General features: G+C 64.6%; 50 protein-coding genes (1 of these 50 cut by a window edge). 39 read left to right on the forward strand and 11 right to left on the reverse strand.

Translation table 11 applies throughout. The features are described from left to right. The 5 genes from dnaA (at position 1) to ELS24_RS00025 (ending at position 8,374) form a co-directional block, all read left to right on the forward strand. Positions 1-1,458 (forward strand): chromosomal replication initiator protein DnaA, encoded by a 1,458-nt coding sequence (gene dnaA, locus ELS24_RS00005; protein ID WP_127183034.1) that lies wholly within the window; start codon positions 1-3, stop codon positions 1,456-1,458. Positions 1,459-1,460: 2 nt separating this feature from the next. Then, positions 1,461-2,570, forward strand: a complete 1,110-nt coding sequence (gene dnaN / locus ELS24_RS00010) for a DNA polymerase III subunit beta (protein WP_006227714.1) — start codon at positions 1,461-1,463, stop codon at positions 2,568-2,570. Positions 2,571-2,671: 101 nt separating this feature from the next. Continuing rightward, positions 2,672-5,119: a DNA topoisomerase (ATP-hydrolyzing) subunit B gene (gene gyrB / locus ELS24_RS00015; RefSeq protein ID WP_050447368.1), complete on the forward strand. Its 2,448-nt coding sequence runs from the start codon at positions 2,672-2,674 to the stop codon at positions 5,117-5,119. Positions 5,120-5,132: 13 nt separating this feature from the next. Further along, entirely contained in the window at positions 5,133-7,073 is a 1,941-nt protein-coding gene (locus ELS24_RS00020; RefSeq protein ID WP_127183035.1) for a WG repeat-containing protein, read from the forward strand. Positions 7,074-7,372: 299 nt separating this feature from the next. Then, complete coding sequence (locus tag ELS24_RS00025; protein ID WP_050447370.1) at positions 7,373-8,374, forward strand: virulence RhuM family protein; 1,002 nt, start codon at positions 7,373-7,375, stop codon at positions 8,372-8,374. Between the two features lie 144 nt (positions 8,375-8,518). Here ELS24_RS00025 and ELS24_RS00030 read toward each other — a convergent pair whose 3' ends face one another. Beyond that, positions 8,519-9,451: a LysR substrate-binding domain-containing protein gene (locus ELS24_RS00030; protein ID WP_050447371.1), complete on the reverse strand. Its 933-nt coding sequence runs from the start codon at positions 9,449-9,451 to the stop codon at positions 8,519-8,521. Between the two features lie 171 nt (positions 9,452-9,622). On the opposite strand from ELS24_RS00030, the gene ELS24_RS00035 reads away from it, so the two are divergent. The 6 genes from ELS24_RS00035 to ELS24_RS00060 all read left to right on the forward strand — a co-directional run bounded on the left by ELS24_RS00035 (position 9,623) and on the right by ELS24_RS00060 (position 14,957). Then, positions 9,623-10,534 carry an amino acid ABC transporter substrate-binding protein gene (locus tag ELS24_RS00035; RefSeq protein ID WP_127183036.1) on the forward strand — a complete coding sequence of 304 codons (912 nt, stop codon included), beginning with the start codon at positions 9,623-9,625 and terminating at the stop codon, positions 10,532-10,534. An 88-nt stretch (positions 10,535-10,622) separates the two neighbouring features. Beyond that, positions 10,623-11,420, forward strand: coding sequence for an amino acid ABC transporter permease (locus ELS24_RS00040; RefSeq protein WP_050447372.1), 798 nt, complete (start codon positions 10,623-10,625; stop codon positions 11,418-11,420). A 9-nt stretch (positions 11,421-11,429) separates the two neighbouring features. Beyond that, positions 11,430-12,119, forward strand: a complete 690-nt coding sequence (locus tag ELS24_RS00045; protein ID WP_050447373.1) for an amino acid ABC transporter permease — start codon at positions 11,430-11,432, stop codon at positions 12,117-12,119. 33 nt (positions 12,120-12,152) lie between these two features. Continuing rightward, positions 12,153-12,887 (forward strand): amino acid ABC transporter ATP-binding protein, encoded by a 735-nt coding sequence (locus ELS24_RS00050; RefSeq protein ID WP_050447375.1) that lies wholly within the window; start codon positions 12,153-12,155, stop codon positions 12,885-12,887. 5 nt (positions 12,888-12,892) lie between these two features. Further along, positions 12,893-13,951 carry a threonine aldolase family protein gene (locus ELS24_RS00055; RefSeq protein WP_127183037.1) on the forward strand — a complete coding sequence of 353 codons (1,059 nt, stop codon included), beginning with the start codon at positions 12,893-12,895 and terminating at the stop codon, positions 13,949-13,951. A gap of 100 nt (positions 13,952-14,051) precedes the next feature. Further along, positions 14,052-14,957, forward strand: a complete 906-nt coding sequence (locus ELS24_RS00060; RefSeq protein ID WP_127183038.1) for an EamA family transporter — start codon at positions 14,052-14,054, stop codon at positions 14,955-14,957. Positions 14,958-15,099: 142 nt separating this feature from the next. Here the strand turns inward: ELS24_RS00060 and ELS24_RS00065 are convergent, their stop codons facing one another. After that, on the reverse strand, positions 15,100-15,396 hold the full coding sequence (locus tag ELS24_RS00065; RefSeq protein WP_050447379.1) for an acylphosphatase: 297 nt from the start codon (positions 15,394-15,396) through the stop codon (positions 15,100-15,102). A gap of 159 nt (positions 15,397-15,555) precedes the next feature. On the opposite strand from ELS24_RS00065, the gene ELS24_RS00070 reads away from it, so the two are divergent. Both ELS24_RS00070 and ELS24_RS00075 read left to right on the forward strand, forming a co-directional pair. Further along, the gene (locus ELS24_RS00070) at positions 15,556-16,452 is read left to right on the forward strand and encodes a phytanoyl-CoA dioxygenase family protein (protein WP_050447380.1); all 897 of its coding nucleotides are present in this window, start codon (positions 15,556-15,558) and stop codon (positions 16,450-16,452) included. Positions 16,453-16,657: 205 nt separating this feature from the next. Further along, positions 16,658-17,821, forward strand: coding sequence for an alpha-hydroxy acid oxidase (locus ELS24_RS00075; RefSeq protein ID WP_050447381.1), 1,164 nt, complete (start codon positions 16,658-16,660; stop codon positions 17,819-17,821). A 369-nt stretch (positions 17,822-18,190) separates the two neighbouring features. On the opposite strand, the gene ELS24_RS00080 is transcribed toward ELS24_RS00075, so the two are convergent. After that, a complete protein-coding gene (locus ELS24_RS00080) occupies positions 18,191-19,033 on the reverse strand; it encodes an IclR family transcriptional regulator (protein WP_050447382.1) in 843 nt (280 codons plus the stop codon). Between the two features lie 212 nt (positions 19,034-19,245). Between ELS24_RS00080 and ELS24_RS00085 the strand changes: the two genes are divergently transcribed. From ELS24_RS00085 to ELS24_RS00120, 8 genes are all read left to right on the forward strand, one after another. Continuing rightward, a complete protein-coding gene (locus ELS24_RS00085; protein ID WP_127183039.1) occupies positions 19,246-20,325 on the forward strand; it encodes an ABC transporter ATP-binding protein in 1,080 nt (359 codons plus the stop codon). Between the two features lies 1 nt (position 20,326). Beyond that, positions 20,327-21,208, forward strand: a complete 882-nt coding sequence (locus ELS24_RS00090; RefSeq protein WP_127183040.1) for an ABC transporter permease — start codon at positions 20,327-20,329, stop codon at positions 21,206-21,208. A 17-nt stretch (positions 21,209-21,225) separates the two neighbouring features. Beyond that, complete coding sequence (locus ELS24_RS00095; RefSeq protein WP_050447385.1) at positions 21,226-22,020, forward strand: ABC transporter permease; 795 nt, start codon at positions 21,226-21,228, stop codon at positions 22,018-22,020. 37 nt (positions 22,021-22,057) lie between these two features. Next, positions 22,058-22,399 carry a (2Fe-2S)-binding protein gene (locus ELS24_RS00100; protein WP_050447386.1) on the forward strand — a complete coding sequence of 114 codons (342 nt, stop codon included), beginning with the start codon at positions 22,058-22,060 and terminating at the stop codon, positions 22,397-22,399. Then, a complete protein-coding gene (locus tag ELS24_RS00105) occupies positions 22,396-23,781 on the forward strand; it encodes an NAD(P)/FAD-dependent oxidoreductase (RefSeq protein WP_127183041.1) in 1,386 nt (461 codons plus the stop codon). Before ELS24_RS00100 ends, ELS24_RS00105 begins: the two co-directional genes overlap by 4 nt. Beyond that, on the forward strand, positions 23,778-24,947 hold the full coding sequence (locus ELS24_RS00110; protein WP_127183042.1) for an NAD(P)/FAD-dependent oxidoreductase: 1,170 nt from the start codon (positions 23,778-23,780) through the stop codon (positions 24,945-24,947). The genes ELS24_RS00105 and ELS24_RS00110 overlap by 4 nt, the downstream gene beginning before the upstream one ends. Continuing rightward, positions 24,944-26,014, forward strand: a complete 1,071-nt coding sequence (locus tag ELS24_RS00115) for an ABC transporter substrate-binding protein (protein ID WP_164741193.1) — start codon at positions 24,944-24,946, stop codon at positions 26,012-26,014. Before ELS24_RS00110 ends, ELS24_RS00115 begins: the two co-directional genes overlap by 4 nt. A gap of 135 nt (positions 26,015-26,149) precedes the next feature. Next, entirely contained in the window at positions 26,150-27,085 is a 936-nt protein-coding gene (locus ELS24_RS00120; protein WP_127183043.1) for a 2-hydroxyacid dehydrogenase, read from the forward strand. A 366-nt stretch (positions 27,086-27,451) separates the two neighbouring features. Here the strand turns inward: ELS24_RS00120 and ELS24_RS00125 are convergent, their stop codons facing one another. Then, on the reverse strand, positions 27,452-28,408 hold the full coding sequence (locus ELS24_RS00125; RefSeq protein WP_127183044.1) for an IS110 family transposase: 957 nt from the start codon (positions 28,406-28,408) through the stop codon (positions 27,452-27,454). Between the two features lie 433 nt (positions 28,409-28,841). Here ELS24_RS00125 and ELS24_RS00130 point away from each other — a divergent pair, with 433 nt between their 5' ends. Beyond that, positions 28,842-29,675, forward strand: a complete 834-nt coding sequence (locus tag ELS24_RS00130; protein WP_127183045.1) for an AraC family transcriptional regulator — start codon at positions 28,842-28,844, stop codon at positions 29,673-29,675. A 9-nt stretch (positions 29,676-29,684) separates the two neighbouring features. Here the strand turns inward: ELS24_RS00130 and ELS24_RS00135 are convergent, their stop codons facing one another. Beyond that, complete coding sequence (locus ELS24_RS00135; RefSeq protein ID WP_230695745.1) at positions 29,685-30,581, reverse strand: LysR family transcriptional regulator; 897 nt, start codon at positions 30,579-30,581, stop codon at positions 29,685-29,687. Between the two features lie 159 nt (positions 30,582-30,740). On the opposite strand from ELS24_RS00135, the gene ELS24_RS00140 reads away from it, so the two are divergent. From ELS24_RS00140 to ELS24_RS00150, 3 genes are read left to right on the forward strand one after another with little or no spacing between them, the layout of a single operon-like run. Next, positions 30,741-31,721, forward strand: a complete 981-nt coding sequence (locus ELS24_RS00140) for a Bug family tripartite tricarboxylate transporter substrate binding protein (protein ID WP_127183046.1) — start codon at positions 30,741-30,743, stop codon at positions 31,719-31,721. Between the two features lie 37 nt (positions 31,722-31,758). After that, positions 31,759-33,822 carry a hydantoinase/oxoprolinase family protein gene (locus ELS24_RS00145; protein ID WP_127183047.1) on the forward strand — a complete coding sequence of 688 codons (2,064 nt, stop codon included), beginning with the start codon at positions 31,759-31,761 and terminating at the stop codon, positions 33,820-33,822. Beyond that, positions 33,815-35,578, forward strand: a complete 1,764-nt coding sequence (locus tag ELS24_RS00150; RefSeq protein ID WP_127183048.1) for a hydantoinase B/oxoprolinase family protein — start codon at positions 33,815-33,817, stop codon at positions 35,576-35,578. Before ELS24_RS00145 ends, ELS24_RS00150 begins: the two co-directional genes overlap by 8 nt. Here ELS24_RS00150 and ELS24_RS00155 read toward each other — a convergent pair. Then, positions 35,565-36,368: a GntR family transcriptional regulator gene (locus ELS24_RS00155; protein ID WP_127183049.1), complete on the reverse strand. Its 804-nt coding sequence runs from the start codon at positions 36,366-36,368 to the stop codon at positions 35,565-35,567. The two genes, ELS24_RS00150 and ELS24_RS00155, sit on opposite strands and share 14 nt — an antisense overlap. 133 nt (positions 36,369-36,501) lie before the next feature. Here ELS24_RS00155 and ELS24_RS00160 point away from each other — a divergent pair, with 133 nt between their 5' ends. The 9 genes from ELS24_RS00160 to ELS24_RS00200 are packed head-to-tail and all read left to right on the forward strand — an operon-like array spanning position 36,502 to position 44,758. Then, positions 36,502-37,533 (forward strand): ABC transporter substrate-binding protein, encoded by a 1,032-nt coding sequence (locus tag ELS24_RS00160; protein ID WP_050447397.1) that lies wholly within the window; start codon positions 36,502-36,504, stop codon positions 37,531-37,533. A gap of 56 nt (positions 37,534-37,589) precedes the next feature. Then, entirely contained in the window at positions 37,590-38,651 is a 1,062-nt protein-coding gene (locus ELS24_RS00165; protein ID WP_127183050.1) for an ABC transporter ATP-binding protein, read from the forward strand. Then, entirely contained in the window at positions 38,648-39,514 is an 867-nt protein-coding gene (locus tag ELS24_RS00170; RefSeq protein ID WP_050447399.1) for an ABC transporter permease, read from the forward strand. The genes ELS24_RS00165 and ELS24_RS00170 overlap by 4 nt, the downstream gene beginning before the upstream one ends. A gap of 1 nt (position 39,515) precedes the next feature. Next, a complete protein-coding gene (locus tag ELS24_RS00175; protein ID WP_050447400.1) occupies positions 39,516-40,316 on the forward strand; it encodes an ABC transporter permease in 801 nt (266 codons plus the stop codon). Beyond that, positions 40,316-41,473 (forward strand): NAD(P)/FAD-dependent oxidoreductase, encoded by a 1,158-nt coding sequence (locus ELS24_RS00180; RefSeq protein WP_127183051.1) that lies wholly within the window; start codon positions 40,316-40,318, stop codon positions 41,471-41,473. Before ELS24_RS00175 ends, ELS24_RS00180 begins: the two co-directional genes overlap by 1 nt. Next, entirely contained in the window at positions 41,457-41,765 is a 309-nt protein-coding gene (locus tag ELS24_RS00185) for a (2Fe-2S)-binding protein (protein ID WP_100853655.1), read from the forward strand. Before ELS24_RS00180 ends, ELS24_RS00185 begins: the two co-directional genes overlap by 17 nt. After that, entirely contained in the window at positions 41,762-43,204 is a 1,443-nt protein-coding gene (locus tag ELS24_RS00190) for an NAD(P)/FAD-dependent oxidoreductase (RefSeq protein WP_050447403.1), read from the forward strand. Before ELS24_RS00185 ends, ELS24_RS00190 begins: the two co-directional genes overlap by 4 nt. A 4-nt stretch (positions 43,205-43,208) precedes the next feature. Then, the gene (locus tag ELS24_RS00195; RefSeq protein ID WP_127183052.1) at positions 43,209-44,372 is read left to right on the forward strand and encodes an NAD(P)/FAD-dependent oxidoreductase; all 1,164 of its coding nucleotides are present in this window, start codon (positions 43,209-43,211) and stop codon (positions 44,370-44,372) included. Beyond that, entirely contained in the window at positions 44,369-44,758 is a 390-nt protein-coding gene (locus ELS24_RS00200; RefSeq protein ID WP_127183053.1) for a RidA family protein, read from the forward strand. The genes ELS24_RS00195 and ELS24_RS00200 overlap by 4 nt, the downstream gene beginning before the upstream one ends. Here ELS24_RS00200 and ELS24_RS00205 read toward each other — a convergent pair. The 5 genes from ELS24_RS00205 to ELS24_RS00225 form a co-directional block, all read right to left on the reverse strand. Next, positions 44,733-46,013 carry an amidohydrolase family protein gene (locus ELS24_RS00205; protein ID WP_127183054.1) on the reverse strand — a complete coding sequence of 427 codons (1,281 nt, stop codon included), beginning with the start codon at positions 46,011-46,013 and terminating at the stop codon, positions 44,733-44,735. The genes ELS24_RS00200 and ELS24_RS00205 overlap by 26 nt on opposite strands. Positions 46,014-46,160: 147 nt before the next feature. Beyond that, positions 46,161-47,111 carry an ABC transporter permease gene (locus tag ELS24_RS00210; RefSeq protein ID WP_127183055.1) on the reverse strand — a complete coding sequence of 317 codons (951 nt, stop codon included), beginning with the start codon at positions 47,109-47,111 and terminating at the stop codon, positions 46,161-46,163. 10 nt (positions 47,112-47,121) lie between these two features. Beyond that, positions 47,122-48,195, reverse strand: a complete 1,074-nt coding sequence (locus ELS24_RS00215) for an ABC transporter permease (RefSeq protein ID WP_100853649.1) — start codon at positions 48,193-48,195, stop codon at positions 47,122-47,124. Positions 48,196-48,244: 49 nt separating this feature from the next. Next, positions 48,245-49,774 carry an ABC transporter ATP-binding protein gene (locus tag ELS24_RS00220; protein WP_050447410.1) on the reverse strand — a complete coding sequence of 510 codons (1,530 nt, stop codon included), beginning with the start codon at positions 49,772-49,774 and terminating at the stop codon, positions 48,245-48,247. Next, positions 49,771-50,805 (reverse strand): BMP family protein, encoded by a 1,035-nt coding sequence (locus ELS24_RS00225; RefSeq protein ID WP_127183056.1) that lies wholly within the window; start codon positions 50,803-50,805, stop codon positions 49,771-49,773. The genes ELS24_RS00220 and ELS24_RS00225 overlap by 4 nt, the downstream gene beginning before the upstream one ends. A 331-nt stretch (positions 50,806-51,136) precedes the next feature. Here ELS24_RS00225 and ELS24_RS00230 point away from each other — a divergent pair, with 331 nt between their 5' ends. The 5 genes from ELS24_RS00230 to ELS24_RS00250 all read left to right on the forward strand — a co-directional run. Continuing rightward, positions 51,137-52,051, forward strand: coding sequence for a DedA family protein/thiosulfate sulfurtransferase GlpE (locus tag ELS24_RS00230; protein WP_127183057.1), 915 nt, complete (start codon positions 51,137-51,139; stop codon positions 52,049-52,051). Between the two features lie 196 nt (positions 52,052-52,247). Then, positions 52,248-53,075 (forward strand): VRR-NUC domain-containing protein, encoded by an 828-nt coding sequence (locus ELS24_RS00235; RefSeq protein WP_127183058.1) that lies wholly within the window; start codon positions 52,248-52,250, stop codon positions 53,073-53,075. After that, positions 53,072-54,649, forward strand: coding sequence for a type VI immunity family protein (locus tag ELS24_RS00240; RefSeq protein ID WP_127183059.1), 1,578 nt, complete (start codon positions 53,072-53,074; stop codon positions 54,647-54,649). Before ELS24_RS00235 ends, ELS24_RS00240 begins: the two co-directional genes overlap by 4 nt. 167 nt (positions 54,650-54,816) lie before the next feature. After that, on the forward strand, positions 54,817-55,743 hold the full coding sequence (gene panE / locus ELS24_RS00245; RefSeq protein ID WP_127183060.1) for a 2-dehydropantoate 2-reductase: 927 nt from the start codon (positions 54,817-54,819) through the stop codon (positions 55,741-55,743). 197 nt (positions 55,744-55,940) lie between these two features. Further along, a protein-coding gene (locus tag ELS24_RS00250; RefSeq protein WP_127183061.1) for an NAD(P)-dependent oxidoreductase crosses the window boundary here: on the forward strand, positions 55,941-56,521 show its 5' portion. It continues 31 nt past the right edge of the window; only the first 581 of its 612 coding nucleotides appear in the window; its start codon is at positions 55,941-55,943; its stop codon lies beyond the right edge, outside the window.

Raw genomic sequence — 56,521 nt, forward strand, 5'->3', positions numbered from 1 at the left:
ATGAAAGAATTCTGGCAGACCTGCGTCAGTCGTCTTGAGCAGGAACTCCCCCCCCAACAAATCAGCGCGTGGATACGACCGCTGGTCCCGCTTGCGTACGACGAAACGCAGGCGGTGCTGCGCGTTGCCGCGCCCAACCGCTTCAAGCTGGATTGGGTGCGCAAGAACTTTTCCCACCAGATCGAAGCGTTGGCCGCGGAGTGGTTCAAGCGACCGGTACAGGTCTTGTTCGAGTTGCCTTCTCATGGAGCCGCCCCGCGCATGCCGGTCGCGCCCGTGCGTGCACCGCAACCCGTTCAATCGCACCTGTCCGCTGCACAGCCCTCAGGCGGCGCGCCGCCCATGCAGGCCCCGGCTCCGGCCGCCCCGCCCCAACCTGCCACGACGGTTGCGGCGCAGTCGGTGAACGCGGATGCCGCCAACATCGTGTACGAGCGTTCGCGCCTGAACACGGACCTTACCTTCGAGAACTTCGTGACGGGTAAGGCCAACCAGTTGGCGCGCGCCGCGGCGTTGCAGGTGGCCGAGAACCCTGGCACGTCCTACAACCCGCTGTTCCTGTATGGCGGCGTGGGCCTGGGCAAGACCCACCTGATCCACGCCATCGGCAACGCCATGGTCGCGGCTGGCACGGGCGTGCGGGTGCGCTACGTGCACGCTGACCAATACGTGTCCGATGTGGTGAAGGCATACCAGCGCAAGGCGTTCGACGACTTCAAGCGCTACTACCATTCGCTGGACTTGCTGCTGATCGATGACATCCAGTTCTTCTCCGGCAAGAACCGCACGCAGGAAGAATTCTTCTATGCGTTCGAAGCGATGGTGGCCCAGCGCAAGCAGATCATCATCACCAGCGATACGTATCCGAAGGAACTGTCCGGCATCGACAGCCGCCTGATTTCGCGCTTTGACTCCGGCCTGACGGTGGCGATCGAGCCGCCGGAGCTGGAAATGCGCGTGGCAATTCTGCTGCGCAAGGCGGAATCCGAAGGCGTGCCCATGCCCGAGGAAGTGGCCTTCTTCATTGCCAAGCATCTGCGCAGCAACGTGCGCGAACTGGAAGGCGCGCTGCGCAAGGTTCTGGCCTACGCCCGCTTCCATGGTCGCGACGTGCTGACGGTGGATGTCTGCAAGGAAGCCCTGAAAGACCTGCTGTCCGTGTCCAACGGCCAGATCACGGTAGAAAACATCCAGAAGACGGTGGCGGATTTCTACAAGATCAAGGTCGCGGACATGTACTCGAAACGCCGGCCCGCCAATATCGCCTTGCCGCGTCAGGTCGCGATGTACCTGGCTAAAGAGCTGACGCAGAAAAGCCTGCCGGAAATCGGTGATCTGTTCGGGGGGCGCGATCACACCACCGTACTGCATGCCGTACGCAAGATTTCCGACGCCCGCGCAAAACAAGCGGAGCTCAACCATACCCTGCACGTGTTGGAACAAACTCTAAAAGGATGAACATGCAACTCGTACAAACCACACGCGATGCATTGCTGAAACCGCTGTCGACTGTGGCGGGCATCGTCGAAAGACGCCATACCCTGCCCATTCTTGCGAACATCCTGATGCGCAAGGAAGGCAACAAGGTTGCCTTTATTGCGACCGACCTGGAAGTACAGATCACCACCCATGCCGACTTCGGCGTGGGCCAGGACAACGAGTCCACCACGGTTGCCGCGCGCAAGCTGCTCGACATCCTGAAAGCGCTGCCGGATACCGGCGACGTGCGCCTGGCCCTGGCCAGCAACAAGCTGTCGGTGCAGTCGGCCAAGAGCCGCTTTGCGTTGCAGACGCTGGCCGCCAGCGAGTTCCCCACCGTGGCTCAGCCCGAGCAGTGGGATGTGTCGCTGACCATGCCGCAACGCACGCTGCGCCACCTGTTCAACATGGTGCACTTCGCCATGGCGCAACAAGACATCCGTTACTACCTGAACGGCATGCTGCTGGTGTTTGAACCGGGCCGTGTGCGCGCCGTCGCCACCGATGGTCACCGCCTGGCGCACTGCTCCACCGAAGCCGACGGCATCGCCGAACGCCACGAAGTGATCGTGCCGCGCAAGACCGTGCTGGAAATGCAGCGCCTGCTGGAAGACTCCGACGAGGTGGTCTCCATTGATGTGGCGCCAGGCCAGATCCGTTTCCGCTTCGGCGATGTCGAACTGGTGTCCAAGCTGGTCGAAGGCAAGTTCCCCGATTTCACGCGTGTGATTCCCACGAACTACACGCGCCACTTCATGGTGGGCCGCGAAGCGCTTCAAGGCAGCTTGCAGCGCGCCGCCATTTTGACGACCGACAAGTTCAAGGGCGTGCGCCTGCAATTGGCGCAAAACCAGATGAAGATCTCGTCTTCCAACGCCGAGCAGGAAGAAGCGCAGGAAGAAATCGACATCGACTACGGCCATGAGGCCCTGGACGTGGGCTTTAACGTGGGCTATTTGCTTGATGTGCTGGCCAACGTGAAAGTCGACAACATCCAGTGGTCGGTCATGCCCGATGCCAATGCATCGGCGCTCATCACCCTGCCCGAAGACGACCAGTTCAAATACGTCGTCATGCCCATGCGGATTTGATCCGCGTCCCACTCCTTTGTGGGTTTGTGCCGCTTGCGGGCCTGATGGCTCGCGGGCGGTCCGGCCGCCAGGCCGTTCTTTAAAGCGTTATCGAACCAGACATGTCAGATCAGCAGAACACCACTCCCGAGAACAGCGGCTACGGCGCAGACTCGATCAAGATGCTCAAGGGGCTGGAGGCCGTGCGCAAGCGCCCCGGCATGTACATCGGCGACACGTCCGACGGCACCGGCTTGCACCACATGGTGTTTGAAGTCGTGGATAACGCCATCGACGAAGCTCTGGCCGGCCATTGCGACGACATCGTCGTCACCATCCACACCGACAACTCCATCTCGGTCACCGACAACGGTCGCGGCATCCCCACGGATATCCACAAAGACGACGAATTCCACCGCAGCGCGGCGGAAATCGTGATGACCGAATTGCACGCTGGCGGCAAGTTCGACCAGAACTCGTACAAGGTGTCCGGCGGCCTGCACGGCGTGGGCGTGTCTTGCGTGAACGCCCTGTCCGAATGGCTGCGCCTGACCATCCGCCGCAACGGCCAGGTCCACCAGATGGAATTCCGCCAAGGCGCTCGCGTGGCGCCCCTGGCCGTGACGGGCACGACGGACATGCGCGGCACGGAAGTGCGCTTCCTGGCCGACCCGGTCATCTTCAACAACATCGAATACCACTACGAGATTCTCTCCAAGCGCTTGCGCGAGCTCTCGTTTTTGAACAACGGCGTGAAGATCCGCCTGGTGGATCAACGCCAGGGCAAGGAAGAGAACTTCGCGTTCTCGGGCGGCGTGAAGGGCTTTGTTGAATACATCAACCGCGCCAAGACCGTGCTGCACCCGAACGTGTTTTCGGTCAGCACCGAATCGGCCGCCGGCGGCGTGTCGGTAGGCGTGGAAGTGGCGATGCAGTGGAACGACAGCTACAGCGAAAGCGTGCTGTGCTTCACCAACAACATCCCGCAGCGCGACGGCGGCTCGCACCTGACCGGCCTGCGCGCGGCGATGACCCGCATCATCAACAAGTACATCGCCGACAACGAATTGGCCAAGAAGGCCAAGGTGGAAACGTCCGGCGACGACATGCGCGAAGGCCTGGCCTGCGTGCTGTCGGTGAAGGTGCCCGAGCCCAAGTTCAGCAGCCAGACCAAAGACAAGCTGGTGTCCAGCGAAGTGCGTCCGGCCGTTGAAGAAGCCGTGGCCCGCACGCTGGAAAGCTGGTTGCTTGAAAACCCGATCGACGCCAAGGCGCTGTGCAACAAGATCGTCGAAGCCGCCCGCGCGCGTGAAGCCGCGCGCAAGGCCCGCGAAATGACGCGGCGCAAGAGCGTGTTGGAAGGCGCCGGCCTGCCCGGCAAGCTGGCCGACTGCCAGGAAAAAGATCCGGCGCTGTGCGAGCTGTACATCGTCGAGGGTGACTCCGCAGGCGGCTCGGCCAAGCAAGGCCGCGACCGCAAGTTCCAGGCCATTCTGCCGCTGCGCGGCAAGGTGCTGAACGTGGAAAAGGCGCGCTTTGACCGCCTCATCGCCAGCGAACAGATCGCCACGCTGATCACGGCGCTGGGCACCAGCATCGGCCCCGATTTCAACGTGGAAAAGCTGCGCTACCACCGCCTCATCATCATGACTGACGCGGACGTGGACGGCGCGCACATCCGCACCCTGCTGCTGACGCTTCTGTATCGCCAGATGCCGGAACTGGTGCAGCGCGGCTATGTGTATATCGCCCAACCGCCGCTGTACAAGGTGAAGGTTGGCCGCGAAGAACGCTATCTGAAGGACGACCAGGAAGAAGCGCAGTTCATGCTGCAACAGGCGCTGAAGGATGCCGAGATCATCTCGGGCGGCAACATCATCCGCGGCGAAGAGCTGACCGACCTGGCCAGCCAGTACGTGGCGGCCGACGGCGTCATTGCGCGCCTGTCGAAGGTGTTCGACGTGGGCGCCTTGTCGGCCATGGCCGAAGGCGTGGAAATCAACCTGGAAACGGCTGAGTCCACGGCGGATTCCGCCAAGCGCCTGGCCGAGGCCATGCGTGACCCGGTCAGCGGCAACGGCGTGGACGTGGTGCCGCAGTTTGATGAAGCCACCGAACGCCATCGCCTGTCGGTGCAGCGCATGCACCACGGCAACGTGCGCGTCAGCATCATTGACGCCGACTTCGTCAACGGCGCTGACTACACCATCCTGTCCAAGGCCGCCAAGAGCTTCCTGGGCAAGGTCGGCCCGCGTTCGCTCGCCGCGCGTGGCGAAGGCGAAAAGCGCAAGGAACAGGCCGTGTCCGACTTCCGCGAAGCCATGCAATGGCTGCGCAGCGAAGCCGATCGCGGCATCTCGAAGCAGCGCTATAAGGGTCTGGGTGAAATGAACCCGGAACAGCTGTGGGAAACCACGATGGATCCGAAGGTGCGCCGCCTGTTGCGCGTGCAGATCGAAGACGCCATCGCGGCGGACGAAGTCTTCACGACCCTGATGGGCGACGACGTGGAACCGCGCCGCGCGTTCATCGAACGCAACGCGCTGTCGGCGGGCAATATCGACGCGTAAGCGTTTGCCTCGCATGACCCGGGCCAGCCTGAAAGGGCTGGCCTTTGTTTTTCCGGCTGGTCGCGCGCTGATCGAGCGGTGGCTGGCGTGCTTCAAGGATGCAGTGATGGGTAATCGCGCGTGGTTGTCGTTGCAGACGGAACGGGATGGACACACGGTGTCATCCGAAGAAATCGCCGCCGCCAACGGCAACCTGCCGACGCTATGGCAGGTGCTGCTGGCCGATGGCAGCTTGCGTGATGCCGATGCGTCGCAGCGCGTGTTTGGCGACGCGGGTACGGCGGCGCTGGCCGCCCCCGCGCAAGCCGCGCACGATCGCTTGCGCCAGATGGCGGCGTTCTTGCGGACGCATGCGGTAAACAGCGACGCATCGCATTGCGTGCAGTGGGATGCGGCGGTGGCCTACCTGGCCGAACGGATGGATGCGCGGGGGGCGGGGGACGCTTCGGGCGAGCGGGCCGATGCCGCCGACTTGTGGATAAGCGCAAATCTTGATGAGCTGGCGTGGCTGCATGCCGATGGCGCGGCCGCGTACCTTCCGCATGCGCGCGCGCTTTGTACGGCACGTTGGAATGCCTTGCAGCACAGCATGCGCAAGGACGACGCCGCGGCCGTGTGGCGCTTGCTGGATGTTCAAGACACCGACGATGAATCCGGCTGGGCTTGGCGTGTCGGCCTGGGCGGCCTGGCGCATCCGTACTTTTTCCCGCAAGAGCCTGCCCGGCGCGTTCGCTATGAAGACTTCGACGAGGGCGAAGACCAAGACGAGGATAAGGACGAAGATGAGGGCAACGGCAACGATACCCACCTCGGCGGCGGTTTACATCGCTTTGTTGTGGACAAGCTGTGCGGCGTGCGCGAAGGACGCGGCGAAGACGGCCGCGTGGTGCTGGCGCCCCAGTTCGATTCCATCTGGCGGTTTGAAGACGGTGTGGCGGCGGTTCTCAAGAACGACAGGCTTGGGCTGATCGATACCGATGGCCGCCAGTTGATGCCGTGCGAGCTGGACGAAGTGTGGAGTTATTCACAGGGTCTGGCGATGGCGCGCGTGGGTGACCAGATCGGGTTTGTGGATAGGTCGGGGGCGTGGGCGATTCCTCCGGCGTTCGAGTCGGCGGGCGATTTTTCCCCCGGTGGCTTGGCGCCTGCGTACGAGGCCGGGTGCTGGGGCTTGATCGACCGTAGCGGCGCCTGGGCAAGCGCGCCCGTATGGGACGACATCAATTGGGATGACGCGCTACATGCCTACGTGACGCAGCGCGGTGACGGTTGCGGCCTGATCGATGCGCAAGGTCGACTCGTGCGGGACGCCTTGTACGCGGCATTGGGGCCTGTGGACACGGAGTCCGATCCCGCCGGCCTGTGGATAAGCGGCCAGATGCAAATCCGGGTGCTGACAGAAGACGATCAGCGCGGCATTGTGAACGGCGAAGGCGAAGTCATCGTACCGGTGACCTATACCGATCTGGCCGACATCATCTGGCTACCCGCGCCCGATCCCGCCAACATCACGCCCCCGCCCGCGGGCCAAGCCGGCCGCTATGTGCGCGTGCTGCGCTGCGTGGATCATGGGGAATGGGACGAATGGTTCCAAGGCGCCTACGACATGGTCGAGCGCCGCGAGGCGCTGCCCTGCTTGCAGCACATGGTGTTCGGCCTGATGTGGAAAGACACCTACGGCTGGCTGTGCGCCGTGGTCCCGGAACAGGCCAGCGACCACAGTCCGGATGGCCTGCACATCGGTATCGCACAAGCAGACGGCGCGTGGCTGCACGAACCGGTCTATGCGTGGATCGGTATACCCGAGTCGCTGCGCACGGGGGATGGCGTGCACGGCTGCCCGACGGCGATTGCGCAATGCTGGCGCCAGGGGCAAGCCGTGCCGGCCATGCATGTTGACGGCGCGATGCGCTATTTGCATGCGGACGGGCGGGTGCAAACCGAGCCGAAATAGCGCAGGCTGGGCTCAGCCGTTGGTCTTTTACTCTTCGCGCACGGCCAAGGATTTCATGTCAGCGGATCTGCAAAGAAGCAGCCCTTTTCTTACTGCACTTGGCAGGCGTTACGTCGTTCAAGTTGCGAGCGGCCAAAGTGCGCGTCAGAATGCCTTTTCTCCAAGCAGCGCATGCTTGGCTTGCACAAAATAGAAGTGGTCTTGCTGCGTGTCATGGATGATGAATTCGATACGTTCGCCACAGTGCGGATCCGGTTTGCAGGGGATGATGAACCAGTGTCAAACAATTGGAGGCTCCGATGAATGCCGAACTTGTGCTCTATACAACGCAGGATGGAGACGCTCAGTTCTTCTTGCGTGCTGAAAACGGCACCATTTGGCTGACCCAACTTGAGCTGGCCGAGTTATTCCAGACGACAAAGCAGAACATTAGCCTGCACGTGCGCAATGTGCTGGCAGAGGGGGAGCTTCAGGAGGGTTCAGTTGTCAAGCAAGACTTGACAACTGCCGCCGACGGCAAGCGCTACCGCACGCAGCAATACAACCTGGACATGATTCTGGCGATCGGCTACCGCGTAAAGTCGCCGCGGGGGACGCAGTTCCGGCAATGGGCCACGACCCATCTAAAGGAGTTCCTGGTCAAGGGCTTCGTCATGGACGACGAACGCCTGAAGGACGTGAGCCGCTGGGATTACTTCGATGAGCAGCTTGCGCGCATCCGGGATATCAGAACGTCGGAGAAGCGCTTCTATCAGAAGATCCGGGATCTGTTCGCTCTGTCTGTGGACTACGCCGACGACCCCGCAGCGACGGGGCTGTTTTATGCGGAAGTGCAGAACAAGATGTTCTACGCGGTGACGCGCCACACGGCGGCCGAGCTAGTGGTGCGGCGTGCCGATCCGTCTCAGCCCAATATGGCGCTGCTGTCCTGGAAACAAGGGCGCGTGCGGAAGGCCGATGTGATCGTGGCGAAGAACTATTTGAATGCTGAAGAGTTGGACGACTTCAACCGCATCGCGACCATGTTCATGGACTTTGCAGAGCTGCGTGCGAAGAAGCGGCAGAACCTGCGCATGGCCGACTGGCGTGCGTATGTGGATAGCTTTATCGAGTTCAACGAGAGCCCGCTATTGAAGGGGGCGGGAAAGATGAGCCACAAGTCGATGACGACGATTGTGTATGACCGGTACGAGCAATTCGATGCCGCGCGGCGGAAGGAGGAGGCGTTGGCGGCGGATCGGGAGGACTTGAGGGAGTTGGAACGGGTGGAGAAGGTATTGAATCGCCGGGAGCGTGGTTGAAATGGGAAAACCGATGCTGCCTAGCGGTTGGGACTCCACTGCCGCAGTTGAACCTGGCGTACAGGCAGGCACTGAAGCCGTCTGGCGAAGCGGCCGACTACCTGGAACGGTCCTTCATCTAGCAGGCGGCAAAGGCCGGCTCCTTCACCGCGCCGCCCGCGCCTTCAAATCCGCCATCTCTTCATTCATCAACTGATGCGCATACCGTGAAAACACGCTGACCAGCCGCGTGCGCGTGTGATACGGCGGATACAGCAAGGCCACCGTGACCGGTACCGCCGGGCTGAAGGGTCGCACTTCCACGCCGTTGGCCTCGTACTCTTCGCGCGCGGCCAAGGGGTTGATCAGCGCCACGCCCAGGCCCGCGCCCACCAGCGCGCACACCGATGACCCTAGCCCCGCTTCGGCCACCGTCTGCCGTTCCACCTTGGCGGCCTTGAAGACGGCGTCGATCTTTTCGCGCAGCGGCGTGGCGCTGGGAAAGGCGATGAAGGGCTCGCCTGCGAAGTCAGCGGGTTTCAGCTTTTTCAACTTGGTCAGGCGGTGCCCCTTGGGCAGTACCGCCACGCAGTTCATCGTCATCACGGGTTCGACCTGAATGCCGGGGCTGTCGCCCGACAGCATGGCCAGGCCCGTGTCGCAAAAGCCCGAGCTGATCCAGTTGTGCACGGTGCTGGCGTTGCCCGAATGGATGGACACCATCACGTCGGGGTATTCGGTCTTGAAGGCCGCGACGATGCGCGCCAGCATGCCGCCCGCCAGCCGTGGCATGGCCGCCACGCTCAGGCGGCTGGCGCTGAACGAGCGGATGCTGGCCGCCGCCGACTCCAGGCCGGCCAGGCCAATAAAGGTTTTTTCCACCTCTTGAAAGAAGCGCGAGCCGTCCTGCGTGGGGCTCAGGCGGCTGCCATTGCGATCGAACAAGGGAAACTGGGTGATGGCTTCCAATTGCGCAATTAAGCGGCTAACGTGCGGCTGCGAGGTATGCACGCGCCGCGCGGCGGCCGTCATCGAGCCGGTCATCATGACGGCTCGGAAGGCCTCGATGTGTCTTAAGCCCATCCGTGGAATGGCCATATCAAATCCGTATAGAGGAATACCTGATTGGAACTGGATAAAACCATACTGCTAGTTGATACTTTTTGCCAGCCGCGGGGCTCATCGCGGGACGTGGCGGACGTCGGACAAACCGGCGCCGCCGATCGTGACTACAAACACGCGCCGGTTGCACGGCGCCAAGGGAATCAGATGAAAGCATTTGCCGCGATCTCCGTCGCTGCCGCCCTGCTGGGCAGCACGGCCACCGCCCACGCCGAAGGCACCAGCCGCCTGGACAAGATCCGTGAAACTGGCGTGATCACGCTCGGCCACCCCGAGACCTCGGTGCCCTTCGCCTATCTTGACGGCAACCAGAAGCCCATCGGCTACACGGTCGAGATCTGCCAGGAAGTGGTGCAGCACATCAAGACGGCGCTGAAGCTGCCCAAGCTGGAAGTGCGCTACAACCCGACGACCTCCGCCACGCGTATTCCGCTGCTGGCCAATGGCACCATCGACCTGGAATGCGGCAATACCACCAACAAGCTCGACCGCCACAAGTTGGTGTCGTTCGCGCCCACGACCTTCGTGGCGCAGGTGGTGCTGGTGGCGCGCAAGGACGGCGGCGTGGACCCCAACAACCTGGAATCGTTCCGGGGCAAGACCATCGCCGCCCAAGCCGGCGGCCAGACTTTCCGCCTGATCTCGCAATTGAATGCCAAGGGTAACCTGGGCATCACGATGGCGCCCACCAAGGACACCGCCGAAACCATTCTGATGGTGGAATCGGGCCGTGCCGCCGGGTCGGCCAACGATGACGGCATCGCCTATGGCGCCGTGGCCTCGTCGAAGAATCCGGATGCGTTCGTGATTGGCACCAAGGGCCTGGAAATGGCGCCCTACGGCATCATGGAACCCAAGGACGACCCCGCATTCAAGAAGGTGGTGGACGATGCCGTGGTGGATCTGATGAAGAGCGGCAAGGTCGCGGCGATCTACAACAAGTACTTCAATTCGCCGATTCCCCCGAAGCAGATCAACCTGAAGTATCCGATGAGCGATGCGCTCAAGCGTGCGCTGGCCAACCCGACCGACTCGGGTGACCCGAAGGTATACGAGTAAGCAGCAACTAGTCCGCGGGACGCCCAGGCGTCCCGCGGCGGTTTTGGGGCAAGGCGTCGCGCATGGCGCCGCCATCTAGGGCACGGGCATGAATTACGACTGGAGTTGGAGCGTCTTCCTGGAGATGTCGCCGGATGGCGTGCATAACTTTCTGGAAACGCTGCTGATCGGCGTGGGCTGGACGCTGGCGCTTGCGCTGACGGCGTGGGTGTTTTCGCTGTTGCTGGGATCTTGGCTGGGCGTGATGCGTACGGCGCAGTCCCGCGTGATGAACCTATTGGGCGCGACCTACGTCGAGCTGTTCCGCAACATACCGCTGCTGGTGCAGATGTTCCTGTGGTATTTCGTGCTGCCTGAATTGCTGCCGCATGCCTGGGGCCTGGCGATGAAGCAGATGCCGCAGCCCTGGGGGCAGTTCGTGCCTGCCGTGCTGTGCCTGGGGTTTTATGGTTCGGCGCGCGTGGCCGAGCAGTTGCGCGCCGGCATCCAGTCGTTGCCGCGCGGCCAGTTCCAGGCGGGGACCGCCCTGGGGCTGACCGAGGTGCAGGTGTACCGCTACATCATCCTGCCCGAAGCGTTTCGCATCGTGCTGCCGCCGCTGACGTCCGAATTCATGGGCACCATCAAGTATTCCTCGGTGGCGCTGACGATCGGCCTGCTGGAGCTGACCGGCCAGGCGCGTTCCATGCAGGAATTCAGCTTCCACATCTTCGAGGCGTTCTCCGCCGCGACGGTGATCTACCTGATCCTCAACGGCATCGTCGTGCTGGGCATGCGTCTGCTTGAACGGCATATCGCGGTGCCTGGCCTGATCGGCGCGGCCAGCAACGGCGCGGCCAGCAAAGCTGGTCCGGCCGCGGTCAAGACCGCCGCCCTGAGCCGATAGGGGATCGCGATGGGTAAATTTGATTTCGATGTGATCTGGACCGCGCTGCCCTATCTGTTCCAGACGGGCATGACGTTCACCCTGACGCTGACGGTGCTGGCCGCCGTGATGGGCCTGGCGCTGGGCACGCTGCTGGCCATGATGCGGCTGTCGCGCTTCAAGATTCTGTCGGTGCCGGCGGGCATCTACGTGAACGTGATGCGCTCGATTCCGCTGCTGCTGGTGATCTTCTGGTTCTACTTCCTGATGCCGTACATCGCCGCCTGGGTGGTGGGCTCGGCCACGCCCTTGCGCGTGGGGGCGTTCAATTCGGCGGTCATCACCTTCACCTTGTTCGAAGCCGCGTACTTCTGCGAAATCATGCGGGCGGGGATTCAGTCGATTGCGCGCGGCCAGGTGTCGGCCAGCATGGCGATCGGCCTGACGCCGTGGCAGGGCATGCGCTACGTGGTGCTGCCGCAGGCGTTTCGCAACATGGTTCCCGCGCTGTTGACCCGCGTGATCATCCTGTTTCAGGACACGTCGCTGGTCTATGTGCTGTCGTTGACCGACTTCCTGGGCGCGGCGTCCAAGATCGGCCAGCGCGATGGCCGGCTGGTGGAGCTTTATCTGTTCGTGGCGGTGGTGTATTTCGTGATCTGCTTCACGGCGTCCCGCCTGGTCAAACTACTGGAAAAGCGCACCCGTGTGCTGCGATAGGGTTTAGCGATGCAACTATCTACGACGCCTCCGATGATCGAGATCTCGCAGGTCAGCAAGTGGTACGGCGCCTTTCAGGTGCTGGATGAATGCACGACGACAGTCGGCAAGGGTGAAGTCGTGGTGGTGTGCGGGCCGTCGGGGTCCGGCAAGTCCACGCTGATCAAGACCGTGAACGCGCTGGAGCCCTTTCAAAAGGGCAACATCGTGGTCAACGGTATTTCGGTGGGTGACCCGCGCACCAACCTGCCCAAGCTGCGGTCGGTGGCTGGCATGGTGTTCCAGCACTTTGAGCTGTTCCCGCATCTGTCGGTGACCGAAAACCTGTGCCTGGGCCAGACCAAGGTGCTGGGCCGCGGCAAGGAAGAAGCCCGTGCGCGGGCGCTGACGCTGCTTGAGCGCGTGGGCCTGTCGGCGCACAAGGACAAGCACCCCGGTGAGCTCTCGGGCGGCCAGCAGCAGCGCGTGGCGATTGCGCGCGCGCTGTCGATGGACCCGGTGGTGATGCTGTTTGACGAGCCCACCTCGGCGCTGGACCCCGAGATGGTCAACGAGGTGCTGGACGTGATGACGGACCTGGCCAGCGAAGGCATGACGATGATGGTGGTGACCCACGAAATGGGGTTTGCCCGCCGCGTTGCCGACCGTGTGATCTTCATGGACGGCGGCAAGATTGTCGAAGACTGCGTCAAGGACGAGTTCTTCGGCAATGTAGAGGAACGTGCCCCGCGCACGCGCCAGTTTCTTTCCAAGATTTTGCAGCATTGATACCCATGACCCAGCGGACTCCCGCCGACCATCCCGCCCTTCCCGTCGACCTGCGCAGCGACACGGTGACCCATCCGACGGCGGCCATGTACGAACGCATGCGCACCGCGCCGATCGGCGATGACGGCCTGGATGGCGACCCTTCCGTGCGCGCGCTGGAAGCCCACGTGGCGGCCCTGCTGGGCAAGGACGCCGGGTTGTTCGTGCCCAGTTGCACGATGGCCAACCTGCTTGCCGTGTTGGCGCAAACGCAGCGTAACGAGCAGGTGGTGCTGGAGTCGTCAGCCCACATGTACACCTCGGAACGCGGTGCGGCCACGTTTACCGGGCTGTTCTATCAGGGCGTGTCCGGCACCGATGGCGCGATGGACCTGAACCGGCTGGACGAGGCCTTGCTGTCGGGCGGGCACCGGTTGAAGACGTCGCTGGTGGCGATGGAAACCTCGCACAACAACGCCGGGGGCGCCGTCCTGCCGTTGGATCACATGCGCGCCGTGTACGACATGGCCAACGCCGGTGGCATTCCCGTGCACCTGGACGGTGCGCGCCTGTTCAACGCGGCCGTGGCGCTGGGCGTGCCGGCACCCGAGATCACCCAGTACGCCGATACGGTGTCGCTATGTCTGTCCAAAGGCCTTAGCGCCCCTGTGGGCGCGGTGCTTACGGGCAGCAAGGCGGTGATGGCTCGTTCGCGCACGTTGCGCCGCATGTTGGGCGGCACGCAACGCCAGTCGGGCATCATGGCGGCGGCCGGCCTGGAAGGCGTGCAGACGATGACCGGCCGGCTGGTCGAAGACCACGTCCGCGCGCGCCGCTTGAGCGACGGCATCAACCGCCTGGCGCCCGCCTTGTCGGCCACGGTGCCGCAGACCAATATCGTGCAGGTCGAGACCGCCGATTCCGGCATGACCAACACGCAGTGGGTGGCGGCCTTGCAAGCCGAAGGCCTGCTGACACGCCCCTGGGGCCGCACGCGCCTGCGTTGCGTCACGCATCGCCACATCGAGGACGAGGACATCGACACCGCCGTGCAGGCCTTCGCGGCGGTGCTGGAGAAACGCTGAAAGTCACTGAAAAAGTGCTGAACGCCAGCACTGAAAACTGGCCCTGAAACCCAGTGTTCATCGGCACCGCCGGCCCATTGCGGCGGTGCGATAATGCCGCATGTCCACGACTCACCTCACCCGAAAAGACTATTTCTGCGCGCTGGCGGTCGTGGTCATATGGGGTCTTAATTTTGTTGTCATGAAGGTCGGCATGCAGGGCCTGTCGCCCATGATGCTGGGCGCGCTGCGATTCGCGCTGGCTGCCTTCCCCCTGATTATTTTCGTGCGCCGGCCGCAACTGCCGTGGCAGTGGATCGCGGCCTACGGGCTGGTGCAGGGGCTGGGCCAATTCGGCCTGCTGTTCACTGCCCTGAAATTCGGCATGCCGGCCGGCATGGCCTCGCTGGTCATCCAGACCCAGGCATTCTTCACCTTGCTGTTGGCGACCCCCGTGCTGGGCGAACGCGCGCGGCGGCATCACTGGATCGGCTTGGGCGTGGCCGCGCTGGGGCTGGCGGTGATTGCGGGCGGCCGGGGCGAAGGCCCGGGCCAGATGACCATGCTGGGCTTTGTGCTGACGCTGGGCGCCGCGTTCATGTGGGCAGCGTCCAACATGATCGTGCGGCGGGCCAGTCGCATGGCGCCTGGCTACGACCCCTTTGCCTTCATCGCCTGGAGCAGCGCCGCGCCGGTGCTGCCATTCTTGCTGCTGGCAGTGTTGATCGACGGCTGGGAGCCGGTGCTGGGCATGATTACCGGCATCGGCTGGGGCGAGGCGCTGTCGGTGCTGTACCTGGCGGTGCTGGCGACGCTGGTGGCCTACACGCTGTGGACACGCTTGCTGACGCGCCATCCGGCGGCCAAGATCGCACCGTTCTCGCTGCTGGTGCCGGTGGTGGGCCTGTGGGCGGCGTCCATGGCGTTCGGGGAACGGCTGCAACCGTTGCAGTGGCTGGGGGCGGGCTGCGTGTTGGCGGGCCTGATCATCAATCAGGTTGGCGGACGCTGGCTGCGCAGCCGCTGAAATACCCGTTCAAACCGGGTCATCAGGCAGGCGTCTGCGACCCTATCAGCCCGGCTTCAACCACTGTCTCAACCTTGCCTCAACCCCTCGACCAGCCGGACTACGGCTTAACGCCGAGGGCGCTGAATCGCACACTGCCCGGCTACACCTGTTCAAAGCGGATATAACGCTTGTCGGTGTATTCCCGGCGCGTCGTCATTTCCTGCACGGACGCGCCCGGCGGGCCGCGCCGCAGCCACTCAAGCATGTGGTCCACCTGGTCGGGCGTGCCCTGCACCAGGGCTTCAACCGTGCCGTCCAGCAGGTTCTGCACCCAGCCCGTCACACCCAGCATGTGGGCGCGCCGCACCGTGGCGTGGCGATACCCCACGCCTTGCACCGTGCCGCTGACTGACACGAGGACGGTTTCGATATGGGAGTCGGTCTTAGGGTCTTGCATGGATGTTTCCTTCGGATGATGCGCCGCCAATGGGATGAGTAGGCGGTTAAGGCTACAGCGGATGGTCTATAGGCCCGGTGGGTGTCGAAGCGATACGTTAGTGCTCATGTCAAAACGTGCCAACGGGAACACCCGCTACCAGAGCTTGGAGAAGCCATTATGGAAGAGACCAGTTTGTTGTCGGAAGCTGAGACAGCGCGCTACAGGGACCAGGGCTACCTGGCCCTGAAGGACATGTGCCCGCAGGATGAGGTGGGCTACATCCGTCGCACCCTGCTGGACTTGTTCGCGAACAAAACGGGATACAACGAGGGCGCGCAGTATGACTTCGTCAGCCGCGACGACCCGTCCAAGCCCGCGAAGTTTCCAAGCCTGCACGATCCGCGTCATTATGCCCCCGGTCTACTGAAGACGACTTACCACGAGCGCACGCTGGACCTGGCGCGGCAATTGCTGGGCGAAGAGGCGGCGCTGTATGGCGAGCACGCGCTGCTCAAGCCCGGCCCGTTCGGCCCGGAAACGCCGTGGCACCAGGACGAGGCGTTCCGTTCGCCCGACTTCGTCTACAACGAGCTGAGCATCTGGCTGGCGCTGCAACCCGCCACCGTGGAAAACGGCTGCATGCAGTTCATCCCCGGGTCCAACAAATGGGACGTGCTGGAGCACCGTTCGCCCGGCGGCGACAAGAGCCTGCATCCGCTGGAATGCTGCGGCGAATTCCAGCGTGACCAGGCGGTGGCCGAACCGCTGGACCCGGGCGGCATCACCGTGCACGACGCCCGCACGCTGCACTTCACCGGGCCGAACACGTCGCCGTCGCCGCGCCTGGCGTACATCCTGATCTACAACACGCCGCCGGTCTACAAGCCGGGGCGCCGCGAATTTCCGTGGCTGGAAGGCCGCTGGACGGATAGCCAGACGCGCAAGAAGCAGTGGCACAAGCGTGGTGGGCTGGCCGTGGATGTGATGCGCCGGCTGCCGGGTGCGCGGCTGACCAGCCCGCGTTGGGTAGCGTGGGCCACCATACGCGCGGTCAGCAAGGTCTGGCCGCGATAGCTCGGGCGACGGGGCCATAGAGCCCCAGTCAGAGGGGGGGCGAACGAGGCCGGCAAGCAACGCTTGCCGGCCTCGGCGCGTATACTGAGCGGCGCCGCAGGGCCTGTCGCCCAAGCGTTGCGGTGCAGCCGCCCGCAGCCGGCGGCTCCAGATTCCAAGAATACGAAACGTAGCTGGCGCCCTTCCATCACTCCTCAGACCTCTCATGACCGCTAACCTTTCTACGATCACCTGCATCGAAGATCTGCGTGTCGTCGCGCAAAAGCGCGTGCCCCGCATGTTCTACGACTACGCCGATTCCGGCGCCTGGACCGAAGGCACCTACCGCGCCAATGAAAGCGATTTCCACAAGATCAAGCTGCGCCAGCGCGTGGCGGTGAACATGGAAGGCCGGTCGCTGCGCACCACGATGGTGGGCCACGACGTGGTGATGCCGCTGGCGATTTCGCCCACTGGCCTGACTGGCATGCAGCATGCCGACGGCGAGATCCTGGCGGCGAAGGCCGCGGCGGATTTCGGCGTGCCGTTCACCTTGTCCACGATGAGCATCTGCTCGTTGGAAGACGTGGCCGAGGCCACCAAAAAGCCGTTCTGGTTCCAGCTTTACGTGATGCGCGACCGCGAGTTCGTGGCCAACCTGATCGACCGCGCCAAGGCCGCTGGTTGCACCGCGCTGGTGCTGACGCTGGACTTGCAGATCCTGGGCCAGCGCCACAAGGACATCAAGAACGGCTTGTCGACGCCGCCCAAACCCACCATCCGCAACCTGATCAACCTGGCGACCAAGCCGCGCTGGTGCATGGGCATGCTGGGCACCAAGCGCCGCACCTTCGGCAACATCGTCGGACACGCCAAGGGCGTCAGCGACCTGTCGTCATTGTCGGCCTGGACGGCTGAACAATTCGATCCGCGCCTGAGCTGGGACGACGTGGAATGGATCAAGCAGCGCTGGGGCGGCAAGCTCATCATCAAGGGCATCCTGGATGTGGAAGACGCGCAACTGGCGGCCAACAGCGGCGCCGACGCGCTGATCGTCAGCAACCACGGCGGCCGCCAACTGGACGGCGCCATGTCGTCGATTGCCGCGTTGCCGGCGATTGCGGATGCGGTGGGTTCGAAGATTGAAGTCTGGATGGACGGCGGCATCCGTTCCGGCCAGGACATCCTGAAAGCGGTGTCGCTGGGCGCGCGCGGCACGATGATCGGCCGCGCATTTTTGTATGGCCTGGGCGCGTATGGCCAGGCGGGCGTCACCCGCGTGCTGGAGCTGCTATACAAGGAAATGGATACGACGATGGCGCTGTGCGGCCGCCGCAATATTGAGCCGGGCGACCGCAGCATTTTGCTGCCGGGCACGTATCCGACGTGATGTTGTTGGGGTGTTTTGGGGCGGGGGCTGCTTGATGGGTTCGCGCGATCGGCGGCGTGGTTCTTTGCGACCGCGTCGCGCGCCACACCCATCCTACGGCAACTCGTAGGATGGGTGAAGCGCGCAAGATTCGCGGCAAGAACGCATTTGCCGAACGCGCGCAACCCATCGAACCACCGCCAAGATATGGCTGGGTTATTTCGGGTTCCGGCGCTGCTTGATGGGTTTCGCGCGGTCGGCGGCGTCGTTCTTGGGTATGGCATCGCGCGCTGCACCCATCCTACCGCCAGCGCCCCACCCCGACGTCAACCGCCGTTCCGACATCCACCCCCGACGTCAACCGCCGTTACCGACATCCATCCCCCGCCATCAACCGCCGTTACCCGCGCCCAAATAATGGCTGGGGCGTCTCAGCGCGGGGTCGAAGGGGTTGATCTGCGCGCCTACCGCGTCCGCCTCTCGGCGCAGCATTTCAACGATCAGTGGCAGGCGGTCGTCGTCGATGCGTTCGATGGGGGCGGCCACGCTTAGCGCCGCCACCGTTACGCCGTTGGGGTCGTAGACCGGCACCGCCAGCCCCGCGATATTTGGGAACACGCCCTGCCCCTGGCTGCGCGCGTACCGCCGTTCCAGGCATTCCTTGATGCGCACCCGCATCGAAATTTCGTCCACAAAACCCAGATGGTGCAAACGCGGAATGTTGAAGCGGATGACTTCTTCGCGTTCGGCTTCCGGCAGGCTGGCCAGCAGCACCAGGCCGCCCTGGCCCATGCCCAGCGGCACGCGCCCGCCGATATCGCCGGTGTGCGAACGCACCGGGAACGCACCGTCAACCCGGTCCACGCAGACCGCGTCAAAGCCGCTGCGCACCAGCAGGAAAATCGTGTCGTTCAACATGCCCGACAGGCGCAGCATGGCGGGGCGGTAGAGCGAACGCAGGCTGGACTGGTGCGTGCCCGCCGCCGCCGCCAGCGCAAAGAACGCCACGCTGAGTTGATACCCCTTGCTTTGCGCCGGCTGCTCCACCACGCCTTCCTGCATCAAGCCCTGAAGCACGCGGTGCACCGTGGCCTGCGCCTGCCCGGTACGGGCCGCGATATCGGTCAGGCGCAGCTTCTCCCCTTTTGCATCGGCCAGCACGCGCAGCACGGCAAACGCCCGCTGCAACACGCCCTGGCCGGCAGAATCGTCCGCTGTCTCTGATTTCTTCATTGTTTGATTCCATTGATCAAAATATATGAACGTATTTTTATCGGTAAATTCAGCTTAACGGAAATTCATTCTAAAAAATTCGATTCTTCGGAAAACCCTAATTGACCCTGCCTTTTCGCGAAACCTAGACTGCCCCATCAATAAGCCACCACGCCGGGAAACCGGCCTTACGGGGTGGCACAACGCCCGCATCGGGCGACGGGGTTTGGAAAATGTCATTTCTGCGGCTGGACAACGTCTCGAAGAACTACGGCGACCTGCGCGTCGTTTCCGATCTGAACCTGACTGTGGAAAAAGGGGAATTCGTCTCGCTGCTGGGCCCATCGGGCTGCGGCAAGACCACCACCTTGCAGATGATTGCCGGCTTTGCGGAAGTGACGCAGGGCGTCATCACGCTGGACGGGCGCGACATCACGCGCGCCAAGCCCAATACGCGCGGGCTGGGCATCGTGTTCCAAAGCTATGCGCTGTTCCCGCACCTGACCGTGACCGACAACGTGGCCTTCGGCCTGAAGATGCGCAAGGTCGAGCGCGCCGAACGCCAGGAGCGCGTGCGCGAAGCGCTGGCGCTGGTGAAGCTGGACAAGCATGCCGACCGCTATCCGCGCGAGCTTTCGGGCGGCCAGCGGCAACGCGTGGCGCTGGCCCGCGCGCTGGTCATCCGCCCGCCCGTGCTGCTGCTGGACGAGCCCCTGTCCAACCTGGACGCCAAGCTGCGCGAAGACATGCAGTTTGAACTGCGCGGCATCCAGAAGAAGATCGGCACGACCACCGTCATGGTCACGCACGACCAGGCCGAAGCCTTGTCCATCAGCGATCGCGTGGTGGTCATGCAGGATGGCCGCGCCACCCAGGTCGACGCCCCATTCCGCATGTACGAACATCCGCAAAGCGAATTCATTTCGCGTTTTGTGGGCAAGACCAACCTGCTGCCCGGCCGCGTCACCCGCTGCGGCGAGCAAGCTGAAATCGAGACCGGCGCCTTGCGCGTGCTGGTCGACGGTGAAGGCTTGCGCCACGGCGACAACGTGCAGTTGTCGCTGCGCCCGGAAAAACTGGTGCCCGTGCCTCCGGGCCAGGGCAAGCTGGCCTGTGTGGTCAGCACGCGCTACTTCCTGGGCAGCCAGTGGATGTACGACCTGGATTCGCCGGTGGGCACGCTGACCGTCCTGACTCCGAACGACGGCCGCCGCCCGCATGATGATGGCGAGGCCATCGGGCTGGATTGGGCCGAGGGCGTGTTGCGCGTGCTGCGCGCCCCGGCCGCCTCGACTGCGCAAGAGGCCGCCTGACATGGCAACGCTGACTCACGCCACGGCCGGCCCCAAGCCCCGCAACGATGGCCTGCTTGCCATCCTGGGTTCCATCCCGCTGACCCTCGTTTTCCTGACCCTGGTGCTGACGCCGCTGGCGCTGACCCTGGTGCTGTCCTTCCGTCCGTTCGACTACAGCGCGGGCATCTTGCCGGGCCATACCTTCGAACATTATCTGGCGGTGGTCACCGACAGCTACTTCATCGAAATCTTCTGGCGCACCTTCTGGATCGCCGGCGTGACCACGCTGATCTGCGTGCTGATCGGCGCGCCCGAAGCCTACATCCTGTCGCGCATGGGCAAGCCCTGGCGCTCCATCTTCCTCTTGGTGGTGCTGTCGCCGCTATTGATCTCGCTGGTGGTGCGCGCCTTTGGCTGGAGCATGCTGCTGGGCCCGCACGGTGTCGTCGGGCGCGCGGCCGACGCGCTGGGGATCGGGCCGCTGCTGTACACACCCACCGCCGTCATCATTGGCTTGGTGCACGTGATGCTGCCCTTCATGGTGATCCCCGTTTGGACCTCGCTGCAAAAACTGGATCCCACTGTTGAGCACGCCGCGCTGTCCTTGAACGCCTCGCGCTTTCAGACGCTGACGCGCATCGTGCTGCCGCAGGCCATGCCGGGCATTCTGTCCGGCAGCCTGATCGTGTTCGGCCTGTCGGCAAGCTCATTCGCCATTCCCGCCTTGCTGGGCGGACGCCGCCTGAAGATGGTGGCCACCGTGGTGTACGACGAGTTCCTGACCGAGCTGAACTGGCCGCTGGGCGCGGCCATCGCCATCATCCTGCTGGTGGTCAACGTTGTGATCATGATGGCCTACAACCGCGTCGTTGAACGCTCTTACCGCCGCAGCCTGGGCTAAGGCGCCAAGGAACCAACATGCAGAAAAATGGCCCCTTCGCGCTCGCGTTCAACTTCCTGGTGGTGGTGTTCGTGCTGGCGCCGCTAGCCATCGTGTGCCTGGTGGCGTTCACGCCGGAATCGACGCTGACGGTGCCCACCACCAGCTTCTCACTGCGCTGGTTCCGCGCGGTGTTCGAGCACCCCAACTTCATGCAGGCATTCCAGAACAGCCTGTGGCTGGCCTTTCTGTCGGCCACCATTGCCGTCTGCCTGGCCGTGCCCGCCGCCATCGCCATCACGCGCTACCGCTTTCCGGGGCGCGACGTGTTGAACGGCTTGTTCCTGTCGCCCCTGATGATTCCGCATCTGGTGCTGGGCGTGGCGCTGCTGCGCTTTTTCGCGCTGATGGGCATGGCGGGCAGCTTTCCGTGGCTGGTGGCCGCGCACGTCGTCGTCATCACGCCGTATGTGATGCGGCTGGTGATCGGCGCGCTGGTCGGTTTTGACCGCTCGATTGAACACGCCGCCCTGTCGCTGGGCGCCAGCCGCGCCACCGTGTTCTTTCAGATGACCTTGCCGCTCATCATTCCCGGCGTGTCGGGCGGCTGGCTGCTGGCCTTTATCAACAGCTTCGATGAACTGACGATGTCGGTGTTCATCACCGCGCCATCCACCATCACTCTGCCCGTGCGCATGTACATGTACGCCACCGAATCCATCGACCCGATGATGGCGGCCGTGTCCGCGCTGGTCATCGTGCTGACCGCCGTCACCATGCTGCTGCTGGACCGCGTGTATGGCCTGGACCGCGTGCTGGTGGGGCAGAAATGAAACCCTTGCCGATGGCGAATAGAGAGGCGCCGGCATCATGGCAATACTGAAACGCCTGGCCGAAACCGCCCGGCCCGCCGTGCCCTTCACGCTGGACGGGCAAGCCTGCCAGGCCTTGGCGGGGGACACCGTGTTGACCGCTGTGCTGACGCAGGCCGAGCGCCTGCGACATTCCGAATTCAGCGGTGCGCCGCGCGCCGGCTTCTGCATGATGGGCGCCTGCCAGGACTGCTGGATGCAGTTGGAAGACGGCTCGCGCCTGCGCGCATGTTCCACCTTCATCGAACCCGGCATGCGCCTGCAAAGCGCGCCCCTGCCGCCCACCGCCGTGCCCGGCACCTTGGCGGTGGCCGCCTGGCCCGAGGACGACATCGCATGAGTATCGTGATGCCCGTTATCGTCGGCGCCGGTCCTGCCGGCGTGCGCGCCGCCCAGGCGCTGGTGGCCCAGGGCCTGCGGCCCGTCATCCTGGATGAAGCCCCACGCGCCGGCGGCCAGATCTATCGCCAGCCGCCACCGGGGTTCCAACGCGACAAGCCCGCGCTGTATGGCTTCGAACATCGCAAGGCCGATGCCGTGCACCGCGCCATGAACGCCTTGCTGCCGCAGGTGGACTACCGCCCCGGCAGCCTGGTGTGGAACGTGGAAGGCAAGACGCTGGACGTGCTGCAAGACGGCGTCAGCACCGCCGTTCCGTATACGCATCTGATCCTGGCCACGGGTGCCACCGACCGCGTGCTGCCCTTCCCCGGTTGGCTGACACCCGGCGTCTACACCTTGGGCGGATCGCAAGTGGCCTTGAAGTTCCAGGGCTGCGCCATTGGGTCGCGCGTGGTGTTCATGGGCACCGGGCCGCTGCTGTACCTGGTGGCCTACCAATACGCTCGCGCCGGTGCGCAGGTGGCGGCGGTGCTGGACACCTCGCGCTTTGCCGATCGCCTGGCGGCCTTGCCCGGCATGCTGCGCGCGCCGGGCCTCTTGGCCAAGGGGCTGTACTACATGGCGTGGCTGCGCGCGCATGGCGTGCCGCTGCGTAGCGGCGTGCGGCCGGTGGCCGTGCAAGGTCAGGCGCGCGTCACGGGCCTGAGCTACCGCCAAGGCGGCCGCGAACATAGCGTGGAATGCGATGCGCTGGCCTATGGCCTGGCCCTGCGTTCCGAAACCCAGTTGGCCAGCCTGGTCGGCTGTGAATTCGAATTCAACGCGCGCGACCGTAACTGGACGCCTCGGCGTGACACAGCCGGACGCGGCAGCGTGCCGGGCGTCTACGTGGCCGGCGACGGCGCGGCAATCGGCGGTGCGGACGCCGCTGAACTGGCGGGTGAGCGCGCGGCGCTGGCGTTGCTGGAAGACATCGGGCAGCCGGCCGATGCCCCGCGCGCGCAGTTGCTCGAAAGCCGCCTTGCCGCCAACAGCCGCATCCGAACGGCGCTGGAACGCGCCTTTCCATTTCCAGAGGATTGGGCGGCAAGCATTGCCGATGACACCGTCATCTGCCGTTGCGAAGAGGTCACTGCCGGCACGGTACGGCGTGCGGTCCACGACACGGCGGCACAAGAGATGAACCGCTTGAAGGCGCTGACGCGCGTGGGCATGGGCCGCTGCCAAGGTCGCATGTGCGGCGCGGCGGCGGCCGAAGTGCTGGCGCAAGCCTGTGGCCGTACACCCGCCGAAGTCGGGCGCTTGCGCAACCAGCCGCCGGTCAAGCCCGTGCCGGTGCGCGTGGTGTGCCTGGAGCGCCAGGAAAAGGTGTCGGCATGACGCAGCGTATCGACACCGAAGTCGCCATCATCGGCGGCGGCATCGTGGGCGGCAGCGCTGCGCTGTTCCTGCGCCGCGCGGGCCTGCCCGTCGTGCTGTTGGAATCCGCGCTGTGCGGCGCGCGCGCAAGCGGCGTGAACTACGGCGGCGTGCGCCGCCAGGGGCGCGGCCTGGAACAGATGCCCCTGACGCGGCGCGCGCATGAACTGTGGGGTCAGTTGCCCGCGCTGATTGGCATCGACGGCGAATACGTGCGCTCCGGCCATTTGAAACTGGCGGCGTCCGATGCCGACATGGCGCTGCTTGAAACGTATCGCGACCGCACGCGCGGCTTCGGGATGAACCTGCGGCTGCTTGGCCGCCACGAGCTTGCCGACCGCTTCGGCTGGCTAGGGCAGGACGTGGTGGGCGGATCGCTCTGCCCGGAAGACGGCCACGCCAACCCCAGGCTGGTGTCACCCGCCTTCGCGCGCGCCGCCGCTGCGCTGGGGGCCGACGTACGCGAAGGCGTGCGCGTCACCACCGCTGAACATCACGGCTCGCGCTTCATCGTGCGCGCCGAAGGGCTGGAAGTGCGCTCGCGCTACCTGCTGAATTGCGCGGGCGCCTGGGCCGGACAGTTCGCCGAAAGCTTTGGCGAAGCCGTGCCCGAAACTGCTATCCATCCCTTGATGATGGTGACCGAACCGCTGCCCGTCTTCATGGACGTCAGCCTGGGCGTGCAAGGCGGCGGCATCTATGCACGCCAGGTGGCGCGCGGCAATTGCGTGATCGGCGGCGGGCGCGGCGTGTCATCCGGCGCCGACTACGCGCGGCCCGGTCGCGCCGGCCTGGGCTCGCTGATGGCCAAGGCCATCAAGCTACTGCCGGTGCTGCGCGGCGCGCAGGTCATCCGTTTCTGGACCGGCGTGGAAGGCAATATGCCCGACCACAATCCGGTGCTGGGACCCAGCGCCACCACGCCCGGCCTGTTTCACGCATTCGGCTTGTCTGGCGCCGGTTTTCAGATTGGCCCCGCCGTGGGCGAAGTGCTGTCCGAGCTGGTCGTGCGCGGACAGTCCTCCATTCCTATCGATGCCTTTCGCATCGAACGATACGCGGTGGCCGCTCACGGCGCCGTGGCTCGGCCTGAACCTGTTCGTGAGCAAACGCTGGAGTCACCATGATGGATAAGAAACAGGGCGCATCGCGCCTGAACAAGGGGAAGCGGCTGTTGGGCGCGGCGATGTTGATGATGCTGTCGGCAGGCGCGATGGCGGATCAGAAGACGCTGTACGTCGGCATGAACGGCGGCGACATGGAACGCGCCTTCACGCAGTACGTGTTCCCCCCTTTTGAAAAAGCCAACAACGTGAAGATCGTCGTGGTGCCCGGCACCTCGACCGATGTGCTGGCCAAGGCGCAAGCCTACAAGGACAACCCGCAGATGCACGTCATGTTCCTGGACGACGGCATCATGGCGCGCGCCATTTCAATGGGCCTGTGCCAACAGCTTAACGACGACCCCGTCCTGAAAGAGCTCTACCCCACCGCCGTGATGAAGGACCGCATGGCGGCCGGCATCGACATCGGCATGACCGGCCTGGGCTACAACACCAAGATGTTCGCCGACAAGGGCTGGGCGCCGCCCACGTCCTGGATGGATCTGGCAGACCCCAAGTACAAGGGCAAGGTGGTGTTCCAGTCCGCCTCCAGCAGTACCTTTGGCCTGCATGGCTTCCTGATGTTCAACCGCATCCAGGGCGGCGACGACAAGAACTACGAACCCGGCTTCAAGAAATGGCCCGACACCATCGGCCCCAACGTGCTGGAATACATCCCCAACTCGGCCAAGCTTGCCGAGATGATCCAGTCCAACGAAGCCGCCATCTTCCCGCTGACACCCACCGCCATCGCGCGCCTGAAGAAGCGCGAGATTCCCGTGGAATACGCGCAGCCCAAGGAAGGCTCGGTGATCCTGATGGTGGGGGAATGCGTCATCGCCAAGAACAGCGAGCCCGAACTGTCGCAAAAGCTGGCGCTGTACCTGTTGTCCGCCAGCGCGCAAGCCAAGGCGCTGGAAATGGGCGGCCACTTCCCGTCGAACAAAAACGTGAAAGCACCGGCTGACACCGTCGACACGCTCAAGCGCTTTCAGGGCTACATGGAAAACGCCAAGATCCTGGATTGGGACGAAGTGAACAAGGCGCGCCCCGCCTTCAACGCCCGCTGGAACCGCACCGTCGAACGTTGATAAGATCGTGCGGCGCGGCGCCTGTGGATAAACCGCCGGCGCCGCGCGCAACCCGACGGGGCGACACGCATGATGCGCCAGAGGCGTCTGATGTGTTCGATGCATTCGATGTCTTCGGCAAAAGGAAAACGACCCATGCGGCTCATCATCAACTCCGGCGGTCCCCAGGCAATCGACGCCTGGCGTGCGCAGTTCCACACTTTCGCGCCCGACCTGGACGTGGTGGGCTGGCATGAAGACGTCGACCCCGCCAGCGTGGACTACGCGCTGGTCTGGGCGCCCGACCCCGGCCGCCTGGCTACCTTTCCCAACCTGAAACTGATCATCAGCGCCGGCGCCGGCGTCGACCACATCCTGGCCGACCCGCAACTGCCGCGCCACCTGCGCATCGCGCGCATGGTCACCCCTCGCACCCAGACCGAAATGGCCGAGTTCGTGCTGACGTCTGCGTTGATGCTGACGCGCGATATCAAGCGCGTTGTGGATAACCAGGCGCGCCGACATTGGGAGCTTTTCGATTCCCTGCGCGTGGCCGCCGATGTGCGCGTGGGCATCATGGGCCTGGGGCATCTGGGCGTGGCGGCGGCGCAATTGTTGTCGCGCGTGGGCTTTCAAGTCAGCGGCTGGTCACGCGGGGCCAGCAAGCTGGAAGGTTTGCCGTCCTATGCGGGGCAGGAGCAGTTTGGCGAGTTCCTGGGCAATACCGATTTGTTGGTCTGTTTGTTGCCGGCGACCGAGGCGACGAAGGGCATATTGAACACCACCACCTTGTCGCAATTGCCGCGCGGCGCCAGCCTGATCAATGCGGGGCGGGGGGCGCACATGGTGGAGAAAGATGTGATTGCCGCATTGGATAGCGGTCAGTTGCACCAGGCGGTGTTGGATGTGTTTGAAGCCGAGCCGTTGCCGGTGGAGTCGGCGTTGTGGTCGCATCCGGGGGTGATTATTACGCCGCATTGCGCGGCGATTCCCGACCGCAAGGAACGCGCCCGTCATACGTCGTGGTTGATTGCGGCCAATGAACGTGGGGAAGCGTTGCCGAATATTTATGATCCGGGGCGTGGGTATTGAGGGGGTGAGATGATGGGTTACGCGCGTTTGACGTTGTCGCCCTTGCGCAGACCCGGACGCGCTTCACCCATCCTACGATGTACGAGTCAGTCCAAGCATTGGCACATCGCATCAGTCCAAAGAATGGCACATTGCGTAAGCCCCAAAAGGCCGCCTGCGCGGCCGGCCTGGGGCGGGCCCTGCAAGATCTTTCAAGCCACCGACATCGTGCGCAAAAATGCCAAGCACGCGGGTCTCCCCTGCTGACGCCAGATTGCCGCAATTCGAGCATGGTGGGGTGGTGGCTGGTGGGGGGCGGGGAGTCGATGCGCCCGAGGGAATCCGAAGGCAGCCGCCGCAGGCGGCAACGAGATTCTATGGTTTGGGTCAACCCATAACCGGCCGCAATTTCCCAGGATCGAAGGACTGACCAGTGCGCCAGACCCCGTAGGCGATGCGCAAGAGTTTGCGCGCAATCACCACCAAGGCTGCCGTCGAAGCCAGGCCGCGTGCCCGGAGCATGGCGTAGTAATCCTTGAAGTAAATCGAACGCGCTGCCGAACTGGCCGCGTTGTAGAGCAAGGTCCTGGCTGCCTTGTCTCCCTGTTTGCTCAAGCGCCGCCGGCCCGTTTTTCTACCGGACTCGTTCGGCCTGGGGTCCAGCCCACAGAAGGCCACCGCTGCATCGCTGCTGGCGAAGTGGACCCGGTTGAACAAGGTCGTCAGGGCCGCGCCATTGATCGGGCCGATGCCGCAGATGCTAGTCAGCAGGCCGTAGGTCTTGGCCCACTCACTGTCGGCCTTGATCGTGGCGATCAACTCCCGCTCAAGCTGTTCGGCCCACAAGTTCAGGCTTGCCAGGGCCTTCTTCTGATGGCTGCTGGCGCAACCATGGCGCTGCGCGGACAGCCTCAACGACGTGCCTACGCGCACCACCGTTGACCGAAGCGCCTGGAGCGACTTGGCCTGTTGCAGCTCTGGCGATATTGGCTCATAACGGTGTAGTTTTGTACGCCGCTGTGCGATGTACTGCGCAATAACCTCGGCATCCAGACGATCGGTCTTGCCCCGGTTGCCCAACGAGATGGCGTAATGATGCACATGGGTAGGGTTCAGGACGTAAACCTCAAATCCCTGGTCGTGCGCCGTGCGGGCCAACAACTCCTGGTAGCCCCCAGTCGCCTCCATCGCGATCACGCTGCCGGCGGGCAAACGCTTGAGCCAACCGACGATACTGGAACGATTGTTGGGCAGCACGCCCGCCACAATCCTTCCTTCATGACCGGCAACTTGCAGCTCAAACTTACCGACATCGACCCCAATAAAACAGCCTGATGTTTGCATGATTGCTCTCCCTGCGATACGTTAAGTCCGCTGGGGTAGCCTCGCCTCGGGCGTTACCTTGCGATCAATCGGCGGTCCTGGCCGCTAGATTCCTTATCGACGCTGTGAGGCGGGGTGGGATGCTCTCGTTGTGGCAGTCCGGCGCCTACCGGCTGATGGATGACGACGTCCCATACCCCAGCGCCCTCCCCACTGCAGAGGGCGCACCTACACCATACAAGGATGACAAGGGGGCAGTCCGGAGCGAAGGCTCCGGACCGCAATCGTTGACCCGCTCCCCACCAGCCGCCGCCCCGCCGTGCGCCACCAGAACGCGCCCCGCCGAGCGTCCCAAGACGCCACCATCCCCCCGTCAAAAATCCCCGCACCCCTCCCAAAAAAACCGCAAAATCCGCAAATCCACCAAAGCTACATTGCCCTCCAAGGAGCAAGCATGAAGCCCGAAACCCGAACCCTGTACACCGAACGCCTGGACCCTGTCCTGCGTTGGCTTGCCGCCCACCCTGACGCCGACCCCGATCTGCACCAGCTGGCCGACCTGGCTTGCCTGTCGCCGTATCACTTTCACCGGGTCTACCGCGCCATGATCGGCGAAACGGTCAACGCCACCGTCCAGCGCCTCCGCATGCATCGTGCCGCGGCGGCATTGGCGGATTCGCAGGCCTCGCTCAGGGATGTTGCACAACGCGCCGGCTACGACTCCGACGCTGCGTTCAACCGGGCCTTCGGTGCTTTATTCGGCATCCCGCCGGGCCGGTATCGCGCCGCGCGCTCCCTACCCCTAGCCTCCCAGGAGATTGCCATGTACCCCATCGTCATCGAAAACTTTCCCGGCGCCACCTTGGCCGTCCTGCCCCACCAAGGCAGCTACCAAGACATCGGACCCGTCTTCACCCGCGCCTTCCTGCTTGCCTTGGGCCGTGGCATTGCCAACCCCGAGTCCACCGGCTTCGGCATCTACTTTGACGATCCCGAACAAGTGCCAGCCAGCCAACTGCGTTCCCTGGCCGGCATGGTCGTCCAACCCGACGCCGACCTCGGCGACGAACTCGAACGCTTCGACATCCCCGCCACCCGCTGCGCCATCCTCACCTACACCGGCCCCTACAACGAAATGGCCAAGCCCTACCAATGGATGTTCTCGGAATGGCTGCCCGCCAGCGGCTTGGTTCCCGCCGACATCCCCATGTTCGAGCAATACCTCAACGACCCTCGCACCACCCCGCCCGCCCAGCTGCAAACCCGCATCTGCCTGCCGCTGAAATAGCACCCCACGCTACCCCAGCACGCCCGCCAGGTACTGCCTGAGCCAGGCGTGCGCGGGGTCGTCCTGATAGCGCTCGTGCCAGTACAGCGACACCGCAATCGGCGGCAAGGTCAGCGGCACCTTCTGCGTCACGATGCGCGCCGCGCCCGCCATCGCCCGTGCAATGCTTGCCGGCATCGTCGCAATCAGATCCGACCCTTCCACAATGAACGGGCAAACCAGATAACTGGACAGCGTCGCCACGATCTTGCGGCTGCGATTCTGCCCCAACAGGATGCGGTCAATCGCCGTACTGAAATAGCGCGTATGCGCCGCCAGATCCAGATGGCCATAGCGCAGGTACGCATCCAGATTCCAACGCTTGCGCAAACACGGATGGCCTTCCCGCACGATGCACACCGCAGGCTCTTGATACAAGAACCGCGTGCGCAGATCCGGCGCCGGGTCCGGGAAATAGCCCGCAATCAACTCCACATGATTCGTGTCCAGCATGCTCAAGCCATGCTGCGGCCGCGCCGGCACGATCTGCAACTGGAAATGCGGCGCATCCACCGCCAGGCGCGGAATCAGCTTCGGCAGCAAGGTGTATTGAACATAGTCCGTCGCATACAGCGACAGCGTGCGTGACGAATGCGCCGGGTCGAATGCATCGCGCGTGCGCGTTGCGCGATGCCAGCTTTCCAGCAAAGGCTTGAAGTTCTGATGCAGCTCCATCGCGCGCGGCGTCGGCTGCCACGTGCCGCCCTCGCGCACCAACAAGGGGTCGCCAAACAAATGACGCAGCCGGTTCATCGCCGCGCTCATCGCAGGCTGGCTGATGTTCAGCGTCTCGGCCGCGCGCGACACGTTGCGGCACGCCATCAAGGCGTCGAAATGCATCAGCAGATTCAAGTCCGGATTTTTCACGGCCGCGCACCTATAAATGGCATCTATACAAATATAAACCTGTAGGACTGCTGTCATCGAAGTCAGAAGCCTAGGATGGCCCTGTTGTTGCAGCGAACCAGGACCGGACACGCATGATCCGGCCACCACGAAGTTCTATCAACAAGGGGAAACCAAGCCATGAACCAAGGGCTGATACGCAGTTGCTTCCGCATTGCCGCCGGGGTCGCGTTGTTTGCCGCCGCCGGCACCGCCACCGCCGCGTGGCCGGACAAGGTGATCCGCATCGTCGTGCCGTTTGCCGCGGGTGGGTCCACCGACCTCATCGCTCGAAAGATCGCCGAGGGACTGGGCCAGCGCCTGTCCGCCAACGTCATCGTCGAAAACCGGCCCGGCGCCGGCGGCACCGTGGGCACCGAATACGTGGCCCGCCAACCGGCCGACGGCTACACCATGCTGATGGGTTCGGTCAGCACGCACGGTAGTGCCCCGTGCATCTATTCCAAGCTGCCCTACGACGCCGTCAAGGACTTCACGCCACTGACCGTGGTGGCCACCATTCCCAACGTGATGTCGGTGAACCAATCGGTGCCCGCCAACAGCTTGAAGGAGTTCGTGGCGCTGCTGAAAAAAGAACCCGAAAAATACTCCTTCGCCTCCAACGGCCAGGGCACGTCCAACCACCTGGCGGCCGAACTGTTCAAGTCCACCGCGGGCGTCTCCATGGTGCACGTGCCGTATCGCGGCTCAGGCCCCGCGCTCATCGATCTGGTGGGCGGCCAGGTCAACATGATGATGGACGTGGTGATGACGTCATACCCCTACATCAAGGACGGCAAGATCAAGGCGCTGGCCGTGACCTCGCCCGAACGCTCGTCGCTGTTGCCCGATGTGCCCACCGTCGCGGAATCCGGCTACCCCGGCTACGAGGCCATGGTGTGGTTCGGCATGCTGGCCCCCGCCAACATGCCCGAGCCGCTGCGCCAGCAGCTCACCGACGGCCTGGTGCAGACCCTGCACGCACCCGCCATGAAGACGTATCTGGAACAACAGGGCGCGCAGGTGTCCGACGTGGCGGGGCCCGCCTTCGGCGCAATGATCAAAAGCGAGATCAGCAAATGGTGCGGGGTGGTCAAGCAAGCCGGCATCCGCCTGGACTGATCTGACCTGGCTGCACACCTTCTTTGGAACACACGATATGTATCGCATAGGGATAGACGTCGGCGGCACGTTCACCGACTTCACGATGATCGACGAGGACGCGGGTGTGGTGCACTTTCACAAAGTGCCCTCTACCCCGCACGACCCGTCCGAGGCCATTGCCACCGGCATCGGGCAGATGCTGGCGGACCACGACGTGGCGCCGTCGCAGGTGTCGCACGTGGGGCATGGCACCACGGTTGCCACCAACCTGATCATCGAACGCAAGGGCGCGCGCGTTGGCCTGATCACCACGCGCGGCTTTCGCGACGTGCTGGAGATTGGCCGGCAGACGCGGCCCCACCTGTACGATTACAGCGTCGGCAAGCCGCCCGTGGCCGTGCCGCGCGAGTTCCGCATTGAAGTGAGCGAGCGCGTGAGCGCGTCGGGAGACGTGCTCACGCCGCTGGATGAAGCCCAGGTGCGGGACGCCGCGCGGCAATTCGCGCAAGCCGGCATCGAAGCCGTCACCATCTGCTTTCTGCATGCCTACCGCAACGCCGCGCACGAACGCCGCGCCGCGCAGATCGTGGCCGAGCTCATGCCCGACGCCTACATCAGCATGTCGTCCGATGTGCTGCCCGAATTTCGTGAATACGAACGCCTGTCCACCACGGTGCTGAACGCGGCGGTGGGGCCGAAGATGGCGCGCTATCTGGAACGCTTCCTGCAACGGGTGCGCGACCTGGACATCAGCCACGAGCCGCACACCATCCATTCCAACGGCGGCCTGATGTCGATCGGCACCGTGCGCCAATACCCCGTGCGCACCTGCCTGTCGGGGCCGGCGGCTGGGGTGGTGGGCGCGGCGGCGGTGGGGCGCGCCATCGGCAGCCTGAACCTGGTCACCTTCGACGTGGGCGGCACCAGCACCGACGTGTCGCTGGTGTGCGACGGGCGTCCGCTGTTTACTTCCCATCGGCAAGTGGCGGGCTACCCCGTGAAGACGCCCATGGTCGACATCCATGTGATCGGCGCGGGCGGCGGCAGCATCGCCTGGCTGGACGACGCCGGCGCCTTGAAGGTGGGGCCGCACAGCGCGGGCGCGGTGCCGGGGCCGGTGGGCTATGGCCGTGGCGGGCAGGAACCCACCATTACCGATGCCGAAATCGCGTTGCAACGCTTGAATCCCGTCGCATTGCTGAACGGACGCATGCCGGTACACGCCCAAGCCGCGCGCGACGTGATCGAGCAGCGCGTGGCGCAGCCGCTGGGCCTGGACATGGAAGCGGCGGCCGAAGGCATCCTGCGCATTGCAGCGGCCAACATGAGCCGCGCCATCCGCGCGGTATCCACCGAACGCGGCTACGACCTGTCCTGCTTCGCGCTCTACGCCTATGGTGGCGCGGGGCCGCTGCACGCGGTGGAAGTGGCCGAGGAATGCGGCATCCCCATCGTCATCGTGCCGCAGGAGCCGGGCACCATGTGTGCGCGCGGCATCTTGCTCAGCGACATCTCGTTCGACTTCGTGCAAAGCGAAATCTCGGTGGCGTCGTCAGACACCTGGCCCGCCATCGCCGCCCTTTTCGAAGGCTTGCGCACGCAGGCCGACGACTGGCTTGCAGCAGAGCGTGTGGACCCGGCGCTGCGCGTGTGCCAAGGCGCCATCGACGCGCGTTACGAGGGCCAGAATTTTGAAGTGCAGGTCAGCCTGGACGGTGTCGACATGGGCGCGGGCGGCTACGCCGAATTCGCACGCCGCTTTGCCGAGGCGCACGAACGCGAATACGGCTACACGGTGGATGACCGCAAAGTGCAGATCATCAATTGCCGCATGCAGGCCGTGGGCCAGGTGGTGAAGGCGCCGCTTGCGCCGCGCTACGTCGGCGGCGAGCTTGAAGACGCCAGCCTGGGGCGGCGCAAGGCCTACTTCGGCGCGGTGCACGGCTGGAAGGAAACGCCCGTGTACGACCGCGACCGTGTGCCGACCGGCGCATGCTTCACCGGCCCTGCCCTGCTTGAGGAAATGAGCTCGACCACGGTGGTGGGCGTGGGCCATGCGGCCAGCGTGGACGAGTACGGCAACCTGATCATCCGTTTGCAAGGAGGCTTGCATGACTAAGCCCGAAGACGCCAAGACCGACAATGCCAACGCCGCGGTGACGCTGGCTGACCCCATCGGCATGGAGGTGTTCTGCAACCGCCTGCTGTCCATTACCGAGGACATGAACAACACGCTGGTGCGCGCCTCGTTCTCCACCAACATCAAGGAACGCAAGGACTGCTCCGTGGCCTTGTTCGACGCGGCCGGCAGGCTGGTGGCGCAAGGCACGCAGATACCGTTGCACCTGGGTTCGCTGGACGGGGCCATGGGCGCGATTTTGCGCACCTACGCCGTGGATGACATCCGCGAGGGCGACGTGTTCATCTGCAACGACCCCTATCTGGCCGATGGCAGCCACCTGCCCGACATCAACATCGTCACCCCCGTGTTCTGGGACGGCGTGCTGCGCTTCTTCGCCGCCAACATCGCACACCATTCAGACGTGGGTGGAGCGGTGCCCGGGTCCATCGCGGGCGGCTTGAAGTCGATATTCGAAGAAGGCATCCGCATCCCCGCCTGCCGCATCGCGCGCCACGGCCAGAACGACGAAGACATGCTGCGCCTGATCTGCGCCAACACCCGCGACCCGGAAGAGCGCGTGCTGGACCTGCGTGTGCAAATGGCCACCAACCGTCGTGGCGCGGCCGCCGTGCAAGGCCTGATCCGCCAGATGGGTCTGGACGCCGTGCTGCGTTCGGTGGACGACGTCATCGCCTACACGCGCCGCCGCCTGCTCAACCGCATCGCCGAACTGCAGGCCGGCAGCTATACCTTTCGCAGCGACCTGGACGACGACGGCATGGGCGGGGATCCCGTGCCCATCCAGGTGACGCTGACCGTCAGCCACGACAAGCTGCACTTTGATTTTGCAGGCTCCGGCAAGCAGGCGCGCGGCGCGATGAACCTGCCGATCAATGCCTTGCGCGCCTGCGTGTACTACGCCGTGAAGGCGCTGCTGGACCCGGACCTTGCGCCCAACGCCGGCTTGTTCGACCCCATCACGTTGTCGGCCCCGGTGGGCACCATCACCAACCCCGAACACCCGGCCGCCGTGGGCGCGCGGTCGATCACCGCGCAGAAAGTCGCGGGTGCGATCTTCGGCGCCTTCCGTGGCCTGCTGCCGCCGGAAAAGACCATGGCGTCCAGCAATGACTGCTGCCCCGCCATCGTGTTTTCAGGCCGCTGGCGCGAGCGCGCGGGCCACTTCGTGTACTTGGAAACCTTGGGCGGCGGCGCGGGTGCGCGCTTCGATGCGGACGGCATGGACGCCGTGCACGTGCACATGACCAACACCTCGAACCTGCCCGTGGAAGCGCTGGAAAACGAATACCCCTTGCTGATGGACGAGTACGCCATGATCCAGGACTCGGGCGGCCCCGGCCGCACGCGCGGTGGCATGGCGATTGCCAAGCAGATTCGTGCCGTAGGCCCAGGCATCGTGTTCTCGGCGCGTTCGGATAGCCATACGGTGGGCGTGGCGGTGGGCGTGGACGGCGGTGGCGACGGGCGGCGCGCTCGGTTGGTGCGCAACTTCGGCACGCCGCAAGAGGAAGAACTGTTTTCCAAGACCGCCAACATTGCGCTGGCGGCCGGCGAAAGCGTGCGTATCGAAACGCCCGGCGGTGGCGGCTTTGGTCCGCCCGCCGAACGCGCTCAGGCACGCATCGCGCAGGACCTGGCCGACGGCAAGATCAGCGTGGATGCGGCACGCGCGGCCTACGGCATGCGAGGCGTGCGCGCGACCGAAGGCTTGGGGGCTGCTACCCCACGTTGAGCGTCATGGAGTACTTCATCTTGTCGTGCGGGAAGGTGGTGATGGTGGCCAGCAGCAGCAAGCCGCCATCGCCGTAGTAGCGGCGGGTGATGACGAAGCCCGCCGTCTTGGGTTCCACCTTGAGCTGCTTGGCGATGGTGGCGTTGATGGGCGTGGCCGAGAACTCCTGGTTGACCTCGGTGATGCGGTCGCCGAAATGGTCTTCGATCAGGCGCAGCAGCGAAATGCGCGATTTGACGTCCACGCGCACGTCCGAATGCTCGGGGTCCGCGTAGATCAGCGTGCTGGCGGCGGCGGTGCCCTGGTCGTCCAGCGTTTTGATGGAGTTGATATGCAGCCAGGACTTGTCGGCGGGGCAGCCCAAGGCTTCGGCCAGCCGCTTGGGCAGCTTGATGGTGCGCACGTCCTGCACCAGCAGGGCGGCATTGCGCGCGTATTGGAGCAAGTCGGGAAATTGCGAGATGCGCTGCGTGAAGCGCGTGCTGGCGCGGGCCGTTTCAACGCGGGTGCCCACGCCGGGGCGGCGCGACACCATGCCCGCCACGGTCAGCATGCGTATGGCTTCACGGATGGTGTGGCGGCTGGCGTCGAACTGGTCGCAAAGTTCGTGTTCGGTGGGCAGCAGGGTCATCACGGGATAGCGGCCGGCGCTGATGTCCTGCGACAAGGTTTGAAAAATGCTCTTGTAGCGGGGGCCGCCGGCGTCTACGTCCGGCACTTGCGATTCGGGCTTGCCACGCGCTTGCCGTGCTCCGCCGGGGCCGGTTGCGCGCTCGGAGGATCGGGTCATGGGGAGGCTCCTTGAATTGTTATATGGGGTTTGTACGGACAATAACCCGATTGACAACGATGTCCGGTCGGATTCATTATTTGTCCGGACATTCATGTACGGACAAAGTGTACCAACAAATCGGGGGTTTCTCATGAGCAAGGTACTTGCAGTACTCGCAGCGGCAACCGTGGCCGCAGGGCTCAGCGCCAACGCCATGGCGCAGCAGAAGTTGGTGGTGGCAGGTTATGGCGGCTCGTTCGAAGACATCATGCGCAAGGACATCTTCCCGCCCTTCGCCAAGCAGCACGGCGTTGAGCTGGACTATGTTGCCGGCAATTCCACCAACACGGTGGCGCGCCTGCAGGCGCAGAAAAGCAATCAGCAGATCGACGTGGCCATCATTGATGACGGCCCCATGTATCAAGCCATCGCGCTGGGCTTTTGCGCACCCATCAAGGGCCTGCCCGCCGACGACCTCTACAGCACCGCGCGCTACAAGGACGACAAGGCTGTGGCCATCGGCATCGTGGCCACCGGCATCATGTACAACAAGAAGGCTTTCGAAGAGAAGAAGTGGGCCCCGCCCACGTCGTGGAAAGACCTGAAAGACCCGAAGTACAAGAAGCTGTTGGTGGTGCCGCCGCTGAACAATACCTACGGCCTGCACGCCGTGGTGGAATACGCCCGCGAAGGCGGTGGCGGTGAAAAGAATATCGACCCCGGCTTCACCACCTTCAAGAAGGAAATCGGCCCCAACGTGCTGGTCTACGAGCCGTCGCCGGGCAAGATGACCGAGCTGTTCTCCAGCGGTCAGGCGCTGATCTCCGTGTGGGGCAGTGGCCGCGCCAAGTCCTTCGCCGACACCGGCTTCCCGGTGGGCTTCGTGTACCCGCAAGAAGGCGCCTACGCCTTGCTGTCGTCCGTGTGCCCGGTGGCCAAGCCCAACGCCAACCCCGCCGCCCAGGCCTTCGTGCAATACCTGGTGTCGCCCGAAGTGCAGGAAAAACTGGCCTCCGCCTATGGCTACGGCCCGGTCAACAAGAAGGCCAAGGCGGTTGACGACCCGCGCGTGCCGCTGCCGATCGGCAAGCGCGCCGATGACCTGATCGTGATTGATTGGGACACCGTCAACCAGAACCGCGACGAATGGAACAAGCGCTGGACGCGGGAAGTCGAGCGCTAAGGCGCAGCCGGTAGTGCAATACGGGGCGGCGCGGCGCGCCGCCCACGGGAGCCTTCATGACCTATCTAGTGTTGAACCGCCTTAGCAAGCGCTATGGCGAGACCACCGCTGTGCAAGAGCTGAGCCTGTCCGTGAACCGGGGCGAATTCATTTCGCTGCTGGGGCCCTCGGGTTGCGGCAAGACGACTACGCTGCAGATGATTGCGGGCTTTGTCGAACCCACGGGCGGCAGCATCGTGCTGGACGGCCGCGACGTCAGCCGCGTGCCGGCCAACAAGCGCGGCTTGGGCCTGGTGTTCCAGAACTACGCGCTGTTCCCGCACATGACGGCGGCCGAAAACGTGTCGTTTGGTCTGGAGATGCAGCGGGTCAAGAAGGACGAACGCGAAGCGCGCGTGGCCGATGCGTTGAAGCTCGTGGGCTTGTCGCACCTGGCGGATCGCCATCCCGCGCAGATGTCCGGCGGGCAACAGCAGCGGGTGGCCTTGGCCCGCGCGCTGGTCATCCGGCCCAGCGTGTTGTTGCTGGACGAACCGCTGTCCAACCTGGACGCCAAGCTGCGCGAGGAAATGCAGCTGGAATTGCGCAGCATCCAACGCACCATCGGCACCACCACCATCCTGGTTACGCACGATCAGTCCGAGGCGCTGGCCTTGTCGGACCGCATCGTGGTCATGAACCAGGGCCGCGTGGAGCAGGTGGCGGAACCCTTCCAGGCTTACGAAGGGCCGGCCAGCCATTTCGTGGGCGGCTTCCTGGGCAAGGCCAATGTGTTCACCCCCAAAGCCGAGCAGTACGAAAACGAAACACGCGCCCGTATCGGCGAGGCGCATATTCCGATGGCCGGCGCGGCGGTGCCACAAGGCGCGGTGATCGTGCGGCCCGAGAAAATCCTGTTCTCGGAACCCGCCGCCTGTGCCCTGCCCGGCCGCATGAAGACCCGCGTCTTCCAGGGCAACCACTGGCTATGTCAGGTGGATACGTCGGTGGGCGAAGTGATGGTGATCCGCCAGAATGACGGCGTGCCGGTGCCCGCCGAGGGCGAGGCCGTGCATTTGCGCTGGCGCGCGCAAGACATGTGCGAGGTTGCGCCCGCGCCGCAGGGTCGCCCGTCATGAGTACGCGCACCAACCCCTGGGTACTGAGCGCGCCGGCGCTGGTGGTGTACGCCACCTTCCTGGTGGTGCCGATGGCGCTGGTGTTCCTGATCAGCTTTTTCGACTTCCAGTTCTACGGCGGCATGCAGGCCACGTTCACCTGGAAGAACTACTTCGAGATCTTCAGCGACGGCTATTACTACGAGATCTACGCGCGCACGTTCGGCGTGGCAGCTGCCGTGACCGTGGCCTGCCTGGTGCTGGGTACGGCCGAAGCGTATGTGTTGTCGCGCATGGCCAACCCATGGAAGGGCTTGTTCCTGATGGTGGTGCTGGGGCCGCTCTTGATCTCGGTGGTGGTTCGCACGCTGGGCTGGGCGCTTCTGTTCGGTTCCACCGGCCTGATCAACAAGGTGCTGATGGGCATCGGACTGACCTCGACCCCCGTGGACCTGATGTACAGCAACCTGGGCGTGGGCATCGCGCTGACGCATGTGCTGGTGCCCTTCATGGTGATTTCAGTGTGGGCGTCGCTGCAACGGATCAACCCGGCCACGGAAGCGGCGGCGTTGTCGCTGGGCGCGTCGCAGTTCACCGTGATCCGCCGCGTGATCGTGCCGCAGGTGATGCCGGGCATTCTGTCGGGCGCCATCATGGTGTTTGCGATGGCGGCAAGTTCCTTCGCCACGCCAGCCATCATCGGCGGGCGGCGCCTGAAGAACGTGGCGACCGCCGCTTACGACGAATTCCTGAACACGCTGAACTGGCCATTGGGTGCGGCCCTGGCGGTGGTGCTGCTGCTGGCGACCGTGGTGGTGTTGCTGTCGGCCAACCGCATCATCGAGCGCAAGTACGGCGCCGTCTTCAACCAGGCCGGAGGCTGAGATGCAATTTCGTAACGGCCCCATCGGCCTGGTATTCCACACGCTGTTCATCCTCTTCATCCTGGCGCCCATCGTCATGGTGTGCGCGGTGGCGTTCACCTCCGAAGGCTTTATCTCGTTGCCCACCAGCGGGCTGTCGCTGCGCTGGTTCCGCGCCATTCTGGACAATCCGCGCTTCATTGAAGCGTTCTGGTTCAGCCTGGGGCTGGGTACGCTGTCGGCCACCTTGGCCATCGGCCTGGCCGTGCCCAGCGCGCTGGCGCTTGCCCGCAACCGCTTCCCCGGCCGCGAGGCGCTGGTGGCCTTCTTCCTGTCGCCGCTGATGATTCCGCATGTGGTGCTGGGCTTGGCCTTCCTGAAGTTCTTCACCACGGTGGACCTGGCCGGCACCTATGTGGGCCTGGTGGTGGCGCATGTGATATTGGTGATGCCCTACGCGCTGCGCCTGGTGCTGGCGTCGGCCACCGGCATCGACCCCGCGCTGGAGCGCGCCGCGCAGTCGCTGGGCGCGTCCAACTGGACAGCGTTCCGGCGCGTGGTGCTGCCGCTGCTGTTGCCGGGCGTGGTCAGCGGCTGGGTGATCGCCTTCATTACGAGCTTTGATGAATTGACCATGTCGATCTTCATCGCCTCGCCGTCCACGACGACGTTGCCGGTGCGCATCTTCCTGCACATCGAAGACACGATCGACCCGCTGGTCACCGCCGTATCGGCCGTGCTGATCTACGTGACCATCATCGCCATCTTCATCCTGGACCGCGTGGTCGGCCTGGAAAAGCTGTTTGTAGGAAAGGGACGCTAATGACGGACGAGAAAGAACTGGCGCCCCGCGCGCCCGTGCATCGCGGCATTTATGACGCCGTGGTGATTGGCGGGGGCTTGGTGGGTTCGGCCATCGCTTATGGCTTGCGGCGCGAATTGGACCACGTGGCCGTGCTGGACGAAGGCGACGTGGCTTACCGCGCGTCACGCGGGAACTTCGGGCTGGTGTGGGTGCAGAGCAAAGGCATGGGCTTGCCGCGCTACGGCGTGTGGACGATGACGTCCGCCTCCGGCTGGCCACGCCTGGCCGCGCAACTGCTGGAAGAAACCGGCGTGGACGTGCATCTGGAGCAACGCGGCGGCCTGCACGCGCTGCTGAGCGACGAAGAGGTGGAAGCGCGCGGCAACTTCATGAAGACCCTGCTGGCACAGCCCGGCATGGCGCAGTACGACTGGAAGCTGCTGGACCGCGCGGAAGTGGCAGACCTTGTGCCGGGTATCGGCCCCGACGTGCGCGGCGCCACGTGGACGCCGGTGGATGGCATTGCCAACCCGCTCAAGCTGCTGCGTGCCCTGCATGCGAGTTTTGCACAGCGGGTTGTGGACTACCTGCCGCGCCGTCCGGCGCAGAGCATCAAGCAGCGCGATGGCGTGTTCGAGATCGCGACCCCGGGCGGCACGGTGCGCGCACATAAGGTGGTGCTGGCCTCGGGCCTGTCCAACAAGGATCTGGGCGCGCAAGTCGGGCTGGACGTGCCGGTGCGCCCGCAGCGCGGCCAGATCGTGGTGCTGGAACGCACGCGCCGCATGCTGGAGACGCCGCTATCCACCTTGCGCCAGACCGATGAAGGCACCTGGCTGATCGGTGATTCGCAGGAAGAAGCGGGCTATGTGGATAACCTGGTGGGCCTGCCTATCCTGGGTACGCTGGCCGATCGCGCCGTGCGCACGCTGCCGGCCTTGCGCGACGTGCGCGTGGTGCGCAGTTGGGCGGCGCTGCGCGTGATGTCCAAGGACGGCTTTCCCATTTATCAACAATCCGAAACGTGCCCCGGCGCCTTTATCGCCACCTGTCATAGCGGCGTGACGTTGGCCGCCGCGCACGCGCTCAATCTGGCGCCCATGATCGTGGCCGGCAAGCTTGCCGACGACATGGCGCCCTTCTCGACCCGGAGGTTTCATGTTCAAGAGGCTTGACGAGGCGCAGCGCCAGACGCAAAGCGCGCCCGTGCGCGTGACGGTCAATGGGGCCGAACTGCAATGCCGGCCGGGCGATACGGTGGCGGCGGCGTTGTTCGCGGGCGGCGTGTCGGCCTGTCGCGACACGGCCGTGAATGAAGTGCCGCGCGGCCCATATTGCATGATGGGCGTGTGCTACGACTGCCTGGTCACCATTGATGGCCAGGCGAACCAGCAGGGCTGTATGACGGCCGTGCGCGAAGGCATGAAGATCGAGCGCCAGTTGGGCGCGCGCAAGGTGCAGGCATGATCGAAACAACGCAATGCGATTTGCTGGTGGTGGGCGCGGGCCCGGCGGGCTTGGCGGCGGCAACGCTGGCGGCCACGTTGGGCGTGGATACGATGTTGCTGGATGAGCAGCCGGCGCCTGGCGGACAGATCTATCGCGCCATTACCACCACCCCGGTCACTGACCGGGGCATCCTGGGCGAAGACTATTGGCATGGCGCGTCGCTGGTGGCGCCGTTCCAGCAATCGGGCGCGCGCTACGTGCCGGGCGCCACCGTCTGGGCGGTGGCCGAACGCACCGCGCCGCAGCCCGACAAAGGCTTCGAGGTGGCGTACTCGGTGGCGGGCGAGGCGCGTATCGTGCATGCGCGCCGGCTGCTGCTGGCCACGGGCGCGCAAGAGCGGCCCTTCCCGATTCCGGGCTGGACGCTGCCTGGTGTGATCACGGCGGGCGCGGCGCAGATTCTGCTGAAGTCGGCGGGCGTGGTGCCGGCCGACCGCACGGTGCTGGCGGGCAGCGGCCCGCTGCTTTATCTGGTGGCCTGGCAATACCTGAATGCGGGCGTGAAGATCGACGCGCTGCTGGAAACCACGCCGCCTGGACGCATGGGCCAGGCGCTGCCCAAGGTGTGGGGATTTTTACGATCACCCTATCTGGGCAAGGGCTTGAAGCTGCTGCGCGCCGTCAAGGCGGCGGTGCCGATCACGCGTGGCGTAACGGCCTTGGAAGCGCTAGGCAACGGCAAGCTGGAAAGCGTGCGCTACACGGCGGGCGGCGTCACCAAGACCTTGCCCGCCGAACAACTGATGCTGCATCAGGGCGTGGTGCCCAACGTGAACCTGTCGCGCGCCGTGGGCGCGGAGCATCGCTGGAACGACGCACTGGACTGTTGGGAGCCACAGGTCGATGAATGGGGGCTGACGTCGGTGGACGGCATCGGCATGGCGGGCGACGGCGCGGGCATCGCGGGCGCGCTGGCGGCGGAACACCGGGGCCGGTTGGCCGCGCTGCAAGCCGCACATCTGCTGGGCCGCATCGACGCGCGCAAACGCGATAGCCAGGCCGTGGCGCCGCGCGAGGCGCTGGCCCGTGCCGTCAGGGGGCGCGAGTTCTTCGACGCGCTGTACAAGGCGCCAGATGCCTTCCGGCGGCCCACCGGCGACACCATCGTGTGCCGCTGCGAGGAAGTCACCGCCGCGCAAGTGCGCGAGACGGTCAAGCTGGGCTGCACCGGTCCGAACCAGATGAAGGCCTTTCTGCGTTGCGGCATGGGGCCGTGCCAAGGGCGCTTCTGCGGGCTGACCGTGGCCGAGATCATTGCCGAGGAACGCGGCGTGCCAACGCAGGAAGTGGGCTATTACCGGCTGCGCTTCCCGACCAAGCCGCTGACCTTGGGAGAACTCGCGTCGCTGCCGCAGACGGATGATTCCCGCCAGGCCGTGGTCCGCCTGAAGAAGTAATGCCATGACCGATGCAACGCGGTCGGCGCAAGTCATCATCATCGGCGGCGGCCTGCATGGCAGCTCGGCCGCGCTGCATCTGGCGCGCGCGGGCGTGTCGGCCCTGGTGATTGAAAAGAACTACGTGGGGCGGCATGCCTCGGGCGTGAACGCGGGCGGTGTGCGCACCTTGTCGCGGCATCTGGCCGAAGTGCCGCTGGCGCTGGCCTCGCGTGAACTTTGGTATCGCATCGGCGAGCTGGTGGATGACGACTGCGGTTTCGAGCAGCACGGCCAGGTGCGCGTGGCCGAGAACGCCGCCGACGTGGCAACGCTGCAAACGCGCTTGCGCACGATGACCGATCACGGCTACACGCACGAACAATGGATCAGCGCCGACGACCTGCGCGACATGATCCCGATGATTGCGCCCAGCATCCAGGGCGGCCTGATCGCGCGTGAAGATGCGGCGGCTGACCCCTACCGCACGACGCTGGCGTTTCGCAGCAAGGCGGCAAGCTTGGGCGCGCGCTTTCTGGAAGGGGTGCGCGTGGACCGTGTGGCGCAAGACGGCGGACAGTGGCGCGTGGACACCGATGCGGGTACGTACACCGCGCCGCAAGTGCTGAACTGCGCGGGCGCCTGGGCCGACGGCATCGCGGCGCAATGGGGCGAACCCGTGCCGCTGCTTGCCATCAGCCCCATGATGCTGGTGACCTTGCGCATGGACCATTTCCTGGATCCGGTCGTGCTGGGCACGGGGCGCGCGCTATCGTTCAAGCAGCGCACGAACGGCACGGTGCTGATCGGCGGCGGGCGGCGCGCCTGGGTGGATCGCGACGCGGAATGGACCGAGCTGGACTTTCGTTCCCTGGCCGAAGGCGCGCGCACGGTCTGCGACCTGTTTCCGCACATGCGCGACGCCATCGTGAACCGAGGCTGGGCGGGAATTGAAGCGGCGATGCCGGACGAGATTCCGGTCATAGGCCGCAGCAGCCGCCACGAGACCGCCTTCCATGCCTTCGGCTTTTCGGCTCATGGCTTTGAACTGGGCCCGATCGTGGGCCGCATCATGGCCGACCTGATTACCACCGGCACAACGGACATGCCGATCGAGCCATTCCGGATCGAACGTTTTTCGGACGCCACGATGGCGCCCACCCCATCAGAAAAGGAGCAAGACGTATGAACAACGATATCGTGCGCAAAGACACCAACCAGCGCTTGAGCCGCATCGTGATCCATGGCGATACGGTCTATGTCGCCGGCGTGACCTCTACGGCCGAAGGCGGCATCGTGCCGCAGACGCGCGATGCGCTGGCGAAAATAGACGGCTATCTGGCGCAGGCCGGCACCGATAAATCGCGGCTGTTGTCGGTGCAGATCTGGTTGAAGGATATCGACCGCGACTTCGCCGGCATGAACAGCGTGTGGGCCGAGTGGGCTTTGCCCGAGGCGATGCCCACCCGCGCCACCTGCGAGGCCAAGCTGGCCGCGCCGGAGCTGCTGGTGGAGATCATCGTGACGGCCGCCAAGCGGCCGGGTTACGTCAGCGGGCCGGTGTCTGAAAGCTGATCTGACCGGGGCGGCCAGGCAGATTCAGCGTGGCGGTGGCGGGCGGCGTGGTCGCAATGACCTGGCCGGCGCGCAGCACCATCAGCCGGGTTGCGCGCAGGCGTAGCGCCTCGACCGGGTCGCGCGCCTGCAGCAGCACCAGGTCGGCACGCTTGCCGACCGCGATGCCCGTGTCGTCCAGCCCCAGGATCTTGGCGGGCGTGGTCGTCACGGCTTCGAAACAGGCGCGCATGGCGTCCTGGCCCGTCATCTGGGCCACATGCAGACCCATGTGCGCCACTTCCAGCATGTCGCCCGAACCCAGGCTGTACCAGGGGTCCATCACGCAGTCATGGCCGAAAGCCACCGGCACGCCGGCCGCCAGCAATTCCGGCACGCGCGTCATGCCACGGCGCTTGGGATAGGTATCGTGGCGGCCTTGCAGCGTGATGTTGATCAGCGGGTTGGCGATGGCGGCCACGCCCGCTTCGCGAATCAGCGGGATCAGCTTGGACACGTAGTAGTTGTCCATCGAATGCATGGACGTCAGGTGCGAACCGGTGACGCGGCCATGCAGGCCCAGGCGCTGCGTGTGATACGCCAGCGTTTCAATGTGGCGCGACAGCGGGTCGTCGCTTTCGTCGCAGTGCATGTCCACGCGCAGGCCGCGTTCGGCGGCCAGTTCGCACAGGATGCGTACGGACTCGGCGCCGTCCTGCATGGTGCGTTCAAAGTGCGGAATGCCGCCCACCACGTCCACGCCCATGTCGAGCGCGCGTTTCAGGTTTTCTAGCGCGCCGGGTGCGCGCAGCACGCCGTCTTGCGGAAAGGCCACCAGTTGCAGGTCCAGGTACGGCTTGACCTTCTCGCGCACGTGCAGCAGCGCTTCGGTGGCCAAGAGGCGCGGGTCACAGACGTCCACGTGCGAACGGATGGCCAACAGGCCGCGCGCCACCGCCCAGTCGCAATACGCCAGCGCGCGTTCCACCAGCGCTTCCTGCGTCAACAGCGGCTTCAGTTCGCCCCACAGCGCGATGCCTTCCAGCAGCGTGCCGGACTGGTTCACGCGCGGCAGCCCGAACGACAGCGTGGAGTCCATATGAAAGTGCGCGTCGACAAAAGGCGACGACACCAGTTGACCGGCCGCATCGATGGTCTGGCCGGCCTCGGCCTTCAACGCCGGTTCCACCGCCGTAATACGCCCCTGCGCCACGCCGATGTCGATGTTCGTGCGGCCATCGGGCAGCGTGCAGTTCTTGATGATCAGGTCGAGCATGTTCAGGTCCTAGCGGAAATTCTCAATAGTTATAACGCTGCAATGGTCACCGGCCCCGCCAGGTCGCACGGAGCCGGCTCCGCCGGTCCGTCGCGACGCCCCCTTGAGGGGGAAGCGCGTAGCGCTTCGGGGGTGGGATCCACCCTTTTAGCGTTCGCCTTTGCGATAGGGTTTCATCAGCGCCTGCGGGTAGGCGGCGCGGCGCGCCATCACTACCAGGGCCAGGATGGACAGGATGTAGGGCAGCATCAAATACACCTGATACGGTAGCTCAGGCAATCCGGGCAAGGCCGCGCCGCCTTGTTGCAGGCGCAGTTGCAGTGCATCGAAGAAAGCAAAGATCAGCGCGCCCAGCAAGGCCTTGCCCGGACGCCAGGACGCGAACACGACCAGCGCCACGCAGACCCAGCCACGGCCATTGACCATGTTGAAGAAGAAGGCGTTGAATGCGGCCAGCGTCAGGAAGCTGCCCGCAACCCCCATCAGCGCCGACCCCGCCACAATGGCGCCCATGCGCAGCCGCGTGACCGACAGGCCCTGCCCCTCGGCGGCGGCGGGGTTTTCGCCCACCATGCGGATCGCCAACCCGACCGGCGTGCGATTCAGCACCCAGGCCAGAATCGGCACGGCGGCCAGCGCGATCAGCGTCATGGGCGTTTGCCCGGCCAGCACGGGGCCGATCAACGGAATGCCATCCAGGAATTTCATTTCGGCAAATGGCGTGATCGTGGGCGGCGTGTTCACGCTGGGAAACGTCACGCGGTACGCAAAGTACGACAGGCTGGTCGCCAGCAAGGTCACCCCCAGCCCCGACACGTGTTGCGACAGCCCCAACGGCACGGTCAGCACCGCGTGCAACAGGCCGAACACGGCCCCGGCAAAGGCCGCCGCCAGCACGCCCACATACAGCGGCGCGCCCAGATACACGACCAGCCAGCCGGTGAAGGCGCCCGCGGCCATGATGCCTTCGATGCCCAGGTTCAGCACGCCGGCGCGTTCGCACAGCAGCACGCCCAGCGTGCCCAGAATCAGCGGCGTGGCCAGGCGCAGCACGGCCACCCAGAAGGCCGAGGTGCTTAGTAGATCCATCCATTCCATGGCGTGCTCCTCAAGCCTGGTTGCGGCGCAGGCGGTACTGCGCGAATAGCGTCGCGACCAGCATGGCAAGCAACGAAGTGGCGACGATGACGTCGGCGATGTAGTTCGGCACGGCAATGGCGCGGCTCATGCTGTCGGCGCCCACCAGCATGCCGGCCACGAAGATGCTGGCCAGGATCACGCCCAGCGGATGCAGGCCGGCCAGCATGGCGACGACCACGCCGGTGTAGCCGTAGCCCGGCGACATATCCAGCGTGACGTAGCCGGTGCGGCCCGCCACTTCAATGGCGCCCGCCAGGCCCGCCAGCGCGCCGGATAGCATCGCGGTGCCCAGCATCACGCGGTTGACGGGCAGGCCCAGAAAGCGCGAGGCATGCGCGTTGGCGCCCACGGCCCGCATCTGGAAACCGAAGACGGTGTAGCGGTTCAGCAGCCACAAGCCAAGCGCCAGCCCCGCCGCCCACAACAGCCCGGTATGCGCGCGCGTGCGTTCGATCAGCTTGCCCAGTTCCAGGTCACCGTTCAGCGCCACGGATTGCGGCCAGCCCATCGCCATCGGGTCTTTCATGGGGCCGTCCAGCATCATGGACACGAACAGCAGCACGATGAAGTTGCCCAGCAAGGTGGTCACCACTTCGTCCACGCCGAGCCGGGTTTTCAGCAGCGCGGGAATCAGCAGCAACAAGGCGCCGGCCAGGGCCGCCGCCAGCATCATGCCGCCGAACAGCACGGGCACCGGCAGATCGAAACCCGTGCCGTCATGCAGCCCGCCGATGGCCACCGCCGCCAGCGCGCCCAGATACAACTGCCCTTCGGCGCCGATGTTGTAGAAGCGCGCGCGAAACGCCACGGCACAGGCCAGGCCCGTCAGCATCAACGGGGTGGCGCGGGTCAGCGTTTCAGACAGCGCGAAGCGCGAGCCGAACGCGCCTTCGAACAGCAGCGCGTAGGTGCGGCCCACGGGCGCACCGGCCCACGCCACCAGCAAGGTGCAGATCGCCAGGGTGAAGAGGATGGCCGCGATGGGGGCCAAGGCCAGCGCCATGCGGCTGGGCTCGGGGCGGCGTTCCAGGATCAGTTTCATGCGAAGAATGCTCAATAGAAAAGGAAGCGGCGCAAGGCGGCGTGAACCGTCACGCGCGGGTTCCCGTCATGGCCAGGCCGACAGTGGCGGGTGTCCATTCAGCCACCGGCTTGATGGCGACCAGCTTGCCGCCGCACAGCACGGCGATGCGGTCGGCCAGGGCGAAGATTTCTTCCAGGTCTTCGGACACCAGCAGCACGCCGGCGCCGCGCGCGCGGGCGGCCAGCAACTGCTCGCGCACATAGGCCACGGCGCCGATGTCCAGGCCCCAGGTGGGTTGGTCGGCCACGATGAAGCGCGGTTCGCGCGCCAGCGTGCGTCCCAGGATCAGCTTCTGCATATTGCCGCCTGACAGGCTGCGCGTACGCACATCCAGCGACGCCGCGCGCACGTCGAACTGCTTGGCCAGCGACGCGGCATAGGCCCGGCCCGCGCGCGCGCGGATCAGGCCGTAGCGCGCGAAGCGCTTGTCCTTCAGGTCTTCGACGATGGCGTTTTCCCATAGCGGGCTGTCGCCGATCATGCCTTCGCCGTGGCGGTCTTCGGGGATGCGGCCCACGCGGGCCGCGGTCCAGCCGGCGGGAGAGGTGGGCGCGGGGGCGTGTTCCGCGCCCAGCCGGATCGTGCCGTCGGACGGTTGCGCCAAGCCGGTCAAGACCGACACCAGCGCCTGTTGGCCGTTGCCGGCCACGCCCGCGATCGCCACGATTTCATGTTTGTGAACGGTCAGGTCCAGGCTGTCCAGGCGCGGCGCGCCAGCGCGGCTGTCGCGCACGGTGACTTGCGACAGCGTCACCACGGGCGCTGCCTGTTCGGCGGCGGCCACGGCTTCGGCGCGCGGCATGACCACCTTGCGGCCCACCATCAGTTCCGCAAGTTCGGCGGGGCTGGTGGCGGCGGTGTCGCGTTCGGCCACCAGCTTGCCCTGGCGCAGCACCGCCACGCGGCGCGACACGGCCATCACTTCGTCCAGCTTGTGCGAGATGAAGATGACAGCCAAGCCGTCGTCGACAAAGCCGCGCAGCGTGGCGAACAGGTCCTGCACTTCCTGCGGCGTCAGCACCGCGGTGGGTTCGTCCAGGATCAGCACGCGCGCGCCACGGTACAGCGCCTTCAGGATTTCAACGCGCTGCTTTTCACCGACCGACAAGCCGCCCACGCGCGCATCCGGGTCCACGCCCAGGCCAAAGCGTTGGCCCAGTTCAACCAGGCGTTTGCGCGCTTTGCCACGGCCGGACGCCAGCTTCCACAGCGATTCCGTGCCGACCATGATGTTGTCCAGCACGGTCAGGTTGTCGGCCAGGGTGAAGTGCTGATGCACCATGCCCACGCCCGCCGCCAGCGCGGCGTCGGGCCGGCCGGGCGGCAAGGGCTTGCCGAATACATCGATGCTGCCGGCGTCGGCCAGATAGTGGCCGAACAGAATCGACACCAGCGTCGATTTGCCGGCGCCGTTCTCGCCCAGCAAGGCCAAGACCTCGCCCTGCCGCAGCGTCAGCGAGATATCGTCGTTGGCCGTCAGGCTGCCGAAGCGTTTGGTGATCCCCGTCAGTTGCAGGGCGAGAGGCGCTTGGTTCATCGTGCCGAGGACTTGGGTTCTTTGTCGTTGACCTTGACGGTGAAGCTGCCGTCCAGAATGGCTTTCTGCTTGGCTTCAACCTTGGCGACGAGGTCCGCGGGAATCTTCTTTTCAAAGGTGCCCAGCGGCGCCAGCGACGAGCCCTTGTACTTCATCAGCGAGTACTGGCCGTAGTCGTCGGCCTTGAACGTGCCGGCCTTGATCTGCTTGAGCGCCTCGTTGATGGTGGGCTCCATGCTCCACAGGGCCGATGCCACCACGGTCTCCGGATACTGCGGCTGCGTGTCGATCACGTTGCCGATGGCCAGCTTGCCGCGTTCCTTGGCGGCGTCCGACACGCCGAAACGTTCGGCGTAAAGCACGTCCGCGCCCTTGTCGATCATGGCGAAGGCGGCTTCCTTGGCCTTCGGGGGATCAAACCACGAACCAATGAAGGTCACCGTGAATTCGGCCTTCGGGTTCACTTCCTTGGCGCCTTCGATGAAGGCGTGCATCAGGCGGTTCACTTCCGGGATGGGGTAGCCGCCAACCAGGCCGATCTTGCCGCTTTGGCTCATGCCGCCGGCGATCATGCCGGTCAGGTAGGCGGGTTCCTGGATGTAGTTGTCGAACACCGAGAAGTTGGGCTGCTGCGGCTTGCCCGAGGACCCCATCAGGAAAGCGGTTTGCGGATAGTCCTTGGCCACCTTGCGGGCGGCGGATTCCACGGCGAAGGCTTCGCCCACCACCAGCTTGTTGCCTTGCTCGGCGTACTGGCGCATCACGCGCTCGTAGTCGGCGTTGGTGACGTTTTCCGAGAACGTGTAGTCGATCTCGCCACGGTCGCGCGCCGCCGTCAGCGCCTTGTGGATGCGCGACACCCATTGCTGTTCGACCGGCACCGTATAGATGGCGGCAACCTTGGTCTTGGCGGGAGCCTGGGCTTGCACTGCGCCCGAGAACAGCAGCGCGCCGGTCGCGGCGGCCGCGGCCAGCTTGAGCAGCCCACGGCGGGCGATGCCGCCAGCGGACGGGGTGGACAGGGATTTCATGCGGGTGACTCCTTCGCGGGGGATGGAAACTTGATGGGGATGGCAGCGATGCGGCGGCAGGATCGGCATCGCGGCCCATCCTGGCGAAGCAAGTTGTATGCCATGCGGCATTCCTCGCGACAAGTCGGGGAAACCTGATGGACGGGCAGGATTATAGGCACCCTGGCTGGGATCCGTGGCACCAGTTTGGTGCCCGTCGTTCCATGCAATGGACACGTGTTGGCAAAACGCGGGGTTCCCCTGTCAGCCACGCGGGCAAACCGCTGGGCAGGGGGCCACGCCATTAAAATCGTCGCTTCGGTCGCGCGCGGCGCGGCGTGCTGGAAGATTCATGCAAGACATTCAATTGCTGCTCGAGCAGTACGGCGGGTGGCTGGTGTTCGCCAACGTCCTGGTCGAACAAGCGGGCCTGCCCGTGCCTGCCTATCCCATGCTGATTGCGGCGGGCGCGTTGGGCGGTGCGGCCGGTTGGCTGACGCCCTGGCTGGCGGCCACCGTGGCCTGTCTGTTGGCCGACACGCTTTGGTATGTGGCGGGCCGGCGCTATGGCGCGCGGTTGCTGGGCGTGGTGTGCAAGATGTCCTTGTCGCAGGACTCCTGCATCCGCCAGACGCAGCGCCTGTATTTGCGCATCGGCGTGCGGGCCTTGCTGGTCTGCAAGTTCCTGCCCGGCGCGGGCGCGCTGTCGACCGTCATGGCGGGCCTGACCGGCACGGCCTATCGTCGCTTCCTGCTCTATGACCTTGTCGGGGCCATGCTCTGGGCGGGCTCCGGCTTGCTGCTGGGCGGGCTGTTCCACAGCGTGATCAACGATGTGCTCGACGTGCTGGGCACCTACGGCCCGATGGGCCTGGGCGTGCTGGCGGCGGTGCTGGGGTTGTACATCCTGGCGCGTTTTCTACGCCGTCGGATTCTGCTGCGCAGCCTGCGCGTCATTCCCCGCGTGTCCGTCGACGAGCTCATGCAATGGCGCCAGGACGGCCGCAACACGTTGGTCTTCGACGTGCGGCCCGACGCGCAGCGTGATGTCGCGCGCATACCCGGCGCCATCGCCGTGGACCTGAAGGCGCCCTTGCCCGCGCTGGACCCGCAAGCGCTGGAGTCCGACATCGTGGTCTATTGCGCCTGCCCCAACGAGGTCTCGGCCGCGCTGCTGGCTTCGCGCCTGCGCGCGGCGGGGTATCCGAAGACGTGGGCGCTGCGGGGCGGCTTTGAAGCGTGGATGGAACGCAATCACGAGGCTTGAGTCGCCGGGCTTGGAAGGCACTGCTATCGACGCGCGCGTCTGGCGGACGCCTGGCCCCTGACACGCGGAATCGTAAAGATCCTATAGACGCCCCCTGCGCCCCTTGCGCAAGATCTTGGCTTCGGTTGAGTTCTGGGGAGCACCGCGCCATCACGCATGGACGACTTCCCGTATCCCCGTCGCAAGGAGGTCTTCCATGGCAGCCCCCGCTGTCGGCGCGCTTATCTGGGGATATCGCGCCTATCGTGCCTATGCGGCGTACGAAACCGCGCAAACCGCCATCGAGACGGCCGAGACGCTGGCGCAGATCAGCCAGCGCAGAAGGGACGTCGAGACCATCCTGAAGGATGTCATTGGCGGCATGAAAGAAGAAATCGACATCAAGAGCTCGACGTTCGTGCTCACTGGCGGCAACGCCACGGTGTCGCGCGGCCGCCGCGAAAACGTGACGTACCAGCAGTACATCGAACGCAAGATTCCATTCCGGCCCGTCATCAGCAGGGTGTGCCAGTGGGCGTTGAAGTCGCCGCTGGTCGTGCCCAGGCGGATACGCAAGAAGATCCCCGGCGAGGTCATCGAAACCACGATCGATATTGCGCTGAAGCAGACCACGGCATCGCTGGTATTTGAAGCGGTGGATGACTTGCTGTCGTGGCAGAGTCCCTTGAAGGCGGAACCGAACTACAACGCAACGACGGGGGCGGCGATGCTGGGAGAGCCCGCGACGAAACCCATGCGCGTCAGTGAGGTTTTTCCCTTCTGGCCAAGGCCGAAGGGCAGCTTGGCGCCGGATCTCGTGATCGTGGAATACCGGCAGCAGCCGTTTGAAGTTAGCAACGTGTTCGCGGCGGTGGAGATCAAGTTTCCGAATGATTGGGTGCGGGAGGCGCAGATGCAGGATTACCTCGATCTCATGGGTCGAGATTCCCGGAAAGTTGCACTCCTGCGGGTGCCGGAGGATTGCACTGGCTATCAGCCCAAAAAGGCGGGCGATAGCGATCGAAAGCCAAGGAGAGGACGATGAGCACCAGCCATCCTTTGATCGACGACGATGATCTGTCCGGCATGATCACCGACCTAAAAAATTGGCCCCACACAGCAATTGACAACGGCATGTTTGAAATGTCGACGACCTTGTTTTCGACGTTCTACTTTACCTACGAGCCCACGCATTATCTCCAGACAACGCTCGCGATGATCGATGTGCAAGAGTCATTTGAGAAGCTGCTTGGCCGCCCCTTTACTGTCGCCACGCATCCGGATTCCGAGCGCCCACATTCCTATGGTTCAAAGCGTCTTGGCGATCTACGTGATTGGGCAAGGCGAACGCCTTTGAAAAAGGCCTTCGTCGTGAAGTTCTCTGACGAAAAGAACCATCAAAGTTCGCCAACGCATTCCGCTTATCTGTGGCGGCACAATTTGCGGGGTGACCGTGAACAGAACTACTCGTCAATCCAGTTCTACTACCGCTGGCAATGGTGGCTGGATAACAAAGATGCCTGGCGCCGATTCGTGCTCGATACGATCGGACGCCTGAAGCCCGCGCAAGTCTATAGCGGATTCTCGATGGGCAACCCGCTGGAATTCGGCATGCGCGCCGAAGCGGCGGTGTGGGACCGTGCGCTGACCCCGCACTTCTACGGGCTGGATACCGATTACCCGTTCGGCATGTCACTCACGCCGCAACTGCCTTCAGGCATCCGCCCGCCCACCTGGGGCTTCTTCCTGTCCGACATCTGGCGGGAAAAGCTCTCGATAAGCCGCGACGACGTCGCCACGCAGCTTGCCGACCCGCGCATTCGCGTCGACACCTTGAGTTGCGGGCAATGGATAGAACTCGGCCCTCAGCCCGAGCTCTATCCCGTCGAAGACGGTGTGCCCGAACTTCCCGTGTTGCTGAACCGCGTGCTGCGCCGCATCCGCCATCCGCAACTGGACCTGATCGGATTCGGCGAATGGGATGGCGATCCCAACGAACGCTTCGACCGCCACGATACGCAGCGTTGGCTGGGCCGGTTCGATGACGACAGCGATTGGCCCACACCTGAAATCCGTGGCCGTGTGCCTGGCGCCCCGGCGGTCGAACCCACGCCGACCCACGTCGTTGTGGGCGAAACGATTCCGTCGGAAGGCTATTGGTACACCCTGGCGAAAACCCATTCACGCCGCTACTTCAAGGCGGGCGAGCTGGCGCCGCCGATATCGCAAGACACGTCGCGCGGGCGTGTCATCTGGCAGCGCGACGTAGACCAGCGCGCGCCGGAGCCCGAGCCGGCGCGTCGCGCCGAGACCGGCCAGCTTGCGCCCCGCGCCGGCCAGTGGCGGGCCGATGAGAAGGGCGAAATCCTCTGCGTTGTGTCCGAGCACGAACCGTTGCCGGCGTATCGCGGTGAATCGGTAACGTGGCACTGGATGCACGACGCCGTGGTGGCCCCCGCGAGCGCCGTGCGTGTGCGATCTGGCGCGCCCTGCCCTTACCCCGGAACGTGGACGTGCGAAGAATTTCCCACGGGTCCCCAGACCTTCATGCATCAAGTGATCTTGCCGCAAGTCAACGGCCAGGACGTGACCTGGGTGTTGGTAAGGTTCTTGAAATAGCAGCAGGCCACTGGCGACTCTCAGCCGTGACGCCGGGTTCGGCGTGGCCTGGCCTGGCCTGGCCGCCCGCTGGACTGCCCCTCTGGGCCAGGCTGGGCGATGTTCCACGCCAAGCGCATAATTCCGTATCAGCCCGCAAAACAGGCGGGTGGCTACAGGAGAGACGAATGCGGTTGTTGTTCTTGGGTGCTGGCGGCACCGGTGGATATTTTGGCGGACGCGCGGCGCAGGCTGGCGCGGATGTGACCTTTCTGGTGCGCGAGCCGCGCGCGGCGCGTCTGCGTGAACAAGGGCTGCGCATCCAGAGCCCGCTGGGTGATGTCACGTTGCAGCCGAAGCTGGTCACGCAACAGACCTTGCAGGGCGCGTATGACGTGGTCGTGCTGAGCTGCAAAGCGTATGACCTGGCCAGCGCCATCGACGCCATCCGCCCTGCTGTCGGACCGAATACGGCGGTGCTGCCCATCATGAATGGCGTGCTGCAATACGACGTGCTGGACCGCGAGTTCGAGCCGCATCGCGTGCTGGGTGGCCTGTGCCAAATCAACGCCACGCTGGGCCCCGAAGGTGAAGTGGTGCATTTGGGCAAGCACGCGAATATTGTCTTTGGCGAACGTGCCGGCCCGGCCCGCAGTGAACGTTGCGTGGCGTTGGAGCAGGCGCTGGCCGGGGGCGAATACGTCAGCCGCCTAAGTGAAGACATCCATCAGGACATGTGGGAAAAGTACGTCATGCTGACCACGCTGGCGGCCGCCACGTGTTTGATGCGCGGCTCGATCGGCCAGATCGCGTCCACCGATGACGGTATCGATATCCTGAAAAGCCTGTTGCAGGAATCGCAGTCCGTGGCGGCGGCGTCCGGCCATGCCGTGCGCCCTGAAGCCGATGCGTTTGTGCAGAACCTGATCAGCGACCGCACGCAGCCCATGACGGCCTCCATGTTCCGCGATCTGCGCCAAGGCCTGCCGGTCGAGGCCGATCACATCGTGGGCGACATGGTCAACCGTGCCCGTACGCTGGGCGTGGATGCGACGTATCTGCGCGTGGCCTATTCGCACTTGCAGGTTTATCAAGCGCAGCGCGCGGCGGCTTGAGTTGCTGCCTGGGGCGGCGGCCTTGAGACATAGTGGCATTGATTTATTGATGCATGGATTGCAAAAAACTCGTCTGATTTATTGGGTTTTTTGTTCGGATTTGACCGAATAGTATGGATTGCCTTTCGGGGCGGCGCAGGGCAAAGGCGCGTGGTGCGCCGCCAGCCGCCCCGGTTTCCCTCTTAAGGAGCAAGACCATGAAAATCGCATTGATCGGCATTTCGGGCCGCGTAGGCTCGCGAGTGGCGGACGAACTGCTCAAGCGCGGCCACCAGGTGACCGGCATCGCCCGTAATCCGGCCGACGTCAACAGCCAGCCCGGCTTGACCGTGCAACAGGGCGACGCCACCGACCCCGAAACCCTGACCCCCCTGCTGACCGGCCACGACGCGGTGGTCAGCGCCACGCGCTTTGTGTCCACCGACGCCAAGCCGCTGCTGGCTGCCGTGAAGAACGCGGGCGTGCCGCGCCTGCTGGTGGTGGGCGGCGCGGGCAGCCTGCAAGTGGCGCCCGGCATGCTGCTGATCGACACCCCCGAATTCCCGGACGCGTACAAGCCCGAGGCGCGCGCGGGCGTCGTCTTCCTGGACACGCTGCGCCAGGAAAAAGTGCTGAACTGGACCTTCCTGTCGCCATCGGCCATGTTTGAACCCGGCGAGCGTACCGGGGCATTCCGGGTTGGCGATGACACCCTCTTGGCCGACGAGGATGGCAAAAGCTGGATCTCGATGGAAGACTACGCGATTGCGCTGGTCGATGAAATCGAGTCCCCTATACA

It is taken from the genome of Achromobacter spanius (assembly GCF_003994415.1).
GTDB classification, from domain to species: Bacteria; Pseudomonadota; Gammaproteobacteria; order Burkholderiales; family Burkholderiaceae_B; genus Achromobacter; species Achromobacter spanius_C.

Bases quoted from the DNA above. Each gene is read 5' to 3' on its own strand.
- ELS24_RS00060 (WP_127183038.1), top strand. From the start codon at position 14,052: ATGTCCACGACTCACCTCACCCGAAAAGACTATTTCTGCGCGCTGGCG.
- ELS24_RS00125 (WP_127183044.1), bottom strand. From the start codon at position 28,408: ATGCAAACATCAGGCTGTTTTATTGGGGTCGATGTCGGTAAGTTTGAG.
- ELS24_RS00095 (WP_050447385.1), top strand. From the start codon at position 21,226: ATGCAGAAAAATGGCCCCTTCGCGCTCGCGTTCAACTTCCTGGTGGTG.
- dnaN (WP_006227714.1), top strand. From the start codon at position 1,461: ATGCAACTCGTACAAACCACACGCGATGCATTGCTGAAACCGCTGTCG.
- ELS24_RS00055 (WP_127183037.1), top strand. From the start codon at position 12,893: ATGACCCAGCGGACTCCCGCCGACCATCCCGCCCTTCCCGTCGACCTG.
- ELS24_RS00230 (WP_127183057.1), top strand. From the start codon at position 51,137: ATGCAAGACATTCAATTGCTGCTCGAGCAGTACGGCGGGTGGCTGGTG.
- ELS24_RS00180 (WP_127183051.1), top strand. From the start codon at position 40,316: ATGACGGACGAGAAAGAACTGGCGCCCCGCGCGCCCGTGCATCGCGGC.
- ELS24_RS00165 (WP_127183050.1), top strand. From the start codon at position 37,590: ATGACCTATCTAGTGTTGAACCGCCTTAGCAAGCGCTATGGCGAGACC.
- ELS24_RS00065 (WP_050447379.1), bottom strand. From the start codon at position 15,396: ATGCAAGACCCTAAGACCGACTCCCATATCGAAACCGTCCTCGTGTCA.
- ELS24_RS00240 (WP_127183059.1), top strand. From the start codon at position 53,072: ATGAGCACCAGCCATCCTTTGATCGACGACGATGATCTGTCCGGCATG.
- ELS24_RS00185 (WP_100853655.1), top strand. From the start codon at position 41,457: ATGTTCAAGAGGCTTGACGAGGCGCAGCGCCAGACGCAAAGCGCGCCC.
- ELS24_RS00200 (WP_127183053.1), top strand. From the start codon at position 44,369: ATGAACAACGATATCGTGCGCAAAGACACCAACCAGCGCTTGAGCCGC.
- ELS24_RS00110 (WP_127183042.1), top strand. From the start codon at position 23,778: ATGACGCAGCGTATCGACACCGAAGTCGCCATCATCGGCGGCGGCATC.
- ELS24_RS00150 (WP_127183048.1), top strand. From the start codon at position 33,815: ATGACTAAGCCCGAAGACGCCAAGACCGACAATGCCAACGCCGCGGTG.
- dnaA (WP_127183034.1), top strand. From the start codon at position 1: ATGAAAGAATTCTGGCAGACCTGCGTCAGTCGTCTTGAGCAGGAACTC.
- ELS24_RS00170 (WP_050447399.1), top strand. From the start codon at position 38,648: ATGAGTACGCGCACCAACCCCTGGGTACTGAGCGCGCCGGCGCTGGTG.
- ELS24_RS00220 (WP_050447410.1), bottom strand. From the start codon at position 49,774: ATGAACCAAGCGCCTCTCGCCCTGCAACTGACGGGGATCACCAAACGC.
- panE (WP_127183060.1), top strand. From the start codon at position 54,817: ATGCGGTTGTTGTTCTTGGGTGCTGGCGGCACCGGTGGATATTTTGGC.
- ELS24_RS00025 (WP_050447370.1), top strand. From the start codon at position 7,373: ATGAATGCCGAACTTGTGCTCTATACAACGCAGGATGGAGACGCTCAG.
- ELS24_RS00105 (WP_127183041.1), top strand. From the start codon at position 22,396: ATGAGTATCGTGATGCCCGTTATCGTCGGCGCCGGTCCTGCCGGCGTG.
- ELS24_RS00090 (WP_127183040.1), top strand. From the start codon at position 20,327: ATGGCAACGCTGACTCACGCCACGGCCGGCCCCAAGCCCCGCAACGAT.
- ELS24_RS00075 (WP_050447381.1), top strand. From the start codon at position 16,658: ATGACCGCTAACCTTTCTACGATCACCTGCATCGAAGATCTGCGTGTC.
- ELS24_RS00155 (WP_127183049.1), bottom strand. From the start codon at position 36,368: ATGACCCGATCCTCCGAGCGCGCAACCGGCCCCGGCGGAGCACGGCAA.
- ELS24_RS00020 (WP_127183035.1), top strand. From the start codon at position 5,133: ATGACCCGGGCCAGCCTGAAAGGGCTGGCCTTTGTTTTTCCGGCTGGT.
- ELS24_RS00215 (WP_100853649.1), bottom strand. From the start codon at position 48,195: ATGAAACTGATCCTGGAACGCCGCCCCGAGCCCAGCCGCATGGCGCTG.
- gyrB (WP_050447368.1), top strand. From the start codon at position 2,672: ATGTCAGATCAGCAGAACACCACTCCCGAGAACAGCGGCTACGGCGCA.
- ELS24_RS00120 (WP_127183043.1), top strand. From the start codon at position 26,150: ATGCGGCTCATCATCAACTCCGGCGGTCCCCAGGCAATCGACGCCTGG.
- ELS24_RS00130 (WP_127183045.1), top strand. From the start codon at position 28,842: ATGAAGCCCGAAACCCGAACCCTGTACACCGAACGCCTGGACCCTGTC.
- ELS24_RS00140 (WP_127183046.1), top strand. From the start codon at position 30,741: ATGAACCAAGGGCTGATACGCAGTTGCTTCCGCATTGCCGCCGGGGTC.
- ELS24_RS00030 (WP_050447371.1), bottom strand. From the start codon at position 9,451: ATGGCCATTCCACGGATGGGCTTAAGACACATCGAGGCCTTCCGAGCC.
- ELS24_RS00045 (WP_050447373.1), top strand. From the start codon at position 11,430: ATGGGTAAATTTGATTTCGATGTGATCTGGACCGCGCTGCCCTATCTG.
- ELS24_RS00195 (WP_127183052.1), top strand. From the start codon at position 43,209: ATGACCGATGCAACGCGGTCGGCGCAAGTCATCATCATCGGCGGCGGC.
- ELS24_RS00145 (WP_127183047.1), top strand. From the start codon at position 31,759: ATGTATCGCATAGGGATAGACGTCGGCGGCACGTTCACCGACTTCACG.
- ELS24_RS00160 (WP_050447397.1), top strand. From the start codon at position 36,502: ATGAGCAAGGTACTTGCAGTACTCGCAGCGGCAACCGTGGCCGCAGGG.
- ELS24_RS00210 (WP_127183055.1), bottom strand. From the start codon at position 47,111: ATGGAATGGATGGATCTACTAAGCACCTCGGCCTTCTGGGTGGCCGTG.
- ELS24_RS00115 (WP_164741193.1), top strand. From the start codon at position 24,944: ATGATGGATAAGAAACAGGGCGCATCGCGCCTGAACAAGGGGAAGCGG.
- ELS24_RS00080 (WP_050447382.1), bottom strand. From the start codon at position 19,033: ATGAAGAAATCAGAGACAGCGGACGATTCTGCCGGCCAGGGCGTGTTG.
- ELS24_RS00040 (WP_050447372.1), top strand. From the start codon at position 10,623: ATGAATTACGACTGGAGTTGGAGCGTCTTCCTGGAGATGTCGCCGGAT.
- ELS24_RS00205 (WP_127183054.1), bottom strand. From the start codon at position 46,013: ATGCTCGACCTGATCATCAAGAACTGCACGCTGCCCGATGGCCGCACG.
- ELS24_RS00035 (WP_127183036.1), top strand. From the start codon at position 9,623: ATGAAAGCATTTGCCGCGATCTCCGTCGCTGCCGCCCTGCTGGGCAGC.
- ELS24_RS00235 (WP_127183058.1), top strand. From the start codon at position 52,248: ATGGCAGCCCCCGCTGTCGGCGCGCTTATCTGGGGATATCGCGCCTAT.
- ELS24_RS00175 (WP_050447400.1), top strand. From the start codon at position 39,516: ATGCAATTTCGTAACGGCCCCATCGGCCTGGTATTCCACACGCTGTTC.
- ELS24_RS00070 (WP_050447380.1), top strand. From the start codon at position 15,556: ATGGAAGAGACCAGTTTGTTGTCGGAAGCTGAGACAGCGCGCTACAGG.
- ELS24_RS00085 (WP_127183039.1), top strand. From the start codon at position 19,246: ATGTCATTTCTGCGGCTGGACAACGTCTCGAAGAACTACGGCGACCTG.
- ELS24_RS00225 (WP_127183056.1), bottom strand. From the start codon at position 50,805: ATGAAATCCCTGTCCACCCCGTCCGCTGGCGGCATCGCCCGCCGTGGG.
- ELS24_RS00050 (WP_050447375.1), top strand. From the start codon at position 12,153: ATGATCGAGATCTCGCAGGTCAGCAAGTGGTACGGCGCCTTTCAGGTG.
- ELS24_RS00100 (WP_050447386.1), top strand. From the start codon at position 22,058: ATGGCAATACTGAAACGCCTGGCCGAAACCGCCCGGCCCGCCGTGCCC.
- ELS24_RS00190 (WP_050447403.1), top strand. From the start codon at position 41,762: ATGATCGAAACAACGCAATGCGATTTGCTGGTGGTGGGCGCGGGCCCG.